General features: G+C 71.1%; 53 protein-coding genes and 7 pseudogenes (1 of these 60 running past the window's edge). 24 read left to right on the forward strand and 36 right to left on the reverse strand.

The window, feature by feature from the left end:
- Window positions 1-1,857: WD40 repeat domain-containing protein (locus tag ACIO9K_RS18140; RefSeq protein WP_400330950.1), on the reverse strand; the 1,857-nt coding region annotated here is incomplete at its 3' end.
- 141 nt (window positions 1,858-1,998) lie between these two features.
- A complete protein-coding gene (locus ACIO9K_RS18145; protein ID WP_400330953.1) occupies window positions 1,999-2,637 on the reverse strand; it encodes a TetR/AcrR family transcriptional regulator in 639 nt (212 codons plus the stop codon).
- A gap of 64 nt (window positions 2,638-2,701) precedes the next feature.
- On the opposite strand from ACIO9K_RS18145, the gene ACIO9K_RS18150 reads away from it, so the two are divergent.
- Window positions 2,702-3,220, forward strand: a complete 519-nt coding sequence (locus ACIO9K_RS18150; protein WP_363588941.1) for a GNAT family N-acetyltransferase — start codon at window positions 2,702-2,704, stop codon at window positions 3,218-3,220.
- 31 nt (window positions 3,221-3,251) lie between these two features.
- Here ACIO9K_RS18150 and ACIO9K_RS18155 read toward each other — a convergent pair.
- Window positions 3,252-3,440 (reverse strand): annotated as a pseudogene (locus ACIO9K_RS18155) (hypothetical protein); the annotation flags it as partial.
- Between the two features lie 480 nt (window positions 3,441-3,920).
- Between ACIO9K_RS18155 and ACIO9K_RS18160 the strand changes: the two are divergent.
- Window positions 3,921-5,405 carry an HNH endonuclease gene (locus ACIO9K_RS18160; protein WP_400330956.1) on the forward strand — a complete coding sequence of 495 codons (1,485 nt, stop codon included), beginning with the start codon at window positions 3,921-3,923 and terminating at the stop codon, window positions 5,403-5,405.
- A 375-nt stretch (window positions 5,406-5,780) separates the two neighbouring features.
- On the opposite strand, the gene ACIO9K_RS18165 is transcribed toward ACIO9K_RS18160, so the two are convergent.
- The 4 genes from ACIO9K_RS18165 to ACIO9K_RS18180 all read right to left on the reverse strand — a co-directional run bounded on the left by ACIO9K_RS18165 (window position 5,781) and on the right by ACIO9K_RS18180 (window position 8,236).
- Complete coding sequence (locus tag ACIO9K_RS18165; protein WP_400330961.1) at window positions 5,781-6,188, reverse strand: hypothetical protein; 408 nt, start codon at window positions 6,186-6,188, stop codon at window positions 5,781-5,783.
- A 233-nt stretch (window positions 6,189-6,421) separates the two neighbouring features.
- Window positions 6,422-6,730, reverse strand: a complete 309-nt coding sequence (locus ACIO9K_RS18170; protein ID WP_400330973.1) for a hypothetical protein — start codon at window positions 6,728-6,730, stop codon at window positions 6,422-6,424.
- Between the two features lie 10 nt (window positions 6,731-6,740).
- A complete protein-coding gene (locus ACIO9K_RS18175; RefSeq protein WP_400330975.1) occupies window positions 6,741-7,022 on the reverse strand; it encodes an RHS repeat-associated core domain-containing protein in 282 nt (93 codons plus the stop codon).
- Between the two features lie 710 nt (window positions 7,023-7,732).
- The gene (locus tag ACIO9K_RS18180) at window positions 7,733-8,236 is read right to left on the reverse strand and encodes a MarR family transcriptional regulator (RefSeq protein WP_363620552.1); all 504 of its coding nucleotides are present in this window, start codon (window positions 8,234-8,236) and stop codon (window positions 7,733-7,735) included.
- An 85-nt stretch (window positions 8,237-8,321) separates the two neighbouring features.
- On the opposite strand from ACIO9K_RS18180, the gene ACIO9K_RS18185 reads away from it, so the two are divergent.
- Both ACIO9K_RS18185 and ACIO9K_RS18190 read left to right on the forward strand, forming a co-directional pair.
- Window positions 8,322-8,828, forward strand: coding sequence for a cupin domain-containing protein (locus ACIO9K_RS18185; RefSeq protein ID WP_363620550.1), 507 nt, complete (start codon window positions 8,322-8,324; stop codon window positions 8,826-8,828).
- 44 nt (window positions 8,829-8,872) lie between these two features.
- Window positions 8,873-9,292, forward strand: coding sequence for a RidA family protein (locus ACIO9K_RS18190; protein WP_363620548.1), 420 nt, complete (start codon window positions 8,873-8,875; stop codon window positions 9,290-9,292).
- Window positions 9,293-9,369: 77 nt separating this feature from the next.
- Here ACIO9K_RS18190 and ACIO9K_RS18195 read toward each other — a convergent pair whose 3' ends face one another.
- On the reverse strand, window positions 9,370-9,543 hold the full coding sequence (locus tag ACIO9K_RS18195; protein ID WP_363620546.1) for a hypothetical protein: 174 nt from the start codon (window positions 9,541-9,543) through the stop codon (window positions 9,370-9,372).
- Window positions 9,544-9,804: 261 nt separating this feature from the next.
- Between ACIO9K_RS18195 and ACIO9K_RS18200 the strand changes: the two genes are divergently transcribed.
- Entirely contained in the window at window positions 9,805-10,470 is a 666-nt protein-coding gene (locus tag ACIO9K_RS18200; protein WP_400330980.1) for an SMI1/KNR4 family protein, read from the forward strand.
- Window positions 10,471-10,559: 89 nt separating this feature from the next.
- On the opposite strand, the pseudogene ACIO9K_RS18205 reads toward ACIO9K_RS18200, so the two are convergent.
- The 10 genes and pseudogenes from ACIO9K_RS18205 to ACIO9K_RS18250 form a co-directional block, all read right to left on the reverse strand.
- Window positions 10,560-10,980 (reverse strand): annotated as a pseudogene (locus ACIO9K_RS18205) (transposase); the annotation flags it as partial.
- A gap of 78 nt (window positions 10,981-11,058) precedes the next feature.
- Window positions 11,059-11,514: pseudogene (locus ACIO9K_RS18210) on the reverse strand (winged helix-turn-helix domain-containing protein); the annotation flags it as partial.
- A 379-nt stretch (window positions 11,515-11,893) separates the two neighbouring features.
- Window positions 11,894-12,667: a PIG-L family deacetylase gene (locus ACIO9K_RS18215; RefSeq protein ID WP_363620816.1), complete on the reverse strand. Its 774-nt coding sequence runs from the start codon at window positions 12,665-12,667 to the stop codon at window positions 11,894-11,896.
- Window positions 12,668-13,209: 542 nt separating this feature from the next.
- Complete coding sequence (locus tag ACIO9K_RS18220; RefSeq protein ID WP_363620542.1) at window positions 13,210-13,455, reverse strand: NUDIX hydrolase; 246 nt, start codon at window positions 13,453-13,455, stop codon at window positions 13,210-13,212.
- Between the two features lie 2 nt (window positions 13,456-13,457).
- Entirely contained in the window at window positions 13,458-13,970 is a 513-nt protein-coding gene (locus ACIO9K_RS18225; protein ID WP_363620541.1) for an HIT family protein, read from the reverse strand.
- Entirely contained in the window at window positions 13,967-14,443 is a 477-nt protein-coding gene (locus ACIO9K_RS18230; RefSeq protein ID WP_363620539.1) for a GNAT family N-acetyltransferase, read from the reverse strand. The genes ACIO9K_RS18225 and ACIO9K_RS18230 overlap by 4 nt, the downstream gene beginning before the upstream one ends.
- 150 nt (window positions 14,444-14,593) lie before the next feature.
- The gene (locus ACIO9K_RS18235) at window positions 14,594-15,076 is read right to left on the reverse strand and encodes an NUDIX domain-containing protein (RefSeq protein ID WP_363620537.1); all 483 of its coding nucleotides are present in this window, start codon (window positions 15,074-15,076) and stop codon (window positions 14,594-14,596) included.
- A 41-nt stretch (window positions 15,077-15,117) separates the two neighbouring features.
- Entirely contained in the window at window positions 15,118-15,786 is a 669-nt protein-coding gene (locus tag ACIO9K_RS18240; RefSeq protein WP_363620535.1) for a winged helix-turn-helix domain-containing protein, read from the reverse strand.
- Between the two features lie 278 nt (window positions 15,787-16,064).
- Window positions 16,065-17,381 (reverse strand): helix-turn-helix transcriptional regulator, encoded by a 1,317-nt coding sequence (locus ACIO9K_RS18245; RefSeq protein WP_363620533.1) that lies wholly within the window; start codon window positions 17,379-17,381, stop codon window positions 16,065-16,067.
- 132 nt (window positions 17,382-17,513) lie between these two features.
- Entirely contained in the window at window positions 17,514-17,744 is a 231-nt protein-coding gene (locus ACIO9K_RS18250) for a hypothetical protein (protein ID WP_400330986.1), read from the reverse strand.
- Here ACIO9K_RS18250 and ACIO9K_RS18255 point away from each other — a divergent pair.
- Entirely contained in the window at window positions 17,725-17,997 is a 273-nt protein-coding gene (locus ACIO9K_RS18255; RefSeq protein ID WP_400330989.1) for a Gfo/Idh/MocA family oxidoreductase, read from the forward strand. The genes ACIO9K_RS18250 and ACIO9K_RS18255 overlap by 20 nt on opposite strands.
- A gap of 57 nt (window positions 17,998-18,054) precedes the next feature.
- On the opposite strand, the gene ACIO9K_RS18260 is transcribed toward ACIO9K_RS18255, so the two are convergent.
- The 8 genes from ACIO9K_RS18260 to ACIO9K_RS18295 form a co-directional block, all read right to left on the reverse strand.
- On the reverse strand, window positions 18,055-18,627 hold the full coding sequence (locus ACIO9K_RS18260; RefSeq protein ID WP_363620531.1) for a 3'-5' exonuclease: 573 nt from the start codon (window positions 18,625-18,627) through the stop codon (window positions 18,055-18,057).
- 731 nt (window positions 18,628-19,358) lie between these two features.
- Window positions 19,359-20,237: a LysR family transcriptional regulator gene (locus ACIO9K_RS18265; RefSeq protein ID WP_400330993.1), complete on the reverse strand. Its 879-nt coding sequence runs from the start codon at window positions 20,235-20,237 to the stop codon at window positions 19,359-19,361.
- A 126-nt stretch (window positions 20,238-20,363) separates the two neighbouring features.
- Entirely contained in the window at window positions 20,364-21,221 is an 858-nt protein-coding gene (locus tag ACIO9K_RS18270) for an NAD-dependent epimerase/dehydratase family protein (RefSeq protein WP_400330996.1), read from the reverse strand.
- A gap of 429 nt (window positions 21,222-21,650) precedes the next feature.
- Complete coding sequence (locus tag ACIO9K_RS18275) at window positions 21,651-22,499, reverse strand: IS5 family transposase (RefSeq protein ID WP_331743597.1); 849 nt, start codon at window positions 22,497-22,499, stop codon at window positions 21,651-21,653.
- A gap of 250 nt (window positions 22,500-22,749) precedes the next feature.
- On the reverse strand, window positions 22,750-23,982 hold the full coding sequence (locus tag ACIO9K_RS18280; RefSeq protein ID WP_400330999.1) for an NAD(P)/FAD-dependent oxidoreductase: 1,233 nt from the start codon (window positions 23,980-23,982) through the stop codon (window positions 22,750-22,752).
- The gene (locus ACIO9K_RS18285; RefSeq protein ID WP_400331002.1) at window positions 23,979-24,212 is read right to left on the reverse strand and encodes a ferredoxin; all 234 of its coding nucleotides are present in this window, start codon (window positions 24,210-24,212) and stop codon (window positions 23,979-23,981) included. The genes ACIO9K_RS18280 and ACIO9K_RS18285 overlap by 4 nt, the downstream gene beginning before the upstream one ends.
- A 66-nt stretch (window positions 24,213-24,278) precedes the next feature.
- On the reverse strand, window positions 24,279-25,517 hold the full coding sequence (locus tag ACIO9K_RS18290) for a cytochrome P450 (protein WP_400331005.1): 1,239 nt from the start codon (window positions 25,515-25,517) through the stop codon (window positions 24,279-24,281).
- 137 nt (window positions 25,518-25,654) lie between these two features.
- Complete coding sequence (locus tag ACIO9K_RS18295) at window positions 25,655-26,137, reverse strand: MarR family winged helix-turn-helix transcriptional regulator (RefSeq protein ID WP_400331008.1); 483 nt, start codon at window positions 26,135-26,137, stop codon at window positions 25,655-25,657.
- A gap of 126 nt (window positions 26,138-26,263) precedes the next feature.
- On the opposite strand from ACIO9K_RS18295, the gene ACIO9K_RS18300 reads away from it, so the two are divergent.
- The gene (locus tag ACIO9K_RS18300; protein ID WP_400331011.1) at window positions 26,264-26,713 is read left to right on the forward strand and encodes an ATP-binding protein; all 450 of its coding nucleotides are present in this window, start codon (window positions 26,264-26,266) and stop codon (window positions 26,711-26,713) included.
- A gap of 193 nt (window positions 26,714-26,906) precedes the next feature.
- On the opposite strand, the gene ACIO9K_RS18305 is transcribed toward ACIO9K_RS18300, so the two are convergent.
- Window positions 26,907-27,500: a DinB family protein gene (locus ACIO9K_RS18305; protein WP_363620516.1), complete on the reverse strand. Its 594-nt coding sequence runs from the start codon at window positions 27,498-27,500 to the stop codon at window positions 26,907-26,909.
- 725 nt (window positions 27,501-28,225) lie between these two features.
- On the opposite strand from ACIO9K_RS18305, the gene ACIO9K_RS18310 reads away from it, so the two are divergent.
- The 4 genes from ACIO9K_RS18310 to ACIO9K_RS18325 all read left to right on the forward strand — a co-directional run bounded on the left by ACIO9K_RS18310 (window position 28,226) and on the right by ACIO9K_RS18325 (window position 32,855).
- Window positions 28,226-28,786, forward strand: a complete 561-nt coding sequence (locus ACIO9K_RS18310; protein WP_400331014.1) for a transcriptional regulator — start codon at window positions 28,226-28,228, stop codon at window positions 28,784-28,786.
- 306 nt (window positions 28,787-29,092) lie between these two features.
- Window positions 29,093-30,043, forward strand: a complete 951-nt coding sequence (locus tag ACIO9K_RS18315; protein WP_400331017.1) for an ornithine cyclodeaminase family protein — start codon at window positions 29,093-29,095, stop codon at window positions 30,041-30,043.
- A gap of 134 nt (window positions 30,044-30,177) precedes the next feature.
- The gene (locus tag ACIO9K_RS18320) at window positions 30,178-31,053 is read left to right on the forward strand and encodes a PhzF family phenazine biosynthesis protein (RefSeq protein ID WP_400331020.1); all 876 of its coding nucleotides are present in this window, start codon (window positions 30,178-30,180) and stop codon (window positions 31,051-31,053) included.
- A 59-nt stretch (window positions 31,054-31,112) separates the two neighbouring features.
- Window positions 31,113-32,855, forward strand: a complete 1,743-nt coding sequence (locus ACIO9K_RS18325) for an IS1182 family transposase (RefSeq protein WP_400331023.1) — start codon at window positions 31,113-31,115, stop codon at window positions 32,853-32,855.
- A gap of 85 nt (window positions 32,856-32,940) precedes the next feature.
- Here ACIO9K_RS18325 and ACIO9K_RS18330 read toward each other — a convergent pair.
- From ACIO9K_RS18330 to ACIO9K_RS18345, 4 genes and pseudogenes are all read right to left on the reverse strand, one after another.
- A pseudogene (locus ACIO9K_RS18330) lies at window positions 32,941-33,200 on the reverse strand (transposase); the annotation flags it as partial.
- A gap of 568 nt (window positions 33,201-33,768) precedes the next feature.
- On the reverse strand, window positions 33,769-34,587 hold the full coding sequence (locus ACIO9K_RS18335; RefSeq protein WP_400331025.1) for a glycoside hydrolase family protein: 819 nt from the start codon (window positions 34,585-34,587) through the stop codon (window positions 33,769-33,771).
- A gap of 83 nt (window positions 34,588-34,670) precedes the next feature.
- The gene (locus tag ACIO9K_RS18340; RefSeq protein ID WP_363620503.1) at window positions 34,671-35,492 is read right to left on the reverse strand and encodes a thaumatin family protein; all 822 of its coding nucleotides are present in this window, start codon (window positions 35,490-35,492) and stop codon (window positions 34,671-34,673) included.
- A gap of 385 nt (window positions 35,493-35,877) precedes the next feature.
- Entirely contained in the window at window positions 35,878-36,861 is a 984-nt protein-coding gene (locus tag ACIO9K_RS18345) for a hypothetical protein (RefSeq protein ID WP_400331028.1), read from the reverse strand.
- A 381-nt stretch (window positions 36,862-37,242) separates the two neighbouring features.
- Here ACIO9K_RS18345 and ACIO9K_RS18350 point away from each other — a divergent pair, with 381 nt between their 5' ends.
- A complete protein-coding gene (locus ACIO9K_RS18350; RefSeq protein WP_400331031.1) occupies window positions 37,243-37,710 on the forward strand; it encodes a TetR/AcrR family transcriptional regulator in 468 nt (155 codons plus the stop codon).
- Window positions 37,711-38,220: 510 nt separating this feature from the next.
- On the opposite strand, the gene ACIO9K_RS18355 is transcribed toward ACIO9K_RS18350, so the two are convergent.
- On the reverse strand, window positions 38,221-38,679 hold the full coding sequence (locus ACIO9K_RS18355) for a winged helix DNA-binding protein (protein WP_363620498.1): 459 nt from the start codon (window positions 38,677-38,679) through the stop codon (window positions 38,221-38,223).
- Window positions 38,672-39,427 (reverse strand): alpha/beta fold hydrolase, encoded by a 756-nt coding sequence (locus ACIO9K_RS18360; protein ID WP_400331034.1) that lies wholly within the window; start codon window positions 39,425-39,427, stop codon window positions 38,672-38,674. Before ACIO9K_RS18360 ends, ACIO9K_RS18355 begins: the two co-directional genes overlap by 8 nt.
- 35 nt (window positions 39,428-39,462) lie before the next feature.
- On the opposite strand from ACIO9K_RS18360, the gene ACIO9K_RS18365 reads away from it, so the two are divergent.
- Window positions 39,463-40,329, forward strand: a complete 867-nt coding sequence (locus ACIO9K_RS18365) for a DUF4389 domain-containing protein (RefSeq protein WP_400331090.1) — start codon at window positions 39,463-39,465, stop codon at window positions 40,327-40,329.
- 12 nt (window positions 40,330-40,341) lie between these two features.
- On the opposite strand, the gene ACIO9K_RS18370 is transcribed toward ACIO9K_RS18365, so the two are convergent.
- On the reverse strand, window positions 40,342-40,692 hold the full coding sequence (locus ACIO9K_RS18370) for a beta/gamma crystallin domain-containing protein (protein WP_363586064.1): 351 nt from the start codon (window positions 40,690-40,692) through the stop codon (window positions 40,342-40,344).
- A gap of 303 nt (window positions 40,693-40,995) precedes the next feature.
- Here ACIO9K_RS18370 and ACIO9K_RS18375 point away from each other — a divergent pair, with 303 nt between their 5' ends.
- The 6 genes and pseudogenes from ACIO9K_RS18375 to ACIO9K_RS18400 all read left to right on the forward strand — a co-directional run bounded on the left by ACIO9K_RS18375 (window position 40,996) and on the right by ACIO9K_RS18400 (window position 45,171).
- Window positions 40,996-41,244, forward strand: coding sequence for a hypothetical protein (locus ACIO9K_RS18375; RefSeq protein WP_363620492.1), 249 nt, complete (start codon window positions 40,996-40,998; stop codon window positions 41,242-41,244).
- Between the two features lie 375 nt (window positions 41,245-41,619).
- Window positions 41,620-42,108 (forward strand): Imm21 family immunity protein, encoded by a 489-nt coding sequence (locus ACIO9K_RS18380; protein ID WP_400331038.1) that lies wholly within the window; start codon window positions 41,620-41,622, stop codon window positions 42,106-42,108.
- A gap of 145 nt (window positions 42,109-42,253) precedes the next feature.
- Entirely contained in the window at window positions 42,254-42,997 is a 744-nt protein-coding gene (locus tag ACIO9K_RS18385) for a hypothetical protein (protein WP_400331040.1), read from the forward strand.
- Window positions 42,998-43,037: 40 nt separating this feature from the next.
- A pseudogene (locus ACIO9K_RS18390) lies at window positions 43,038-43,250 on the forward strand (transposase); the annotation flags it as partial.
- 212 nt (window positions 43,251-43,462) lie between these two features.
- Entirely contained in the window at window positions 43,463-44,038 is a 576-nt protein-coding gene (locus ACIO9K_RS18395; RefSeq protein ID WP_400331042.1) for a hypothetical protein, read from the forward strand.
- Between the two features lie 680 nt (window positions 44,039-44,718).
- The gene (locus ACIO9K_RS18400; RefSeq protein ID WP_363586069.1) at window positions 44,719-45,171 is read left to right on the forward strand and encodes a hypothetical protein; all 453 of its coding nucleotides are present in this window, start codon (window positions 44,719-44,721) and stop codon (window positions 45,169-45,171) included.
- Window positions 45,172-46,073: 902 nt separating this feature from the next.
- Here the strand turns inward: ACIO9K_RS18400 and ACIO9K_RS18405 are convergent.
- Window positions 46,074-46,502: a hypothetical protein gene (locus tag ACIO9K_RS18405; RefSeq protein WP_400331044.1), complete on the reverse strand. Its 429-nt coding sequence runs from the start codon at window positions 46,500-46,502 to the stop codon at window positions 46,074-46,076.
- A gap of 508 nt (window positions 46,503-47,010) precedes the next feature.
- Here ACIO9K_RS18405 and ACIO9K_RS18410 point away from each other — a divergent pair.
- The 3 genes and pseudogenes from ACIO9K_RS18410 to ACIO9K_RS18420 all read left to right on the forward strand — a co-directional run bounded on the left by ACIO9K_RS18410 (window position 47,011) and on the right by ACIO9K_RS18420 (window position 54,651).
- On the forward strand, window positions 47,011-47,922 hold the full coding sequence (locus ACIO9K_RS18410; RefSeq protein ID WP_400331046.1) for an aminoglycoside phosphotransferase family protein: 912 nt from the start codon (window positions 47,011-47,013) through the stop codon (window positions 47,920-47,922).
- A gap of 54 nt (window positions 47,923-47,976) precedes the next feature.
- Window positions 47,977-48,207: pseudogene (locus ACIO9K_RS18415) on the forward strand (DUF6980 family protein); the annotation flags it as partial.
- A gap of 552 nt (window positions 48,208-48,759) precedes the next feature.
- Window positions 48,760-54,651 carry an RICIN domain-containing protein gene (locus ACIO9K_RS18420; protein ID WP_400331048.1) on the forward strand — a complete coding sequence of 1,964 codons (5,892 nt, stop codon included), beginning with the start codon at window positions 48,760-48,762 and terminating at the stop codon, window positions 54,649-54,651.
- 105 nt (window positions 54,652-54,756) lie between these two features.
- Here the strand turns inward: ACIO9K_RS18420 and ACIO9K_RS18425 are convergent.
- Window positions 54,757-54,918: pseudogene (locus tag ACIO9K_RS18425) on the reverse strand (transposase); the annotation flags it as partial.
- Between the two features lie 305 nt (window positions 54,919-55,223).
- On the opposite strand from ACIO9K_RS18425, the gene ACIO9K_RS18430 reads away from it, so the two are divergent.
- Both ACIO9K_RS18430 and ACIO9K_RS18435 read left to right on the forward strand, forming a co-directional pair.
- On the forward strand, window positions 55,224-55,544 hold the full coding sequence (locus tag ACIO9K_RS18430; protein ID WP_400331050.1) for a hypothetical protein: 321 nt from the start codon (window positions 55,224-55,226) through the stop codon (window positions 55,542-55,544).
- A protein-coding gene (locus tag ACIO9K_RS18435) for a DUF5302 domain-containing protein (protein WP_363620473.1) crosses the window boundary here: on the forward strand, window positions 55,541-55,731 show its 5' portion. Its footprint extends 58 nt past the window's final position; only the first 191 of its 249 coding nucleotides appear in the window; the start codon lies at window positions 55,541-55,543; the stop codon falls past the right edge of the window. The genes ACIO9K_RS18430 and ACIO9K_RS18435 overlap by 4 nt, the downstream gene beginning before the upstream one ends.

The raw sequence follows: 55,731 nt of genomic DNA on the forward strand, positions 1-55,731 counted from the left end.
CGCCACCGTGTTCACGTCGCCGGTGTGGCCGGTCAGGGGCTCGCCGACCTGCTGACCCACAGTCAGATCCCAGACCCGTACGTCATCCCAGCTGCCGGTGATCGCTACAGGGCGGCCGTCGACCACTGCCGTCGCCACCGCGTTCACCCCCTCCTCGTGGCCGGAGAGCGGCTCGCTGATCTGCTCACACGTGGTCAGGTCCCATACCTGTACGTGGTTGCCGGCGACCGCGACGGGGCGGCCGTCGACCACCGCCGTCGCCACCGCCCCCACCCAGTCGTCCTGGCCGGTGAGATGCAGGCCGATCTGCCGGCCGGTGGTCAGGTCCCAGACCCGCACCGTGCCGTCGCCGCCGGTGATCGCCACGGGGCGGCCGTCGACCACTGTCGTCGCCACCGCGTTCACATCGCCGGTGTGGCCGGTGGGCGGTTCACCAACCTGGCCGCCCGAGGCCAGGTCCCACACCCGCACCATCCCGTCCTGACTGCCGGCGATCACGTGGGGACGGCCGTCCAGCACCGCGGTCGCCATCGCCCGGACCTTGTCGGTGTTGCCGTTCACCGCCTCGCCGATCTGCTTGCCGGTGGTCGGATCCCACACCTGGAGCGTCCAGTCCTCGCCTCCGCTGACGATGCAGGGGCGGCCGTCGATCGTTGTCGTGAGCACCGACAGCACCCAGCCGTCGTGACCGGTGAGAGGTCGGCCGATCTGCCGGCCGGTGGTCAGGTCCCATACCCGCACGGTCTCGTCGTGGCTGCCGGTGACCGCGACGGGGCGGCCGTCGACGACCCCCGTCGCCACCGCTCGCACCGCCTCCTCGTGGCCGGTGAGCGGCTCGCCGATCTGTTCGCGCGTGGTCAGGTCCCACACTCGCACGGTCTCGTCGTGGCTGCCGGTGACCGCGACGGGGCGGCCGTCGAGCACCGTCGTCGCCACCGCGCACACAGCATGGGTGTGGCCGGTGAGCGGCTCGCCGATCTGCTCGCGCGTGGTCAGGTCCCACACCCGCACGTCACCACTGCCGGTGACCGCGACAGGGCGGCCGTCGAGCACCGCCGTCGCCACCGCCGACACCGCAGCTGTGTGGCCGGTGAGGGGTTGGCCGATCTGCTCGCACGTGGTCAGGTCCCACACCCGCACGGTCCGGTCACCACTGCCGATGAGCGCCACGGCGCGGCCGTCGACCACCGCCGTCGCCACCGCGCACACCTGGCCGGTGTGGCCGGCGAGGGGTTGGCCGATCTGCTCGCACGTGGTCAGGTCCCACACCCGCACGCTCCGGTCAGTACCGCCGGTGACCGCGACGGGGCGGCCGTCGACCACCGCCGTCGCCACCGCCAGCAACGCGTCGGTGTGGGCGGTCGGAATACGACGCACGGACCGGTCGAGCTGGGAGCCGGTGGCCCACTCGACGCCCCACGGTGCGGCGGGTTCGTCCTCCACCGGTACCGCGGTGATCCGCGCCGACAGCTCCCGGTCCCCGTAACGGGCCGCGTCCAGCGCCAGCAGTTGTCGGCGCACCCCCGCGGTGACGTCACGATGCAGGTGTGTCGAGGCCCGGTACACCGACGCGGCCAATCGCGCCACCGGACCCGACGCCGCATCCAGCAACGCCAGTACCGATCCCGGGTCCGCGTTCACCAGGAACCCCGGATCGGCCAACCGCCCAACGGCCGCGGCGGATTCAGCACGCGGGTGGAAGTCCCGCAGATCGTCAGACATGAACGGCACAGTAGCCGTGCCCGGCAACCACGGCACCGCAGAAAGCGCGACCGCCAGACCCCCGCCCGCACATGGGCAGGGCACCGCCAGGACGCGGGCGCCGGCACACGAACACGAGGCGTCGCCCTTGTCCATGACGCAGGCCCCTGGCTGGACTCCGCCGGTGTCCTCTTCGGCCTGTCCGCGTGAGTGGCGACCAGGCGCCAGGTCCTCAGGCGCCGCTGGCAGGTGGCGAGCGCGCGGCCTCCGGGTGCGGCGTGGGCCGGCTGCCGGGCGTCAGCCGAGGGCGGCGTCGAGGAAGGCGTGCCAGGCGGCGTGGACGCGGGCGGCGTGGTTCCCGCCACCGTCGTTGCCGTCCTCGCTCCCGTCCTCGCCGCCGCCCCCGCCCCCGCCCCCGCTCCCGCCGTCGCCGTCGGCGAGGAGGTCCAGCAGCAGGCCGCGGAGGACGGCCAGCACCACGGTGGGATTCGCGCCGGTGCCGTCCAGGGCGCGTTCCAGGGGCGGCAGCCACTCGTCCAGCGAGACGGTGCCGAAGTCCAGCCAGGGCCCGGAGCCGCCGAAGGCGCGGACGTACCCCTCGAAGAACAGGCGTAGCGCGCCCCGGTGCTCGGGTTTCGTCAGCCACTCCCAGAGCAGTTCGAGGGTCTCGCGGGCGTCGCCGCCCTCGGTCTCGGAGCGCTCCAGCAGCGCGAGTTGCTCGGCCCGGCCGACCGCCAGGACCTCCCGGACCAACTGCTCCTTCGACCCGAACAGGTACAGGAGCACCCGCGGGCTGGAGCCGATCTCGGCCGCCAGCGGGCGCAGGGAGAGGTCGGACACGTTGTGCTCGGCGACGTAGCGGACGGTCGCGGCGAGGATCTCCTCGCGGCGCCGCGACGGGCGGGAGCGCGCATCTGCGGGGGTGGGGGTGGACACGTGGTCTATCGTTCCACTGAAACGACTGTTTCAGTGGAAGTGCCCTCCTGGAAGGGATGCCACCATGGCCGCCACCGCACCCGGATTCGCGACCGTCCGCGAGGCCGTCCGCCCCGGAGACCTCGGCACCGTCGCCGCCCTGCACGGTGTCCTCTACGCCCGCGAGTACGGCACGGACGAGACCATGGAGGCCTATGTCGCCGCCGGGATGGCCGAGTTGGTCCTCGCCCGGGCCCGCGAGGGCGGTGCGGCGCCCGGTCGTCTGTGGGTCGCCGAACTCGACGGCCGCGTGGTCGGCGCCACCGGCCTCGTCCGGGCGGACGAACGCCCGGGCTGGGGCCAGCTGCGGTGGGTGCTCCTCGACCCGGTCGCCCGGGGCCGGGGCCTGGGCGGCCGGCTGCTGGAGACCGCCCTGGACGAGGCCCGCGCCCGTGCGTACGAGGGTGTGCTGCTCTGGACCATCGCGGGCCTCGACGCCGCCCACCACCTGTACGCGAAGGCCGGTTTCGAGCTCACCGTCTCCCGTTCCGCCCGCAAGTTCGGCCTGGACACGGTCGAGCAGCGGATGGACCTGCGGCTCTGAACGGGACTCTGGCGTAAGCGACTTCCGCCCTTCAGGGCTTCGGGCTGAGGGAGCCGCTCGCCCGGCAGAGCTCCGCGTACCGTCCGGCGCGGGCGAGAAGGTCCGCGTGCGTGCCCGACTCGACGACCCGGCCGCCGTCCAGAACGATGATCCGGTCGGCATGCCGGACCGTGGACGACCGGTAAGCGATCGTGATCGTGGTACGGCCCGCGGAGAGCGCGCATGCGTCGTGTCGGCCCGGACTCGCGGTCATGGCGGTCGGTGAGGTGGAATGAGTCCGATCGGGCCACGGGTCCGACGAGTGGACCGGAGTGCTTGGGTGGGGACGATTCTCAAGGGCGTAAGCCGTGTGCACTGGGACGAGTTGAAGCATGCCTGTGGATCTGCGGCAGATGTTCCCGGCCGAGCGAGTCCTGCTGCCGGGCCTGACACAAGAGCCTTCCCTGGCACTCCGGCATCGGCCGTCGGCCTGGTGGTGCTCCTCGCTGCCGTCCGGGATCTCCGGGGGTCGCTCGACGCTGGCCTTGTCCCGGGCCCGCTGCGCCCCGGCTGCGGCCGCCGTCCGGGACCACGGAGGCCTCTGGACGAGAGGCAGCCACCGGACGGCTTGGGTCGGTGCCGGGTGATAGATGATCAGCAGGGCCGGGTGGCATGGCAGACAGGGGGAGGGCGCAGTGTCGGATGTGGTGATTGGGGTCCGTTGGGAGATATCGCGCGGCAGGCAGGGCTGCAGGATGGCATCCACACCGAGGACGTCTATGCGGCGGCCCTGTGCTGGTGGGCCACCGCTGTGGCCCCCTCGGCGGTCCTTCCGGTCGGCCTCATGGAATGGCCTTGCCTGGTGTGGGGAGCCTTCCTGGCCGACGACGCCCGGCCTCCACTGGTTGCGGCCCTGACCACAGCCGGTATGGACCCCAGCCGCTTTCGCCGGCTCACCCGCCACCACGACATCACGACAACGGAGAGGCTGCGGGCCGCTTGGCGCCGGTCCGCCCGGAGTACCCGGCCCGGCACCGGCTTCTCTCTGCTGCTCACCGGCAGCCCCGTCAAGCGCCGCCCATCGAGGACGTTCTCCGATGACTCCCTCGCCTACGCGTTGCGTACGGCCTGGGACGGCAACGAGTACCGCAGCCTCGAACATCAGCGTCGTTCGCGCGCGGGCGGTCCGGCGGGGGAGGCCCCCAAGATCGGGGTGCTGTGGGAGATGCCGGTGGGCGACTGGAGGTACAGAGCACAGACGGAAGCGGCTTCCTCCAGCAGGTTCCTGGTCTTCCGCCGGAAAGGGATGATCCCCGGCTCCACGCTCCCCGGCCGCCGGATAGTGCCGACGGCTTCCCGGGCCGTCGAGGGCCTCGCCCGGATCCACGAGAGCCTGTCGCGCCAGCAGGTGCAGTTCACGACGACGGGTGAGGCAGCCGCGAAGTTCTGGCCGGTCCGGCTCAGCGCTGCTCGCTTCGACGACCAGGAGTCCCTGCCGGAGGACCAGTTCGTCCGACTGGACGCCCACACCCACCGGATCGCGGCAGCGCTCGCCCTCGCCGAGGACACGGACGTGATCACCGGCGGCCACATCGAAGCGGCATGGTCCCTGGTTGCTCGTTCTGGCCGGGATCGGGCCAGGTTGCTCTGCCCTGATGCCCTGGACCTCGTCGGCGGCATTCTCGACGAGATCGGCGGGCAGGTCCGGACCGCGACCGGCTCGCCGCGGGCCCTGCCGCTGGGAGAGCTGTTCCCGCCGGGTGGTCTCCATGCCGACAGCGCGCCTGCCGCGGTGCCCGCCAGCGGGGTAAGGGACAGGAAGGGCCGGATCCGGCGTGACGGGGCGGTCGTTCAGGACGTCAAGGACTGGTACGGCAACCAGTGCCAGATGTGTTGCAGCGTCCTGGGAATCCCGGGACCACGCCAGGCGATCAGCGAAGGTGCTCATATCCGCCCGCTGAGCCAAGGCGGACCGGACTATACCGGCAACGTCCTGTGCCTGTGCCCGAACTGCCACACGCAGTTCGACCAGGGCGGCCTCTACCTGACCGACGACCTGCGCGTCGTGGAAACGGTGACGGGCACAGTGCGGCAGCGTCTGGAAACGGAGCCCGGCCATGACGTCGGCCTGGAGTACGTTCGCTGGCACCGTGCGCGATGGGCACGGTACATCCAGCCCGTCAGGCAGACGCGCGGAGGGCGCTGACGGACGCTGTGCCATTGCGGAGAGGCGGAGTTCGCGGGCTGTGTCCGCGCAGCTGTCCGTTGCCAGCGACCGGCTGGGTTCGTTTGATGCGGGACCGGCTGCACGGCCAGCACCGGGCCGCCCGCCCACGCGGCTGCGGGGCTGCCGCGTGGTGACGGCCGTCGACCTCCAGTACCACCCGGATCGCGGTGTGCTGGTGCTGGCGCTGCTGATGGAGCTGGAGGACCCACTCGCCTGCCCGAACTCCTACGGCTGCTGCGGCTACTCGTCCTGCCACCGCCAGCCTCGACGGCCGGATCACGCGGCAGCCGGGGCGTCGGCGTTGGTCGGCCCGAGAGTTGGACCCGCCGGAGGAGCCACGGCGTATCCTCACTGTCAGCCCGGGAAACCCAACAGGTCGCGCAGAGCCTGGTCTTCTCGGACAGCGCCGGGTGGAGCCGTCCGTTCGAGGGCGGCCACGAGTCTCTGCCGGTCCCGCCGCCGCACGGACAGTAGCGGGATCCGGCAGCGTGCCCCCGTGCGGCTCTCGAGCAGGAGGGTGTGCGGCCCCCGGCCGGCGTCCGCCTCGGCCGCCACCGAGCGCAGCTCCGCCAGCGGGACGGAGGTGCGGCGCAGGCCTCGGCGGACGGTGACCCGGCCGCGGCCCACGGTGACCGAAAGGAGGAGTACCAGCGCGGGCGCGATGGCGCTCACGACCACCGCGGCGGCGTACACCGGGGCCATGGGACCGCCGTTGAGCGCCTTGGGCAGGGAGATCAGCAGGCCGCCCGCCGTGAGAGGCATTCCGAGGAGTGGGTTCGGCCGCACGGAGATCGGTGCGGACGGGGGTAACGCCTTGTCGGTCATCTGCCGTTCCTGTCGTAGAGAGGTACGGAACGCGAGCCACCGTGAGCGGCGGGCCGCCCCCGCGAGGAGAGACGGCCCGCGGTGGTGCCGTCGAAGGGACAGTATCGAGCCGGCCGTAGCCGGCGTGCACCGGCCGGGAACCGGGCTGGTCAGTTGCCGCAGATCTTGCGTCAGACGTCCAGGCCCTTGTCCGTCCGGGCCGGGAGGACGCCCCTCAGAGCGCCCATCGCCTTCGATCCGCCGAAGACGTAGCCTGTCAGGTAGAGGGCCTCCTTCCCGCAGTCCCAGGCGGTCGATCCGCCGCTGCACTTGTCAACCGCCAGGCCGGCCTCGGTGACGGTGCTGACCACCCAGGCTGCCTGGGAGATTCCCCCGGCGACGGCCGCGCAGGGCAGCGCGCCCACGACGCCGCAGCCCACCGCCGCCGTACCGGCGACGGCGCTGACGGCCTTGGCGACCGAGTTGATCTGCGAGATCACGTCGGAGTGGTCATGGGCGAACTTCTTGATGTTGCTCCAGCCCCAGAGCCCCGAGAGGGTCGGTCTGGTTGAGCGGATCGGCGTTGGCGTAGCCGTATGCGCTGAGGGTCTGTTCGACCACCGGGTCGACGCCGAGGAACTGCGCCGTGGCCGGGTCGTAGGAGCGGGCCCGGAGGTACACCAGGCCGCTCTCGTCGTCGCTGTACTGGCCCGCGTACCGCAGCGCGGTCGACGCGGGGCCCGTGTGGGAACTGACGGCGCCGTAGGGTGTGTAGGCGTACGCTCCGGCCACGGAGCCCGAGGCGTCGGTCAGGGCCCGGGTGGAGCCCAGCTGGTCGTGGAAGAACCAGAGGGTGCCGGTGCCGGTGATCTGTTCGACCGGCAGGTCGTCCGGTCCGTGGATGTACGAGGACGAGCCGTCGGAGAGCAGGTCGGGGATCTGTTGCGCGTCCCAGGTGTGGGAGACGGTGGTCGTCCCGGTGGACTTCCGCGTCCGCAGGCCGGTGCCGTTGTACGTGTAGGCGCTGGTGGTCCCGCCGCTGCGGTGTAGCCGTACTGGAAGTGGTCGTCGTCCTTGGGTGCGGGGCTGCGGGTGGTGCCGGCGCCGTAGACGTCGGTGAGGTTGCCGTGGGTGTCGTAGCCGTAACTCACCTGGCGGCCTGCGTTGTCGGCGAGGCCGGTGACGTGGTTGCCGGTCCAGGTGAGGGTGTAGCTCCGCCCGCCGGGGTCGGTGATGGCGCTCAGGTTGTAGGAGTGGGTCCAGCCCCAGCCGAACGGTCCGTCCGCGGCCAGGGCGCCGCCCGGGCCGACCGTGGCGGAACCGGCGGAGGCGCCGCGCCGGGCCGCGGCGGAAGCGGAGTACGTCAGGGTGTGGTAGTCGTCACGGACGGCACACAGCAGCGGGTGTCGGCCGCCGTACGCGTTCCCCGCGTACGGCGGCCGACGGTGTTCCGGAGCGGTCACGGGTGGCTGGGCCTCGGGCGGGGGCGTCGGGCGGGGCCGTCAGGGCGCCGGGCTCTGCGCGCCCTCGACGTCGGCGAGCAGTTTGCGCAGGAGCCCGTCCAGGGTGGCCCGTTCCTCGCCCGAGAGGGCGGAGAGCAGCGCGGTCTCGTTGGCCGCGTGGTCGGTGAAGGCGGCGTCCACGAGGGCGCGTCCGGCCGCGGTGAGGGCGATGCGGACGCTGCGCCGGTCCGCCGGGTCGGTGCGGCGTTCCACCAGGCCCGCCGATTCCAGCCGGTCGATCCGGCTGGTCATGCCGGCCCGCGACATCAGCAGCAGCGCGGCGAGTTCGGAGGGCATCAGTTCGTACGGTGCTCCGGAGCGGCGCAGAGTGGCGAGAACGTCGAACTCGCCGCGCTGGAGGCCGTGTTGCTTGAACACCTCTTCGATGACCCGGCCCGCGAGCAGCGCGAGGCGGCCGAGGCGGCCGACGGTGCCGACCGCCGCCAGGTCGAGGTCCGGGCGCTCCCGGCTCCACTGGTCGAGCATGACGTCCACGTGATCCATAGAGCCATATTATTCGATGGGAGATAGTTAGACGTAGTACTATCAGTCATGGAACTATCGGAGCACTCACTGTGGGGAGAGGCCAATGACGTTGATCGGACCGGAAGCTGTGGTGGTGCGGGGCGACGAAGCCGAGACCGTCGCAATGCTCGGCGGCAAGGGGCGGCTGCTGGCGGACTCCAGCGCCACCGGCGGCGCCCTGAGCACCCTGCGCGTCACGCTGGGGCGCGGCAGGGACGGCGCCACTCCGCACTACCACGGGGGCTCCTCGGAGCTGTTCTTCGTCGTCGACGGCTCGGCCCAGGTGCTGGTCGGGAACGAGGTGGTCACCGCCCGCAGCGGCGACCTCGTGGTAGTGCCGCCCCATCTGCCGCATGCCTTCGCGGCGGCGCCGGACTCCGGGGCGGACCTGCTGATCGTGATCACCCCCGGGGTGGAGCGCTTCGACTACTTCCGCCTGCTGGAGCGGATCCGCGCGGGCGAGGCGACGGTCGAGGAACTGCTCGCCAAGCAGGACCTCTTCGACAACCACTTCCTGGAGTCGCCGAGTTGGCGCGACGCCCGGGAGGAAGCCGCCCGGTCCGAGCCGTAGACCGCCCGGCACCGAGCCCGGCCCGACACCAGGGGAGGAACCCCGTGACCGACACCCGCACCATCACCAACCCGCCCGGCCTGCACGACCCGACGCCGTTCGGCTACAGCCACGCCGCCTCCGCGCCCGGCGAACCGGTCTTCATCGGCGGCCAGTACGCCTCCGACGCCAGCGGTCAGGTCGTGCCCGGCGACTTCGCCGCCCAGGCGGAGCTCGCCCTCGCCAACCTGCGCACCGCGCTCGCCGGAGTCGGCCTCGGCTTCGAGCACGTGGTCCGCCTCGGCTCGTACATCGTCGACCACGACCCGGAGAAGTTGGCCGTCCTCGGCAAGGCCCTGGCCGGGGCCTGGGGCGACCGGCTGCCCGCGCAGACGCTCAGCGGGGTCGCCTCGCTCGCCCTGCCGGGGATGCTCTTCGAGATCGATGCGGTCGCCATCCGGCCGACGGCGGGGGCAGCGGGCTGACCCACCCACGCGCAGGGGTCCCACCGATCGGTGGGACCCCTCGCCGTACCACCGCCGTTCGAGCCGGCGCGGACCGCTCACATGGCCCGGGTCGCCGCGCACAGCCGTCGTTCCACGGTGCCGGGGCCGTCGCCGAGGAGCCGCACCCGCAGGAACGGACCCTCATCGGTGGCGGCCGTGCCGAGGATCTGGAGCAGGGCCGTCAGCTCGCGGACCGGCTCGTCGGCGAGGACGGCCTCGGCCCCGCTCACCAGGATCAGCCGCCCTGCCGGGTCCGGCCGCCGGAGCGGGTAGCGGGTGACGGAGCGGGTAGCGGGTCTCGGTGAGGCATTCCTCGAAGGCGTCCCAGTTATACCTTGTCCCACGTCTGCTTGTACCGACCCGGCGGTCGTTCTCGTGTAGATCGAGCGGGGCTCGCCAGCCGGCGGTCTTCCGGCCGGGTCAGTGGCTTGTCGGAGCCGTGGCCTAAAGTGCAGCCTCTGACAGACTGACGGCCGGAGAGGGGTCGGGCGATGACCGAGGCGTGGAACCGGCTCCGGGCGATTATGGGCGAGCCGGTGTACACCCCGGCGAGGGTGCCGTGGGAGCTCGCACCGGCCGAGCTCGGGGTCCAGCTGCCGTCGGACTACCGGGCGTTCGTCGACTTGTACGGTGCGGTGAACCTGAACGGCGAGTGGGGCGTGCGGTCACCGACGAAGCACTCCTACGTAGCCGGCTCTCCGGGAGGCCTGGCGGGGTGGCGCTTCGAGACCGACACCGAGTTCCGGGGGCAGGTCGAGGGTGAGGACGAGTTCTGGGACCAGGAGCACACCCCTGTGTTCCCGGACCCGGGCGGGCTGCTGCCCTGGGGCATGAACAGCAGCCACAACTACTGCTGCTGGCTGACCACTGACCCGGACCCGGAGCAGTGGCCGGTGGCCGTCTTCTGCGATTTCAACGACGGCGCGCTCGACCGTTTCGACGGCGGCTTCGCAGAGTTCGTGGCGACCGTACTGACCGGTGACTACGCCCATGAGGATGAGTTGCTGGTGCGCCCGGACCCGGAAGAGTGTGGACCTCAACCGGCCCGACCACTCTGGACACCCGCCTACGACTGGACCGGCAAGGACTGGGGCGCGGAGTGGGGCATTACCTGGTACCGACCCACCGGGTCGACGGAGATGCCCTGGACCAGGTAACGACGATCCGGGTACACCACCGTGACTGTGCCGAGGCTGCCTCAACTCGTGCGCGACAGGAGGAACGGCCCCATCCGTGAGCTGGAGTGTCAAGCGGCGAGTGCGTGGGCTGGGTGGGACCAGGCGGTCGCCTCGTCGTACGGTGTGCCGGTTTTGAGGCAGCCGTGCAGGATGCCGACGAGCCGGTTGGGCGAGTTGGCGCAGGGCGGCGTTGAATTCGATGCCGCGGGCGCGTTGCTTCTCGTAGTAGGCCCTGGTGCCTGGGGAGACCCGCAGTGCGGAGAAGGCTTGGGCGATCAGGGCGTCGATGAGCCGGTCGTTGCGGACGTGCCGGGCGGTCACGACCTTCTTCTTGCCGGAGGCTCGGGTGATCGGGCTGGTGCCGGCGTAGTTCTTGCGGGCCTTGGCGCTGGCGTAGCGGTGAGGGTCGTCGCCGAATTCTGCGAGTACCCGGGCGCTGAGCATTGCTCCCAGCCCGGGCTGGGACCGGATAATCTCAGCGTTGGGGTGCCGGCCACCCGGGGCAGCCTGCATCCGCGCGGGAGGCCGCCCGGGCGCTTTTATCTCCGCCCAGGTCGCCTCCCTCCACGCGGCCACGACCTGCTCGTCGCGTTCGGCGGCCCGGCGCGCGGGGACCTGTGGGGTGAAGCCGAGCCGACGCATCAGCCGGGTGGCCCCCGAGACGCTGTAGGACACGTGGAACCTGCGGCCGATCAGCGTCGCCACCCGCGCACCGGTCCACACCTGGTCCTGGTCCCAGCCGTGCACGGCCGGCCCCTGCTCGAGGTATTCGGCCAGCTTCTCCCGGCACCGCGCCGACAGCTTGCACCGCTGCCCGCCCGGTCCCCGTGAAGCCGGCGCCCCGACCCCGTCCTCCCGCCAGGCCCGGTGCCACTGGTAGGCCGATTTCGCGGTCACCCGCAGCCTGCGGGCAACCTCCCTCGGCGGGACATCTTCGTCGAACAACGCGGCGGCCTCCAGCCGCACCGCCTCTCGGCACTGACGTGCCTTCGCCGTCAGCCCGCCCCCATCCGCATAGCGCATACCAACGGCATAGCACGCAAATGACTGCCAGTCAGCTACACAAAACAAGCCGATCACCTTGAAGCGCCGACATCAGTAAATTCGCCCTCCCGCTGCGCACTTCGCAGGATGGCGCGTGTTCGGATCGGGCTGGCCGGGCCGACGCCTGCCCGTACCGGGGCCCTCGGGTGCGCGCGCGGCCGCCGCGGCGGGAACCGCCCGGGTGCGGCTCGCGGCGACGAGTCGGCCTTCTGGCAGTTGGGTTCACGGCGGGCCTCGCCTGCTCAGAGCGCGGGCACCGCCCGTACCGGTGCCATTCTGCCGGCGCCGGCCCGGTGTCGTCCGTCCGGTGGGGAGGGCGGTTACTCGAATCAGCTGCGTCCAGGCGTCTGTCGGTCCGTCAGGCCGATGATCCAGCCGGGGAGTGCCGGGGTGGCGCGGTGAGTGACGTGTAGTGCTCGGTTCCGAGGATCCGGTACCTGACGTCCTCGGGCAGGCGGGTCAGGATTCCGGGGAGCGGGCGCTCTCCCTCGACCTGGCTGCGGTGGGCCGTGATCGCGGCCCACTTCTGGTCCAGCCACTGGCGTACATCGCATGTCACGTCGGCCAGGGTGTCGGGGACGCTCAGCACGGATTTGCCGACCCGGCTCAGGAGCGGCCCGAGGTCGGCGATCGCCGAGTGGGGGTGGGTGGCCATGTGGACGGCGGCGGGCTGCCAGGGCTCCCCGGCGTCCGGGTAGAGGTGTTCGAGTCCGGAGGCGGCGATGGCCAGCAGGGTCGCCCGGTGGGTCTGCCGGTGGTCCGGGTGGCCGGTCAGTTGCCCGTAGGCGTCGTGGGTCAGCACGATGTCGGGCCGAACCGCGCGGATGTGCCGCACGATGTCCTCGACCAGGCGATCGATGGGCGCGTCGCACAGCCGCGGCCGACCGGGAGCGGATTGCGGGACGCGGGCGTCGGCGTAGCCGAGCATCCTCGGTGCGCCGGCGCCCAGGATGTCCAGGGCGTCGGCGAGTTCGGCGGCGCGGTGGCTGTCCTCGGCCCAGGTGGCGGTGACGACGGCCGTCCGGACGCCGGACGCGGCGTGCTGGGCGAGGGTGCCGCCGACGAGGAGCGATTCGTCGTCCGGGTGTGCGAGCACGGCGAGCAGGGACGGCAGGGACGGCAGGGGTGGCATGGCAGGTCCTCCTTGTTCGGCGGGCGCAGGGTGAGTGGCTGGTGACGGCTGCCCGGGTCGGAGGCGGGCGGCGAGGGTGGCCATGTCGGTGGTGAAGCGGCCTGCGAGGTCGACGCCGGTCTCCTGGGCGATGACCATGAGCGAGAACAGGCAGTCGGACAGCTCGTGGCCGATGGCCCCGGTGCTCGCGGCCACGTCGGCGCGGTGGCCCTGGTGGGCCATGACCAGTTTCGCGAGGTCGCCGACGTCGCCGGTGAAACCGAGGACGAAGTCCGACAGGCCCCAGGTGCGACCCAGCTTCCGCCGGTTGATCTCGTCGTAGAGGTCGCGTACTTCGCCTGCGGCGGCGGACATCTCGTCCCAGGTGGTCATCGGCTGCTCCGTTTCGGGTGCGTGGTCGGGTGGCATCGGCGGCGGGTGCGGTCGTGTTCGGCGGGGTCGGGGGGAGATGCGTTCGAGTTCCTTGTCGGTGAGGCGGCCGCCGTCGAAGGTGACGCCGATCTTCCAGGGCCGCGGTGGTTCCGGCGGGGTGAAGGAGAGCATCAGGGAGCGGGGGCGTCGTCGAGGGCGGCGGGGACGAAGCCGATCTCCTCGGCGGTCTCGCGCAGTGCGCATGTCCACGGGTCCTCGTCGTTGTCGAGGAGGCCGCCGGGGTAGTGGTATTCGCCCGGGTGGTGGGCGGAGGTGAGCAGGAGCGGCCGGTTGTGACGGCCGGTCAGGAAGGCGCCGGCGTAGGAGATGCCGTGCGGCAGGGTGGGGACGAACCGCTCGGGCGGGACGAAGACCATGGTCAGGCTCCTTCCTGGCCGTGACGGCCGGGGTGGCCTAGCCGGGTGCGCAGGTCGGCGGCGAGGCGTTCGGCCTGGCCGGGGTCGTCGGGCAGGAGGCCCGCGCCCTCGGTCATCAGCGCGTGGAACTGCTGCTGCTCGTAGGGGGTGCCGGGCGGTAGGGCAGCGATGTGCCAGTGGACGTGGGCGTTGCCCTGCATGCTGCCCAGGCTCAGCAGGTAGAGGCGTTCGGTGGGGACGGTCGCGGCGAGCGCGGTCGCCACGCGGTGCACGACCAGTTGCAGGGCGAGGTACTGGTCCTCGGTGAAGCCGCTGACGGTGTCCTCGACGTGGGCGCGCGGGGCGACGAGGAGTTTGCCCGGCAGGGTGGGGTAGCGGTCGAGGAAGGCGACGTGGACGCCGTCGTCCAGGACGATACAGTGTTCGTACCCGGGCTCACCGGCGAGCATCGAGCAGATGAAGCAGGGGCCGTTGCGGGCCCGCTCGTTGTAGGCGTCGAGGTCGAAGGCGGTCACCGCGTCCAGCCTTCCGAGCCGGGGCGCAGTGCCATGTAGCCGTCGACGGGGTCGAATCCGAGGGTGCGGTAGAGCGGGGCTCCGGTTTCGGTGGCACGCAGCTCGATCGATCCGCAGCCGCTGTGCCGGAGTGCCTGGACCAGGGCGGTGGTGACGGCGCGGGCGTGCCCGCGGCGTCGGTGGGCCGGGTCGGTGGCCACGGTGTGGATCCGGGCCCACCGGCCGGTGGGGTGGGTGGGGCCCCGGTAGCCGCGGTAGACGATGCCGATGGCGCAGGAGGCCAGCGTGCCGTCGTCGGCGGGGACGACGTAGGCGAGCAGGTTCGGGTCGGTGCCGAGCCGTTCGCGCATGTCGTCGCGGAAGGTGGTGCGCCAGTCGTCGGTGAGCCGGGCGCCGTCGAGCACCGCGACGCGCAGGCGCAGCAGTTCGTCGGCGTCCTCGGGGCCGGCGGGGCGTACGGGGGATCCGGTCATGCGGGACTGCCTCCGGGGTTCGGTGGTCACTCGGGTGGTTGTCGGGGGAGGCCGGGGCGGACGAGGTGTCGGTCGGTGCCGCCGTCGGGCCGGTGCACGGCGCGGTAGGCGTACGGGATCCGGCTGGTGGGGAAGGCGGCGGTGCCTTCCTCAGTCCTGGACCAGGTCGCGGGGGTCGGCCCCCTCGGCCCAGCCGTGGGTGGAGAACCCGCGGCCACCGGACAGGTACGCGGACAGGGCGGCGTGGGAGGACGGGAACATCGGCAGCGGCAGCTCGCCCTCGGGCGACCACACCACGGCGAGGTGCTTGCCGGGCTCGGTGTTCGCCAACTCGCCCTGCCAGGCGGTGGCGAGGAAGACCGACAGCAGGAAGGGGCCCTTGCCGTCCCAGCCCTGGCGGACCTGGATCGTGTGGACCAGCCGCAGGTCGCACGGGTCGACTTCCAGCCCCGTCTCCTCCGCCAGTTCGCGGGCGGCGGCCTCGTCCAGGCGCTCGCCGACCTCGACCTTGCCGCCGGGGATCGTCCACACCGGCGTCGTGCTCCAGCTGTTCGTCGCGTAGTTGATCGTCGCGACCCGGCCGCCACCCCGGTCGTGGACGATGACGGCCACCGCCTGTCGCAGGCTCTCCACAGCACTACCTCCAAGGACGCTTGATCACTGACTTCGGCTCGTCAGGGTGATGTTGGGGTGTCGAGGGTCAGGCCGGTGCCGGCTATGAATCCGTCGGGTGTGTCGGGTCGGTACTGGAGTCGCTTGAGTCGGTTGCGGACGAGGGTTTCGAGTCGGTCGAGGGCGACCACGGCGAGGTTGGCGAGGCTGTGCTTGACGTGTGCCCAGACCCACTCCACGGGGTTGAGGTCGGGCGAGTGGGCGGGAAGGAGGAAGACCGTCAGCCGGTCGCGTTCGGCGATCAACTCGCCGATGGCGTGGGAGATGTTGGTGTACAGGCGGTCCCGGACCAGCGCGATCGGTGCTTTGGCGAGGTGGTGGACGCCGCCGACCAGAGCGGTGAAGTCGCGCTCGGCCACCCCGCGCTCGGCCACCCTGCGTGCGGGGACCTGCGGGCTGAGGCCGAGCCTGTGCATCGGCCTCGTGGCGCCCGAGACGCTGTACGAGACGTGGAGCTTACGCCCGATCGGCGTGGCCACCCGCGCAGCCGTCCACACCTGGTCCTCCACCCAGCCGTGCGCGGCCGGGCGCTGGTCCAGGTACGCGGCGAGTTTCTTCAGGCAGCGCGGCGGCAGACGGCACCGCGACCCGCTCGGACCGCGAGAAGCCAGAGCCTGCGCGCCGCCATCGCGCCACAACTGGTGCCACTGGTAAGCCGACTTCGGACTCACCCGCAGACGCCGTGCCACCTTCGGCGGTCGCCGGGCTCTGGCTCGCCGGACACCACCACGACGGCACCCCCAGGAGGGCACCCCCAAGGCGTGCGCTCCTGCGAGTACATCCAGCACTTCTCGCTGATATCGGTGCGAAGCCCGGCCCCGCGACCCGCATGGGGCCGGGCTTCGCAGACTGGCGCTTGGCAGCCTCCTGGCGACGGCGGCTCGGATCATCCTCCCCGGGATCATCCTCTCCGGGCCGCTGATCACCGCGACTCTGATCTGGGCATCCGTCACGCAGCCCGGACGCGCTCGATGAGATCGGCGACGCCGTCAACCTGGCGGTACGGCTTGAACGCCGGCGCGAGCTCGCGGACCAGGCTGACGCACCGCTCGGCGCCGATGCGGGTGGCCAGATCGAGGGATTCGGTGGTGACGGCGAGAGCCTGCTCGACGTCGTTGGATTGCAGGAAGCCCTTGGCCTGGTAGGTCAGGAAGATGCCACGCGTCTTGTCCCGGGCCTTGGGCAGGAGGGCCAGGCCCTCGGCCATCCTGACCTGCGCCTCGTCGGCCCGGCCGAGATCGAGCAGGCACTGGCCGGAGTCGACCGCGAGGTCCGCGGGGCGCATCCACGCGCACCAGCCCGGCGCGGGGTCGCCAGCCCGCGCCGACAGTGCGGTCTCGGCGTCGGACAGGTCGCGGTAGCACGCGGAGCGTTCGCCGAGCGCGGCGTGGGCCCTGGCCCGCCGGAGGAACAGCAGTGACCGGGCGGTGGGGTGCTTGGTACCGGACAGTGCGTGGCCGAGCTGGTCCACCGAGATGCTCGGTTGGCCGATCCAGTTCGACTGGTAGGCGAAGTCGGAGAGCACACCGGCGCTGAAGTCGCGGTCACCTGCGGCGTCGGCGGCTTGCAAGGCTCCTGCCCAGAGCTTTCCCGCGGCGAAGTGCTTGCCCTGGTCGAAGCGGTACCAGCCGCAGGTGGTGGCCAGTGACGCGGCCAGGAGGTGCAGCCGCTTGGCGACGGGCTCGGCGTGGCCGCCGCCCTCGATCAGGTCGGTGACGGTGGCGAGATGAGCGTCCATCAGCTTGATCGTGTGCTGGCGCTGTTCGGTGGGCAGGGTCGTCAGCTTCGCGCTGGTTTCCTCCAGCCAGTCCACGAGCCCGGGGTCCACGGCTGTCCTGCCGTCGAGGGCGGAAGTCAGGCGATCGGGCTCGATCGTGGCCCACTGGGCGGCGAGGCCGGCCAGCGAGACGGCGCTGAAGGTCATGAAGCTGCGGCGGTCCATGGCGGCTCTCTGCGCATCTCGAAGTGCTTGGACGGTGTACGCCGATCCCAGCGGCAGCGGAACCTCGCGGCCGGGCAGCCAATCGGGCCACCCGAACAGCTCCATGTCGGCGATCGGAACGTCGAAGGCTTCCGCGATCAGGATCTGGGAGTCCAGGTTCGGCTGCTTGCGCCAGTTCTCCCACCGGCTGACGGCCGTCTTGTCCGCGCCGGAGCGGAGCCCGTGCCTGCGGGCGGCCCGGTCGAGGAACACGACGAGGCCGCTCTGTGACCACCCGCGCAGTTCACGGGCGTAGGCGAGGGGGTGCCGGATCGGGTCGTCCACGGGGCCAATTCCATCATCGACAGTGACAGACAGCCTACTGCGCGCGAGCGCGGGACAACCCCGGGACTACAGACAATGCCTGTCCAGGGAAGCGGAGTTGGCGCTGCACTCGACACGCATCGACAAGTTCCCTCACGAAGCGGAAGGAGTCAGCCCATGAAACGACGCGCGGCGGTCATCGGCCTCGGACACCAGGCACTCGAAGACCACCTTCCCGGCCTGCTCGCCTCCAACCGGGCCGAGTTGGTCGCGGTCTGCGACAACGACCCGGACGTCCTGCGGGCCCAGCAGGACACGCACCACGTCCCCGGGCTTCACCCGGGCCGCCGACCTGCTGGACACCGTGGCGCTGGACTTCGTCATCGTCGCGGTCCCGCACCACGCCGGCCGGGCCGCGATCGAGGAGTGCGCCGTCCGAGGCGTGCACGTCCTCAAGGAGAAGCCGTTCGCCACCTCCCTGCCGGAGGCGCGCGAGCTCGCCTCGATCTGCCAGCAGGCCCAGGTGGAGCTGATGGTCACAAGCGCGGGTGAGAGCACTCGGCTCAGGATTCTCAGTGCATCTGGCTTCAGGGGAACATGCGGTGGGTTGGGGGCCAGTTCTGGAGGTCTGTCTTGATGCTTTCGGTCCCACTCCGCTGTCCAGCCTCCGCGCGCGGAGAGACGTCCGGCGTGGTCAGCATGGAACCGGCCAGACGCCTCGCTCGGACAGGTGGAGAACGAGGGCGGCGATGTTCCAGGCGTCGTCCTCGCCGCGGTGGTGACGGCCTTCGAGTCGCCGCCCGGCGATCTCCAGGGCCCGCGCCATGCCGGGGCGTTTGCGCAGGCCGTATGCCTCGGTGAAGGCCGCTTTGGCGTTGGTGTGGTGCCGGCCGAAGGGGTACGGCGTCCCGGTGGCCCGGCACTGCCGGGCGAACTGGTGGCGGTCGTAGTCGCCCCAACTGGCCCACGGGCGCGTCCCGGCGTGGTGTCCGGCCGCCAGGAGCCGGCACGCTTCGGCGAAGCCGACCCCTGCGTCGACCTCGTGCTGGGTGAGGCCGGTCAGCTCCGTGCAGAACTCGCTGACCGTGGATCGGGCGGGCCGCACCAGGATCCGGTGGCGGGCGAGGCGCTCGCCGGCGTCCAGATCGACGACGGTCAGTCCGATCTCGATGATCTCGCTGACCGTTCCCGGCGGTTGGCCGCCGGCCCAGCAGGTTGCTTCGACGTCCACGACGTTCAGGAGGTGCTCGGCCCCGGTGCTGTCCATGGCGGGAAGCGTAGGGAGGAGCGGCGGTCGCGGCACCTGGTTTTGCCTGCCGGGGTACGGATGCGCTGACGCCCCGCACCCCCTGGGGAGGCAGCTGGTTCGGGCCGGCGCCGCGGCCGGTCGGGCCCGGTCCCGAACGAGACCACGTGTCCCGTCTCGTTGATCAGGTCACGAAGACGTGCTGTGACCTGGGCGCTGACAGGTCTGACCGGGATTCGCCTCGGACGTGACGGGCTGGGACACGGACTGCTGCCTGAGCGGCGTCGACGGTCTCATCGATCACGGCGAAGCCGCCCGCACCGTACTTTGCCGCGCTGGACGACGAGGCCCTGCCCGAGCCGCTGGCCAACCCGCTCGCCCGATCCGGGCAGTGGGACGAGCTGCAGGGCTGGACAGCGCACCCGAGCCGTTGTCGGCCGAAGGCGTTGCGGAGAGGTGGCCGGCGATCTCGCCCGGCCGCGGATGGACGGGGCCTGGCGGCCGATGCGGCGGGCGCGGGCGCGGGCGCGGGCGCGGGCGAGGACCGAGGCGGTGAAGGCTGGCTCCTCCTTTCCGTGGTGTGAGCCTCCCGGCTCCGGAGCGCTGCTGAGGAGAGGACGCCGAGGCCCGCGAGTGCGCGCTGCCGACGGCACCGCGCGGCGACAGCGGTCGAGTGGCCCCGTGTGGTGCGTCCCTCACGTGGCCCGCTCCTCGGTGGGCGGCGATGGCGGCACGTTCGTGTGGGGTGGCGGTCATAGCGAGGTGGGCGGTGGTGCCAGGGCAGGTGCCACGTCGGTGAAGTCGTGGATGAGCCGGGAATGGCGGGTGGCGGGCCAGGCCAGGCAGACCTGCCCCGGGCCGAGGCCCTCGACTGGCCGGGCGACGACGTCGGGGCGTGTGTAGAAGGTCGCAGTGGACAGCGGGATCACGCAGATGCCCGCGCCGACGGCGACCAGTTCGAGCTTTTCCTCGACGCTGTGGATGGGTGGAACGTCGGAGCGTTCGCCGGTGCGCAGTTCCTGCGCGATGTCGCGCCACTCCGGTACGGCGTCCGGGTCCTGGAGGAGGTGCTCGCCCGCAAGGTCGGCGACGGTGAGGGCCGGCCTGCCGGCCAGCGGATGGTCGGTCGGCAGCACCACGACGCGCGGTTCGCTGAACAGCGGCAGTACGCGCAGCCCCTTCTGATCGATCGGCAGACGCACGATGCTGACGTCGGCCCGTCCGTCGCGCAGGACCTCGACCTGGTCCTCCCAGCCGGTGCGCAGTAGCCGGACGTCGAGTCCGGGATGGCGGGCGGCGAGCGCCCGCACGGCGGGGGTGACGGTGATACCGGGCATAAAGCCGACGGTGAAGACCCGTGTGGCGGTGGCTGCGGCGGTGACCCGGCGGACCACGGCCTCGGCCGCCGCGAGGAGCGGGCCCACCTCGTCGAGGAGCTGGGCTCCGGCGGGCGTGAGGACGGTGCCCCTGCGGTCGCGACGCAAGAGCGTGACGCCCAGGTCGTTCTCCAACGCGCGCACTTGGCGGGAGAGGGCCGGCTGCGCGATGTGCAGTCGCTCGGCGGCACGGCCGAAGTGCAGTTCCTCGGCGACCGCCGCGAAGTACCGCAGTTTCCGCAGGTCGATGTCCATACCGTTGCCGTGTCCCGTCCTGATCGGTGTCCGTACGCCTCGTGATACCCCATTGGATCCAGCGGGGTGCCGCTCCCGGCGGCAGCTCCCCCGGTCGGCGAGGGGACCGGCCACCGGGGGCGTGGATCAGCCCTGGGCGAGGACGGTCAGCGGGTCGGTGTGCTTCGGGGTCCAGCCGAGCTGGTCGCGGGCGCGCGCCGGGCTGAGTCGCTGGTCCAGGGCGAAGGCGTCGGCGAAGGCGCCCATGGCCGCGCGTGCCTCCTCCAGAGTGATGGAGACGGTCTTGCCGCCGAGACCCGCTCCTCGGCTGATGGCTTCGGCGCACTCCCGGGCCGTGGGATCGACTCCTCCGACGCCGACGTAGACGGCGCCGGGCCGGGCGCGCAGCGTGGCCGCGTACAGTTCCGCGAGGTCGTCGACGTGGACCAGAGCCCAGTGTTGCGAGCCGTCTCCGATGTAGGCGATGGCGCCCGCCACCATGCCCGGACGGGTGAAGAAGGCATCGATGAGCCGGTTGTCGCCGCCGTACAGCAGGCCGGGCCGGACCACGACGGGACGACCTCCGCGCGCGGCGCGGGCGAGGACGGCGTCCTCGACGGGGCGGCGCCAGGCGACGAGGGCCGGTGGATCCCACGGGGCGTCCTCGTCGACGACGCCGTTGGTGTCGCCATAGACCCAGGTACCGCTGGTGTGCACGTAGGGGCCGGCGCCGATGCCGTCCTGCATCGCGGTGGCGGCGGCGAGGTCCTCCGCGCCGGTGGCCGCCTGGGCGAGGTGAACGACGGCTTCGGCCTGCGCCGCCGCCTCATTGAGCACGCCCAGGTCGGCCAGGCTGCCCGTGACCGGATCCGCCCCGTGCGTCCGTACGGTCCGGGCAGCGTGCTCGTTGCGGGCCAGGGCGCGCACGGTGTGGCCGTGCCGTGTCAGCGCGTCGATGGTCGCCTTGCCGATGTAGCCGGAACCGCCGGTGACGAAGACCCTCATGACGTTGTTCCTCTCGTTTCGGGATCGCTTTCAGCCTGCGGCGGCGCCGGCACCGGTGTCCAAGACCTGTTCCGGCGCCTGTGGTGCCGTCCGAGCATCACGGTCGAGGAGGCGGCCCACGCGGACGGTGTGAGTTCTCGGTTCTGTCCTGTGGGGCACCTGTGGTTCCTACCTGCAATCCCGGGGGCCATGTGGAGAGTTCGGGATCTTTGCGGCAGGTCGTCCGGGACGCGGTTCGCTCTGGTTCCGGCTGGGCGCGCAGTGTCGTGGGCCTGCGATCCGGTGGTTGACCCGGAACCGGAAGTATCGCGGGAATCGCTATGAAGGTCTCCATGGTTGCGAAGGTCGCGCAGCGTGGTAAAGGCCGGGAGGCCGTCACCCGCAGGTGACGGCCTCCCCGTGTTCTCTCAGAGGGTGTTCGATACCGATTTAGGCTGCCGCGAGAGGTTTCGGGCGGAGGTATTGCCCGATTTTGTCGGGGCTGGCGGTCAGGCGGTTGGTCATGGAGTTGACCATGGCCCAGTGGATCATCGAGCGTGACCGGTCCGGCAGTTCCTCGTAGTCGCGGTGGAGCCGCCGGTACCGGGACATGATCCCGAATGTCTGCTCGACCCGCCAGCGGATCGGCTGGACGACGAAGCCCTTCTGCTCCTTGTCGCGGGCGACCACCTCGACGTCGATGGACAGGTCGGCACCGTGCCTGACGACGGCGTTGTTGTAGCCGGCGTCCACCCACACTTTGGTCACGGTGGGCCACTGGGCGGCGAGGGCGTCCAGGACCTGCTTACCGCCCGCGGAGTCCTGTACGCCCGCGGCGGTGACGATCAGGACCAGGATCAGGCCAAGGGTGTCGGTGGCGATGTGGCGCTTGCGGCCCTTGACCCGTTTCCCGCCGTCGTAGCCCTGGCTGTCGGCCGGGGCGTTCGGTGAGGCCTTCACGGACTGGGAGTCGATGACCGCGGCGCTCGGCAGGATCCGGCGGCCCTTCTTCGCCCGCAGCTGGTCACGCAGCGTGTCGTGGATCCGCTCGGTGGTGCCGTCGCGTTCCCACTCCTTGAAGTAGCCGTAGACGGTGGTGTGGGGCGGGAAGTCGTGCGGCAGGTAGCGCCAGGCGATACCGGTGCGTGCGACGTAGAGGATCGCGTTCACCACCTCACGCAGCGCTGTCGTGGGCTCACGCCCTTCGGCGCGGGTGCGTCGCCACTCCACCAGCACTGGCTCGATGAGCTCCCACTGATCGTCCTTCAGGTCCGATGGATACCTGCGTCGTTCCGTCACGTTTGATGAATATCGCGGACACGGACCCGGCCGCCACGAGATCCTGAAAACGAGTCCGTGCCGCAAGAACCAAAGCCGGACAGTTGGGGGGAATCCCCTATCGAACACCCTCTCAGGGCCCGGCAGCGTAACGCCGGGCAACGACACCAGTCCGCCTCCAGGTCCGGCCAGGCGGCCCGCTGCGCCTTCACCCAGCGCCCGAGCTGTCCGCCCTCGTACACCGTGTCCTCGGGCAGGGTGGTCCAGTTGACTAGGCCGTCGGAGTCCAGCCACCACGACGGTCGACCGTCAGTGGGGGACACAGCCCGGCGTCCGTGACGGCGGTCCAGAGCGCGCGCTCGACGACCAGCCGGCGCAGCATGCGCAGTTCGCGGGGGGCGTTCCAGCCGAGCACGCCGACCACCACTCCTCGGTGGCCGTAGGCGGCGGTGAAGCGGCCGTTGGACGGGTCGCCGGAGAGGACGCGTAGGTCCGCGTCGGGCGGGAAGATGCCGTACGCCTGGATCCTGGTGTCGTACTGGTCGGTCCAGAAGTAGGGCACGGGGGCGAACGGGGTGGCGTCGCCGAGCAGGTTGCCGGCCGCGGCGACGGCCTGTTCGGTGGCGTTCATCCGGTGCTCCAGCCGGATGCGGGTGCCGAAGTGGGGGTTGTGCCAGGAGGCGACGTCGCCGGCGGCGTAGATGCCGGGTGCGGCCCGGCACCACGCGTCGCACACCACCCCGTTCCCCAGGCGCAGGCCCGAGCCGGTCAGCCAGCCGGTCGCGGGGGTCGCGCCGACGGCCAGGACGACGAGGTCGGTCGGCAGCGTGGTGCCGTCGCCGAGCTCGACCCCGGTCACCCGGCCGCCTGCGCTGCGCAGCCGGCGCACCGGGACCCCGCAGCGCAGACGGGTCCCGTGGGCGCGGTGCAGGTCGGCGACGAGGGCGCCGATGCGCTCGCCGAACGGGCGGCGCACCGGGACGGGCTCCGGCTCGACCACGGTCACCTCCAGGCCCATGGCCCGGGCTGCCGCCGCGACTTCGGTGCCGAGGAAGCCGGCGCCCACCACGACCACCTGGCGCTCGGCGAGCAGCGCGGCTCGCAGGGCGAGCGCATCGTCGAGCGTGCGCAGGACGTGCACCCCGGCCAGATCGGTGCCGGGCAGGCGCCGGGGGGTCACCCCGGTGGCGATGACCAGACCGTCGAAGCGGATGTTCTCGCCGCCGCCCAGCCGTACCCGGTGCCCCGCGGCGTCGAGGGCGGTGGCGGGCTGTCCGAGGTGCAGGTCGGCCTCCAAGCGTGCGAGCTCGTGCGGGGAGCGCAGCACGGCTCGCTCGGCGGGCCAATCACCCGTCAGGATCCGCTTGGACAGCGGTGGCCGGTCGTAGGGCGGGCGGGGCTCGTCGCCGATCAGGGTGAGGTGGCCGTCCCAGCCCCGGCGGCGGAGGGTCTCGGCCGCGGTCAGGCCCGCAGCCGAGGCCCCGACGATGACGATCCGCTTCACTGTTCGCCCTCCTGTTCCTCCTGTTCCGCTTTCTCCTGTTCCGCCACCCAGATCGCCTGGGCCGGGCAGAGGACGGCGGCCTGCCGGATGTCGCCCATCAGGTGGTCGGGCGGGGTCTCGGTGAGCAGGACGACGACGCCGTCCTCCTCACGCTGGTCGAACACCTCGGGCGCGGTCAGTACGCACTGGCCGGAGGCGACGCACTTGTGCTGGTCGACGATGACTTTCATCGGAATCCTCCTTGTCCGCACGGCACTCGTCCGCACGGCACTCGTCCGGACGGTACTTGTCCGCGCTCACCAGGTGACGGGCAGCGCGTAGACGCCATAGACGTTCCCGTCGTGCTTGAACGGGATCCGGTCCGGATCGACCGCGAGCCGCAGGGCGGGGACGCGGCGGTAGAGGGTGCCGTAGACGACCTGAAGCTCGACCCGGGCCATCGGCTGGCCCAGGCACTGGTGGACGCCGAAGCCGAAGGCCACGTGGTGGCGGGGGTTGCGGGCGACGTCGAGCCGGTCGGGGTCGGGGAAGGCGGCGGGGTCGCGGTTGCCGATGTCGTTGGCGAGGACGACGCCTTCGCCGGCGTGGATGGTGACCCCGCCGATCTCGAGGTCGGCCAGGGCCACGCGGCGCCGTCCGCTGTGCACGATGGTCAGGTAGCGCAGGAGTTCCTCGACCGTCGAGGCGATCAGCTTCGGATCGTCGCTCTCGCGCAGCCGGGCCAGCTGGTCGGGGTGTTGCAGTAGGGCCAGGGTGCCCAGCGCGATCATGTTCGCGGTGGTCTCGTGCCCGGCGATCAGCAGCAGTATCCCCATGTTGGCCGCCTCGTGCCGGGAGAGTTCGCCGCCCCTGACCCGCTCGGCGAGGGCGGAGAGCAGGTCGTCGGTCGGGTGAGCGAGCTTGTCGCCGATCAGCCGGTCCAGGTAGTCGGTCAGCTGCCGGGTGGCAGCCCGTGCCTGCTCCGGGGTCGTGGTGCGCTTGACGAGGAGCCTGCTGTTGGCCTGGAAGAAGTCGTGGTCGGCGTACGGGACGCCGAGCAGCGCGCAGATCACCAGTGAGGGCACCGGCAGCGCGAACGCCTGGACCAGGTCCACCGGCTTGGGCCCGGCGAGCATGGCGTCGATCAGGTCGTCGACGATCTTCTGAACGGTCGGCCGCAGCGCCTCCACCTGCTTGATGGCGAAGGTCGCGGTGACCATCCTGCGCAGCCGGGCGTGTTCCGGATCGTCCATGGTGATGAAGGTCCGTGACTGCCTGCGGCGCTCCTTCGTGGCCGGGCTCTGGTGGGGGTAGTGCGGGTGGGTGCTCTCCGAGCTGATCCGCGGATCGGCCAGCAGGGTCCGCACGTCCTCGTAGCGGGTGACCAGCCACGGGGTGCTGCCGTCCCACAGCCGCACCCGGCTGATCGGGGCCTGCTCCTGCAGGGTGTGCAGGGCCGGCGGTGGGTCGAACGGGCAGCCGGCTGCCCGGATCATGGGGTAGTCCGGTACCTCCGCCGGCGGGACGTCGGTGCCGGATGCCGAGATGGTGCTCATGGTTCTCCGCCCTTTCGGAAGTCCGATAGGAGGGCAGGTGGCGGGATCGGGGCCCGGCGCGCGGGGGGCGCGAGACGGGGCAGCGGAGCAGGTCCTGCCGCCTGCGGGAGGAGATGTCGAAGGGGTGCCCCGGGGGTTCAGGAAGCCGTTCCGCCACGGGTGGTGCGGGGCGACGGGACTTCCCGGAGCAGCTGGCGGACGATGGGCAGGGCCGCGTGCATGGCCTCGCTCAGCGCTTGCACGTCCTGATCGGGCAGCGCGGTCAGCAGGCCGGCCACCCGGGCTCGCTGCGCGCGGTGGCGCTCGGCCAGCAGTTCGTGCCCGGCATCCGTGATGGCGACGAGGCAGACACGCCCGTCCTCGGGATCCGCCATCCGCGACGCCAGGCCCTGGCGTTCCAGTCGTTGTACCAGCGCGGTCATCGACGGTTGGGCGATGCCCTCCGCCGCTGCCAGCGCGGTCAGCCGGATCGGACCCTCCCGCTCGAGCCGGCCGAGCGCCGCGACGGTGGTCAGGCTCATGCCCTGCCGGTCCGACAGGAGATGCCTGACCAGCCCGGTGGCCAGCTCGTTCAGTGCCGCCGCCACCTCCTGGAGACCCTCTTCGGGTGTCCCATCCATACCTCATCTATATCACTCATCTATATTTACTGTCTATATACCTGAGTGATATGGATGGGAAGTGGATCGTTAGGGGTTCTGGTCACAGCCAAGGCGCCACCGCGGCGTCGAAAGAAGGTGATGACCGTGATCCGCACCTACGCCCCGGACATCTCCCCATGGCCGGCCATGGCCCGGCGCTCGCCGTCATCGGGCCACGCCTGGGCCCTGGTGCACCGCCCGGAAGCCGCCGGAGACGCCCGCAAGATCACCCAAGAGGTCCTCGCGGGGTGGCGGGTCGCCGACGAGGCCGCCGACTCGGTGCTGCTGACCGTCTCGGAACTCGTCACCAACGCCGTCGAGCACGCCGAACCTCCACTGCACCTCCGACTGAGCCGCGCCCAGGGCGCCCGGCGGGTGCACATCGAAGTCTGCGACGGAGGCCCTGCGGCCGCGCAGGGCGGTTGGGCGGCCAGCTGTACCCGCGGTGAGCACGGCCGCGGGCTGCAGATCATCGACCGGCTCACCGTCGCGCACGGCGACCGCGCGGGGCTCGGACACGCCGTCCACTGGGCCGACGTCGCCACCGCGGCCTGACCGACCGATGTTGGGAGCGGTCCAGGGAGCGGTGGTGGACCTCGGGCGGGAAGTCCGGTGGCGCGCACTCTGCGGTGGGCGCTCTGCGACAGCTGCGGCACCGGGTGGGGAGGTAGGCGACAACACGAGCTACCACGGCAAGCCCCTACCTCCCCGAACGAACTCGGCTCAGCTCAGCTCAGCTCAGCTCAGCTCAGCTCGGCTTGGCCTGGGCCTCCTTGGCGGACGCCTCCAGCCTGTTCCAGTACTCCTGGTACCAGGCCTCGTCGCCGCCGTCCATGTTGCTGTTGGTCTCCCGCATGCCGGCCTTGCCGTCGATCAGCTCGCGGACGATGTCGGCGTGGCCGGCGTGACGGTTCGTCTCGGCCGTCATGTGCAGCATGATCCGCTGAAGCGTCACGTCGCCGCCGTCGCCCCACCACGCGACGTGGCCCATCGCATCGAGCGGCAGCGCCTCGATCGTCGCGTCCGCGTGCGCCCAGGCGCGGTGGTAGAGGCCGAGGACGTCCTCGCGTGACTCGTCGGCGGGTGCCCACATGTCCGAGTTGGGCTCGGAGCCCTCCTCGTGCCAGGGGAGGGATTCGTTGTGCGGGCGGCCGAACGTCGGGCCGAAGTACCCGAGTTCGACGCTGGCGAGGTGCTTGACGAGGCCGAGGAGGTTGGTGCCGGTCGGCGTCAGGGGGCGTCGGACGTCGTACTCGGACAATCCGTCCAGCTTCCAGATGATGGCTTCGCGGGCCGCCTTGAGATAGCGGTGCAGGTCGTCTTTGGGGTCGTTGGGCTTCATGGGGCCGAGTCTCGCATCACCTGCCGACAACCCCGATTCGCAGGAGGAGCTCGTTGCGTTCCCGATCCCACAGATCCGTCGGCAGATCATCGTTCACACCGATGCTCTCTCCCCGCCGCTGTCACTACATGCGGCGCGGCCACCCGTGGGTGGGACATCCATGTCAAAGCCGCCCCACCCACGCCACAGCCCCGCTACGATCACCGCCCCCAGGGCGCTGACCAGGCCACATGGAGAACTCTCACTGGAGTCTAGATCCCCGACAGAGTCAGCCTCTGAGCTTGATCCTTGTCACCGCTGGACGGTCACTCTTTGGGGTGAGCGCCGGGCATGGAGACGTCCTCCTCGTGATCCTGAACTCTGCTGGGGACTCAGGAGTTCACGAGGGGGCGTGGGATGAGTGTGCCGGGGCCGGTCTGCGGAGCGAGGGGACTCGCCGAACTGTCCCGCTTGCGCGTCCAGCTTCGACTGCAGTTCCTGCGTCAGTGTCGAGCAGCGCGCGTACCCGATCCGGATGTCCGTGCTGGGTGTGTCCGGGGTGGCCGGAGCCGGTACCGGGGTTCCCGGCCGCCAGGGCCGGCCCGTCTCGATCCAGGAGGTTCCGGCGGCCGGTTCTCGATCTTGCTCTGGCAATGGAACGTTCGCGAGGGGGCAGGCGGGTCGGAATGGACACTTAGTCCAGATTGGATATACAGTCCAGTTCCATGGGATCCGTTGATGAGAGCGTGGATCCACGGGTGCGGACGTGGGCGCCGGTGGGTCAGGCTGTCGCGCTGTTGCTCGGTCCGTACACCGAGGTGGTGCTGCACGACCCGGACACTGACCGGATCTTGGCGATCTGGAATCCGATGACTTCGCGCGGCCCGGGGGACCAGTCGTTCCTGGGCGAGTTGGACAAGCCCGATCCGGCGGCGCGGGATGTGTTCGGTCCCTACGAGAAGCTGCTCGCGGCCGGCCGGCGCCTGTCATCGGTCAGCGCGGTCCTTCGTGGCCCGGACGGCGGTCCGTCCGCCGTCTTGTGCGTCAACCTCGACCGCTCACCGCTGGAGCAGGCCTCAGCCCTCCTGTCCGCTTTCGGCGCCCCGACCACGCCCCTTCCGGAGCCACTGTTCGAGCAGGACTGGAACGAGCGCGTCCAACACGTCATCGGCGCGTACGTGCGCGAATGCGGCCGCCCGGTTGAACGGCTGACCCGCGCAGACCGCCTGGCCGTCCTCGCCCGACTCGACGAGGCCGGCGTCTTCGCCGTACGGCGGGCCACGCCTGTCGTCACCGGCGCCCTTTAAGTCTCCCGATCCACCCTCTACAGCCTGCTGGCCGAACTGCGAGCACCAGCGAAGGATTGAAAAGCATGACCGGGCTACCTCCCGCAGAGAACCTTGCCCTTCCAGAGCGCGCTGTGCGCCACCGCCTGACCGCTCCCACCGTCCCCCTGGACCTCCTTGCGGGCGGATCGCTTCCGGCGACCACCAGGGCCGAGGCGTATCCGTGAGCCTCCGCTGCAGCCCCACCGACCGTTTCCGCGTTTGCGTCGGCCGCGTCAACTTCGAAGCGGGCCTGGCCGCCTTCGCCCTGTGGCAGCGGGAGAGCCGATGACCCCGCCCGTCCTCGGTGCCGTCGAGATCAAGCGTGCCGTCACTCCGGAAGTGGTCTTCGCCGCCGTCCGCGACGCGCTGATCGCCCATGCCCACGGTCGCACCGCCGTACCGACACCGCTGCACCTGCAGTTCCCTGACGCCGACGGTGACTGCCACGTCAAGGCCGGCTGGGTCACCGGTATGCCCGAATTCACGGTCAAGATCGCCGCCGGCTTCTACCGCAATAGCGCTGCCGGGTTGCCCACCAACCACGGCCTGGTCTGTGTCATCAGCACAAGCACCGGCCAGATCCGTGCGGTCCTCGACGACCAGGGCCTGCTCACTGCCTGGCGCACTGCGGCGGCGGGCGCCCTGGTCACCCATGCCCTGGCCCGACCCGACGCGGCCACTCTGGCCGTCTTCGGCACCGGAGAACAGGCCCGCCTCCAGGTCGAGTGGCTGGCCAGGCTCCGCCGGATCGGCACGGTGCTCGTCCACGGCCGCAGCAAGGACAAGGCCCGGTCGTTGTGCGAGACGTTCACCGCGCTCGGCCATCACGCCCGGCCCGTCTCGGCGCATGAAGCAGCCGCAGCCGACATGGTCATCACGACCACGCCCGCCACGGTCCCGGTCCTGCAGGCCCGTCACGTCCGCGCCGGCGCACACGTAACCGGCATCGGCACGGACATGCCGCACAAGAACGAACTGCCGGCGGCGCTGTTCGGCCGCGCGGCACTGATCGCGACAGACGACCACCAGCAGTGTCTGGAGCACGGCGACTTCGGCCACGCGGTGCGCGCCGGCTCCACCGCCGAGACCAGCGACACACCCGTTGGCCTCCTACTCGAAGGGCCCGTCGATCGGCCGGACGGGGCGATCACGGTCGCAGACCTCACGGGCGTCGGTGCCCTGGACGCAGCACTCGCCTCGGCCGTCCTGCGCGAACTGACCCCGCCGGCCCCGTGATCGGCGTGTCCGCTGGCGCCGGCCATGACAGGCACAGGCAGCGGCCCGGCCGATGACAACCGAGATGTTTGGAAGGAGAACCGCAATGACGAGCCACGCTGCCGAAATTTGGAGCGGATCTGGTGGGGTTGGGCATGGAGTTTGAGCTGGTTGAGGTGTTCGGGAGTGGGCCCCTGACCGGGGGGCCGCTCGGCGTGGTCATGTGTGATACCACGTGTGACGATGCGCTGATGCAGCGTCTGGCTGCCCGCCTGGCCATGCCGGAGACCGTCTTCCTGCGCAGCGGTGACGGCGGGGAGGTGGATGTGCGGATCTTCACTCCCTATGTGGAGTTGGGCTTCGCGGGCCATCCGCTTGTGGGAGCGGCTGCCGTGGCGGTGCGGCGGAGTCTGGCCGCGCCAGGCTGGGTGGCAATGCGCACTCGGAACGGGATCGTTCGCGCGCGCGTGGAACCAAGAGCGGACAGCGCGGTTCTGGAGGAACGGCTCTGTCGGGTGGGTCCGCCTGTCGTGCCGGATCTCGTATGCGAAGCAGTGGGGCTTGCGTCGGATGCGGCCGCGGGGCCGGTGCGATTGGCATCGGCTGGACTCGGGTTTGTCTGCCTCCCGGTGAGTGCCGCTGATCTTCAATCTGCTCAAGCCCTGCCGCTTGAGGTCGCGGCGCTCGCCGAGCGGGTCCCTGGACTGGCCGACGTTTTCGGGGTGGCGGCATTCGTTCCGGGGTCGCCTGAAGTTCGTTCTCGGGTCTTTGTTCCCGAGCCGGTGTGCGCGGAAGACCCAGCCACCGGCTCGGCCGCGCTGGCAGTGGCGGGATGGCTTGCGTACCAGGGGCGGCCTGAGGAGTCCCTGGCGTTCGACATCGTCCAGGGCACAGCCGAACTCGGCTTTGCCAGAATGCAAGTGAAAGTCCGCAGGCAAGCTGATCGAGGTCTGCTCGCGAGCGTCGGCGGCGGGGTACGCACCTTGTTCCGGGGGCAGCTCATCCTGGACGAGACGGCGGACCAGGCCTGAGCTTGACTCTGTCGGGGATCTTGGAGTCTCCCGGTGGTGTGCCCGCCTGACCAGCGGGCATGCTCGTGGCTGATCGAAGACCCCTGCAGTTGTCGAGGTGTCAGTTGTCGCTCCGCCCCCGTTCCGGTGAGCAAGTCCCCTCTCAGACCGCGAAGATCGCGCGGGCGAGCAACCCGGGCGGTACGACCGCGATGTGGGTCAGAGACCGCCTGGACGGGCTGTGGTGCGACGAGGACTTCGCGGGCTGGTACCCGCGCGATGGACGCCCCGGCATCTCGCCCGCCCAGCTGGCCACCGTCTGCGTGCTGCAGTTCCTCCTCGGCCTCTCGGACCGGCAAGCGGCGGAAGCGGTTCGCTGCCGCATCGACTTCAAGTACGCCATGGCCATGGAACTGGATGATCCCGGCTTCCACCACAGTGTGCTGGCCGACTTCCGCGAGCGCCTAGCCCTGGATGACCGCGCCGACCGGCTCCTCGATCTGGCACTCGCGCGCCTGAAGGAGGCCGGACTCGTGCGCGAGCGCACCACGCAGCGCACCGACTCCACTCATGTCCTGGCCGCGGTACGTGACCTGACCCGGCTGGAACTGGTCACCGAGGCCGTCCGCGCGGTGCTGGAAGAAGTGGCCCGCACCGCTTCGCACCTGCTGACCGGCCTGGTCGACGAGGACTGGGGGCGCCGCTACGGCCGCCCGGTCCGCCTGGGCAAGAACCCCACCCGGCCCAAGACCAGGATCCTCGCCGCCGGTGACGACGCCTGTCGCCTGCTGGAACACCTCCACCGGCACGCACCGGCCTACCGGCCCGGCCCGCAGGCCGAGGCCCTGCGGCGGATCCTCGTGCAGAACTACTACCGCGACGCGGCAGGCCGCCTGCGCTGGCGCACCGCCGACGACGGCGGCCTGCCGCCCTCGTCGGCGGCGATCGTCTCCCCCTACGACACCACGGCACGCTACGTCCGCCACGGACACATCATCAGCTGGAAGGGGTTCGCCGCGCATGTCACCGAAACGTGTGCCTCCGACAGCGTCAACGTGATCACGGACGTGGCCACCACCTCAGCAGCCACGAACGACGGCCAGGCCCTGCCCGGCATCCACACCCGCCTGGCACGCCGCGAACTGCTGCCCGCCGAGCACCTGGTCGACGGCGGCTACACCTCCCTCGTCCACCTGGAACGAGCCGCCCGCGAACACCAGGTCACCGTCAGCGGGCCGTTGCCGGGCAACCCCACCCGCCAGCACCGCAGGAGCGAAGGCTTCGACCGGGACGACTTCCACATCGACTTCGACCGCCGCCAGGTTACCTGCTCACGAGGCCAGGTCAGCCAGGGCTGGCACGGCCCCTACCCGACATCCTCGCCCACCGCGGCACCCCTGATCGTGGCACGGTTCACCAAAAGCCAGTGCCAGCCGTGTCCGGACCGCCCCCGCTGCACCACCTCCCGCGAGGGCGCCCGGAACGTGGGCTTCCCTCCGCGAGAACTCCGCGACCTGCAAGTCCACGTCCGCACCGAGCAGCAGACACCCGAGTGGAAGGCCCGCTACGCGGTCCGCTCCGGTATCGAGGGCACCATCAACGAATTCGCCCACGGACACGGCATGCGCCGCTGCCGCTACCGAGGCCAGCCGAAAGCCCACCTGCAACACGTACTCACAGCCATCGCCGTGAACATCGAACGGCTCAGCGGCCGGCCAGTCACCGAGGAAGCCCCCTCGCCGAGACCGCCGACCGCCTTCCAGACCTACCTGGACGAGAACGACATCCCCCGGCCGAAGTCCTGGCGAACCCTTGGCACTTGAGCCCGATCATCCAAGATCCCCGACAGAGTCACGGGTCGGGCAGATGAGGTGGGGGCGGATGTTCCTGAATCCCCGGCGGACCCGGGCCGGGGTGAGCCGTTCGGAGGCGGCCGACGTCGATCCGGCCTTGGTGCAGGCCGCCGTACGTCGCTCCGTGCCCACGCCGGTGCTCGGGCAGCAGTGTCAGGTCCACCGGGACTTCACCGCACCGTCCGCACACAGCACCGCGTCGGCGGGTTCGAACAACTCGTCACGCCGGGCGGTCGGACACTCGTAGAACTCTCCCCGGAAGCGTGACGCTTCCGCGAACGCTTCCCGCCGCACAGCATCAGGCAGCAGACTCACCCTCACGGCCTTCGTCGTGGTCACGTGCACCTTGGCCGGAGCACAGGATCAGACGAAGGCCGCCTTCATGTCCGGCGAATCCCCAGGTGAGCGACCCCGTTCGAGGGCGGAAGAAAAAGAACAAGCTCATTGTCCGCCGATATCTCCGAGCAGGCCCCGGGCGGTGCCTGGGGCCCCTGGCGCGACTGCCGCAACGGCGGCTGCGCCGGGGGCTGACCGTCGGCGGGCCCCGAGTGACGGAGCCGGGGAACGAGGCCCGGGGGCCGGACGCCGCCACCGCTGCCGCCGCTGCCGCCCGGCGCCGACGGGGCGGTCCTGGCGGTGACCCCGTACCGGCCGTGACGAGCAGCGCGCTCGCGGGCGGTGACCACCTGAGGAATCCCTTGGACCGGCGCGGGGGCGGCCGACGAGCCGAGCCGATCGGCCGCGAGCCGAGCCGACGGCCGCGAGCCGTCGCCCGGCGGGTGGACACGTCGGTCCACCCGCCGGGCTCGCCGACCCCGGTTCTGCGCCGGTCCGGGCGTCGTGGTCGATCGGGCCCGTGCGTGGACGCGGGCGGGGTGTGTGCTCAGCCGGCCGCGCGGTAGGCCGTACCCACCCGGTTGGGGGTCGCCCGGTTGTAGAGGCCGGTGCCGCCACGGTCCGCGGAGAGGGTGAACCACGCGTAGCGCTCGACGAAGGGGAGTCCCTGGAGCATGGCGGTCGACTTCGTCACGAACGCGGCCTGCTGTTCCGGTGTCGGATACTTCGGGGTGCCGCTGGAGAAGTCGATCAGGGCGTACTCGGTGAGCCAGATCGGCTTCTTGTAGCGGTTGTACACGGCCTGGAGGTAGTTGCGCAGTTGACCGGTCGCGGCGTCGGCGCGGAAGTCCGAGCCGTACCAGTGCAGGGGGATGAAGTCGACCTTGTCGCGACGGGCGGCGGCGCCCTTCATGAACTGGTCGAGCCAGCCGCCCGCGACGTCGCCGCCGCCCGCCACCGCGGGTGCCCCCAGACGCATCCCGGTCGACTGGAGCCGGGGCCACAGGTCGAGGGCCCTGGTCACGCTCATGTTGGCCTGCGCCGGCAGGTCGGGTTCGTTGAAGCCGAGCAGGGTCGTGCCCTCCTGCCTGGCCGTTCGCAGTTGTGCGTCGGTCACCGAGCCCGCGCCCCAGATCATGGGGACGAACTCGACGCCGGCCGGCGGCTTGATCTGCTGGCGGTCCGAGGCCCAGGTGTAGAACCAGCCGGCCCTGGAGTCGGCCAGCGCCTTGGTGACGTCGGTGAAGTTCCAGGCGCTCACGCCCTTCTTCTTCGCCGGGGCGGCGGTCGCGTCGGCCGCACTGCCGACGGTGAGGCAGGTGAGCACCGCGAGCAGGGCGGTGAACAGGCGCATTCGACGTGGCAAGGCGTTCCTCTCTTCGGTCACGCGGTCGTGACGGGGGCCGCGGCGGCCCTGGAGTCCGGGGGCCGGGGTCCGGGGCGGGTGGCTCACGCGGTGGGGCCGAAGGTGACGGTGAAGCCGCTGCAGCGGCTGCACTGCTGCATCACCTTGTTGCCCGGCACCTGGTCCTGCTTGGACCACGTGTAGGCCTTGGGACACTTCGCGCTGAGCGCGCGGCTGTAGCTGCTGGGGGTGTCCCGGCTGGGGTTGGTGCACAGCATCGGCTTGCCGTCCGGCCCGCGCGTCAGGTCGGCGGGCGGGCAGTAGGGCAGCAGGTTCGCCGCGCAGCCCCGCGTGTCGCAGCCCCCGCCGGCCGGGATCGTGGCGTTCACCGGAGTGATCGTGATCGGCAGCGAGAACGCGTTCACGTAGCTCACGTCGTACCAGGGGGCGGCGCCGTCCTTGGCGTCGAAGTTGAACTCCGCGAGGCTGGCGGGTTGTTCGCCCGTCGTGCAGTGGTCGGCGGCCGGGCCGCAGTCGGCCACCCGGCAGTGGAAGGTGCTGCCAAGGGCCCCGCCGCATCCCTGGCGTGCGAAGAACTTCCCACGCCAGTGGAACGGGGCGGCCGTCTCGGGGATCGTCACCGTCGCCGACTGGCCGGGAGCCAGGACCGGCAGCCGGGTGAACTGCTTCGACCCGTCGGCGTTGACGCCGCTTCCGATCCACAGCTTCTGCGACGAGTGGTTCACGAACGTCACCGTGTGGTTGACCGCGGCGGCCGCAACCGGCGCGGTGCGGGTCGGCGCCGCCGCACCCGTCACGGTCGTGCCCGTGACGGTCGCGCCCGTCGCCGCGCCCGCGTTCGGCAGTACCACGGTCAGTGCGGCGGCGGCCGCCGCGACGAACAGCCTGGTCAGGAATCCGCGCATGACTTCTCCGTTCCGCTCAGCAGGTCAGGTTGGTGCCGGGGTAGGCGCTCATCGCGCCGACCAGTGCGTCGTAGGTGTAGAACCGGTCCCTGTTCGGGAACATCCGGTCGAACTGGGCCTTGCCCATGACGAAGCCGGCCCGGTCCGCCGCCGTCGCGTGTGCCGGTCCGGCCGTCGACAGGCCGGTGGCTGGGCGGAGGCGGGCAGGGCGGTCGCCGATACGGCCGCCGCCGCGGCGGCGATCCTCAAGGCCGTGCGTCGAAGGGACACGCGGGGCCTTCCTCCCGTTGCGGAATGCGGGACATCGGGTCCGCCGGTCTCCTGGTGCCACCGGCGGGTGTGGTCGGGCCGTTCGGGCCGGCCTGGCCGGCGCCGCGGTGGTGTGTCAGGAGCAGGTCTTGTCCGGGTGGTCATGGGTGATGGCGCAGATCATCGCCTTTGCCCGGCCGTTGTTCGGATACCTGCGCTGAAGCTCGTCCTCGAAGTCCTTCCACTGGCGTGCGATGTCCTTGACGGCGAGGTCGTAGGCGTGGTCGAAGTTGTGGGCGACGACCGAGCGCGGACTGTCCTTCGTGTCCTTGTTCAGGACCCCGTCATGAGTGACGCGACCCGTGCAGTTGGAAACCGTCCCGCTGTGGTCGCGGTCCGGATAGCAGCCCGTCGCCAGGTCGTGAGGGATGTGGCCAGTGGCGTCTTTGACCCAGTCCGCCCTGCTCATGGAGCTGTAACGACCGATGGAGAAGAACACGGGCAGGTCGGTGCGCCCCAGACCGGGGGGGTTCTTGACGCCGATGGCTCCCGGGACGGCCTGGTCGACCCAGTTGCTGTGGGCGTAGAAGTCCTCGATCTGATGCCAGCCGCGGCCCAGGTCCTCCATCACCTCGCACTTCGCCCGTCCCGGTCGGTCGTTCCACGAGCAAGCCGGGGAGATGGAGGTCTGGGTGGCGATGACGCGCCCGTTCGCGTCGACCAGCCGGTCCGCGGCGGCGACGGCCCTCCTGACGTGGTCGATGGAGCCCTCGACGCAGTCGATGATCTCGGCGTTGGCCTGCTCGCGGGTGCGGGGGTAGCGGCTGCCGTACCTGGGGTCGAGGTAGTCGGCGTTGTCGCAGTGGAGCTTGCCGATGCCGAAGTACTCGCCGTGGTCGTTGGCGACGATCGCGCCCGAGTTCCCGTCCGCCATCGCCGTCAGCGAGTTCGGGTGCCAGCCCCCCGGGCCCAGGGCGGCCCGGGTGATCTTCTCGTGGTTCCCCCCGCTGAAGGCGTGCGCCGGTGTCGAGGCACCGAGGGCGACGGCACACGCCATCGCGGCGCACGCGGCGCCGGAAGCGCGCAGGCGCTGCCGGCGGGAATCGGAGATGGGATTCATGAGGTCTCCAGTCGCACGATGGACGTCTTCGGCAGGCGTGCGTCCGGGCATGGAGTCCCGTCCGTACTGCGCAGGCCATGGCGGACCCATGGCGACACTTGGTGACGAAGCGTCACCGAGCCTGCACCCGTACGTTAGCCGCCGTGCCCGCAGCCCGACAGACCGCCAGTGCCCCACGGGCCTGCGGCCGCGCATCGCGGTGTCCCCGTGCCACGAGGCCCAGGCGCCCGGCCCCGTTCACGGGAACGGGCAGCACAGCCTCCCGGCCCCCTTCCGGCCTGGGCTTGTCCACCCGGGGCCCGCCCCCGCACCAAACAGAGCAGGGATTCTCTGCAGTTCCCTCTGCAAGCAGAACGTCAATTCTTCTTGACGGAGGGCGCGGTGCCACGGCTCACCGACGCACGCAAGGAACTCCGGCGCACCCAGATCACCGAGGCCGCCGTACGCTGCTTCAGCCGCAACGGCCTGGAGCGGACCTCGATCGCCGGCATCACGGCCGAGTCCGGCCTCTCGACCGGCTCGATCTACGCCCACTACCGCGGCAAGGCCGACCTGGTCCGGGCCTCCGCCCACGCGCTGCTCGCCAAACGCGCTGAAGCCCTCGGCGAATACGCCGCGAGCGACAGCCCGCCCGACCCCGACGAACTGCTCGCCCGCCTGATCGCCGCGATCGACCCCGCCGAGGCCCTGGTCGGCGTGCGGACCTGGGGCGAGGCGACCACCAACCCGGCCATCCGCGGCATCGTCGCCGACACGGTCGACCGGATGCGCGCCATGGCGCTCGACTGCGTCACAGCCCACCTGGCCAAGGTCGAAGACCTCGCCCCGGCCCGCGCGACGACCGGCTGACCACCGCGGAGAAGGAGGAACTGCGGTCCGCCGCGGCGGTGACCGTGGTGACGGCCTTGAGGACTTCGGGGGCGGTGAGGTGGACGGGTGTTGACCGGTCGGGTGGTGTGCTGGTCGAGCGGGGTGAGCCGGTTGGTGGTGGTGCCGGTGAACGGGTCGAAGCCGCCGTCCACGGTCAGAAGGTTCGGGGGCGTACGCGGTGATGCGGAAGTGCTCCTCGGCCGGGCGCGGGAGCGTGCGGGTCCGGCGGTAGGTCGTGCCGGCCCCGATCGGTCCCGGGGAGGCCTGCTCGGTGGTGTCGAGTGCGTAGTTCCAGCGCGGGAGGTTTTCGGGCCGTGCGAGGGGGGCGTGCGGGGTGGGCGTGCGGGGTGGGCGAGGACCTCGCCGGCGGGCGCGTCGACGGTCGGGGTGTTCGAACCGCGTGGTCGTTCCTTCCCCGGCGCGCGGTCGGCCGGTCCTGTGCGGCCGTGCGGTCCCGTGCGGGCCGTGGCGACGGTCGGGGGCGGGGTGTCAGTCGAGGGCGAGGCGTTTGTTGAGGGCCTCGCCCGAGGGCAGGGGGTCGATGAAGTTGTGCAGGAACGTGAGCATCGCGTCGGTGTCCAGGCCCTGGCAGGCGGTGTCCATCGCGGCGTAGAGGGACTCCTCGATCCCGGCGACGGCGGTGGCCAGGCGTTCGCCCTCGGGGGTGAGGCTGAGCTGGAGGTAGCGGCGGTCTGCGGCGTCGGTGCGGCGCTCGACCAGCCCGGCCGCGACGACGCGTTCGACCAGCCGGCTGGGGTTGGTGCCGCTCTCGCACACCAGGAGCTGCCCGAGCCCGTTGAGGCTCAAGGTGCCGTGCTGCTGGAGCAGGCGCAGCACCTCGGCCTGTGACGGGGTGATGCCGTGCGGTTTGAGGGCCTGGATCAGCAGCCGGTTGCCTTCGCGCTGGGCCGCCAGGATCGCGAACCGCAGGTGTTCGGCCTTACGCATCGGCGTCTCGCCGGGTGGTCGGCAGGGTGGCGAGGAAGTCGTTGACCACGGCGGCGTAGGTGGCCGGGTGGGAGAAGCGGAACATGTGGCCGGTGCGCGGCAGCACGACCTCCCGGGCGTCGGGGATGCCCGCGAGCATGACCTTGGAGGCGTTCTCGCCGATCAGTACGTCGTGGGAGGGGGTCAGGATCAGGGCCGGGACCTGGACCCGGCCCAGCGCGTCGACGTAGTCGGCGGTGAGGACGGCCCGCAGGCGGGCGCCGAAGGAGACGGTGGGGGTGTTGGCGAGGAACAGTTCGCGGCTGCGTGCCTGGCTCCAGGGCACCTGGCCCTCGCCGTCGAACGGGGAGGTGAGGCGGTGGGCGTGGGCGCGCAGTGTCAGCTGCCGGTAGAGCGGCCCGCGGGCCCTGCCGATCGCCCGCATCAGGGCCTTCCACGGCTTCGAGTCGACCGGGTTGGCCGCGAAGCCGCCGGACACGACCAGGGCGCGCAGGCCCCGCGGGCGGCGGGTCGCCAGTGCGAGGGCGATGTTCGCGCCGAAGGAGTCGCCGACCAGCACGTAGTCGTCCAGGTCCGCGATCGCGCTCTCGACGTGGTCGGCGTAGCGCTCTATGTCGTCGACGCCCTCGGGCAGGCGCAGCGTCCGTTTGGGTGCCTCGCCGTAGGGGGCCAGTTGCTCGGCGCTCCACGGGGCGCCGGAGAAGCAGGGGATGAAGACGAGGGTCGGATTCTTCTCTGAAGTGCTCATATCGGACACATTACACGACACATGTGTCGTGGCATATGTGGCCCAGGTCATCTTCCCGGTCTGTTTTCCTTGGACTCGCCCGGCCTCGGGAGCGGCGCGAGCCTCCCTGGCGCGCGGAAGGCGGTCACCAGGCCGCGGGGCGCCTCGAAGGTATCGATCCAGCGTCCTTCGGTGCCGTCGCCGCGATCATCGCCACGGCCCCGGTCGGCTGCTCGCGCAGCACCACCCGCCCGGTGGGGTCTCGGGGGAGGGGGCCGACACCGGGACCGCCGCGCCCGACCCGCTGGCCGCATCGTCCGGTCGGCCACCGAGGGTGCCGGGACACGGTCGCGGCGCGGACGGCGGCGGGACGGCGGTCCTCTTTCGATGGAGCCACTGGAGTTGCATGTCGGTCAGTTCCGCGGGGAGCACCACCGAGCGACAGGGGGTCTCCGGGAACGCTGTCGGAGGCCTCGATCGCGCAGGGCCTGGCGTACGGGGGCTGGCGGACGGCGTCGATCGTGATCTGGCTCGTGGTCCTGGCCCTCGGCCGGATGCCACCGCCGCTGTACGAGGCGACGGTCGCGGTCCTGCGCTACCGGATGCGCCACACCGCCTACCTGACGATGCTTTCGTCGGCCTACCCCAAGCGCCTGTTCGGCGAGGAGCCGGGCAGCGAACCGGAGGGCCCGGCGTCGGGCACCCGTCCGCTGGCCCTGGTCGGTGTCGGGCGCGGCCTGCTCGTCCTCTTCCTCCTGCTCGGCCCGGCCTCCTGGGCGACGGGGTCGGTCGCCGTTTCGGTGAACTCGGACGACGACGGCAACGACGAGTTCATCAACCCCACCCAGCGCGTCCTCGCGCCCCTCGTCCCGGGCCCCGCCGACCCCGTGGGGGGCCGGTCACAGGGGCACGGCCTCCTGTGACCGGCCGGTGGTTCAGTTGATGTGGAGCGTCGTGATGGTGCCGTAGTTCTTGGTGATGGCCTGATTCTTGCCGAAGGTGTGGCGGTAGAGGGAGCCGTCGCCGGGCTCGTACTCGAAGTACCCGGCGTTGTTGCCGCTGCTGAAACTCGTGACCGACCTCTGGTCGATCCAGATGTCGCCGGCGTTCGCGAAGCACCTCCTGAAACCGGTGCCGTTGTCGTTGGTGATGCCGATGGTGAAGTAGTCGCTGGCGAACAGGCATTCGGCGAAGTTGACTTCGTTGGTCGCGTGGGCGGGCACGGTGCCGACGGCCAGAGCCATCATGGCGACCCCGGCGGCCACGGCGATTCGTCGCTTCAGCATGACGCAAACTCCCTGGTGTGTGAGGTGGGGCATGCGAGTCGAACTGAAGGGACACTAACAAGAGGTGTTCAGGCCGCAACCTGGTGTAACGATTTTCGGACATCATTCCATTTCCCGGGACTTTTGCCGGACTTTGCTGAGCTGAATTCCGCAACCGTCACACCTGTCACCTGTCACCTGTCACCTGTCACACGGACCCGCATGGCCGTCCGGGCCGCGCCGATCCCTCGGCGCGGGGTGCGGGTCGCGCGTCGGGGGCCTGGTCCTTTGTCTGGCCACCGGAGCTGATCCTGCCGGCACCGGATGAAGGGAGGACCCGCCCGCACGACCACCCGGTCGGACTCTCGCACCCTGCGGTGTCCCACCGTCGCCGGACGCCGCGCCGCCGCCACGCTTCCGGCCCGGACCGAACCCGCCGCGCTGCGCCCGGACCACCCGAGCACACCGGTGGCGTACTGCGAGCACGTGCTCGACGTCGCCGTCAGCGCTGGCCTCGTCCTGCCGGAGAACACGGGCGAGAAGGTCCCGGCCGAGGAGCAGACGGCCCGATGACCGTCGCGCTCGACAAGGCCGCCGCCCAGACCGGGCGCCTTCGTTCGTGCCGGCCGGGTAGGTGCCCGGCGTCGATGTGATCAGCTAGGTGGATGGGGGTGGCCTGCGGGGCCGTGCCGCTTTCGGCCGCTGGTTTTGCTCTGCTGTCGGAAGTTTCGGGCGCTGACCGGGGCGGCGCTGTTGCGGCTGTGCGGGCGGGAGCGCCCGTACGACCTGCTCCTCTAGGAAGGCGGCGGTGGGCCGTTGCGTCTACGGACCTGCTCGCCGTGCTGCGCCCGGGCGCGTGGATCGTGAGCGATCGCCTGGTACGCGCGGGTCGTGTGGCTCACCTGCCCGCGCACCGTCAGTCCCCTCTGACGTGCGAGGATCCCCCGCATGTTGACCGTGGAGCAGGGCTGGTTGGACGGGACTGACTCGGGACTGTTCGTGCTGTGTCCCGAGACGGCCGCCGAGGGGTGGACGGGCTGCGACGAGGCCTTGTTGGAGGCAGCCGCGGACTACGCGGCCGCCTACCCGGTCCCCGGGCACGGGGACGTGCTGGTGTTGGGCGGGGAGCCGCTGCTGGTCGGGTGGCTGGCCGAGGAACGGGTGTTCGTCAGGCCGCTCCACTTCGACTGCGCGGACGACGTCCGGCCGCTGGTGCGCGAGGCGCTGCGGTCGGGGGTGTGGGAGGACGGGCCGTTCCTCGACCTGACCGCCGGGCGGTACCTGCTCACGGACGTCTTCTACGACGGTGAGGCCGTCCTCGAGCGCGGCGAGTACCTGACCGTCGAGCTCCCGCCCGGGCGCTATCTGGTCCAGTCGCTGAAGGCCGAGCCCGACAGGCGGGCGCAGTTCCATCTGGAGCGCCTGCTGCCACGGTGAGCGGACGCCCGGGGCTCTGTGCGGAGACGGGCGGCCCTGAAGTCCGGGGCCGGTGCGGGCACTGGGGCGGTGCCGCCCCCGGCCCACCGGGCGGTCGTCACCGGCCTGGAGGCGAAACTCGGTCCACCGCACGCCGGACGAGCTGATGGCCCGCGCCCTGGCCCTTGCCGGCCCCGAACACGACGACTGGTTCGCGTCGTTGTTCCGGGTCGCCGAGTCGCAGAGCCAGGACAGGTTCGACTGGGCCCGCGCGGTCGCGGAGGAGGCCGAGGACGGCGGCGAGCTCGATCGCCGGCGCTTCGCGTTCGACGTGATCAACTTCCTCGGCTTCGGCCTCGATGCCGACAACGACGACAAGTCGCTGTTCACCCGGGAGGCCGCAGAGTTCCTCCGGCCCCGGTTGGACACCGAGCAGGACCCGTACGCCCTGCGCACCGTCATCGCGGCCTTCACCGGCTACTGCTCCCGCGAGGAGCTCCCGGCCGTCCTGGCCCACACCGACCACCCGGACCCGGGCGTCCGCCATCGCGTCGCTCTGGCGTTCCCCGCCCTCCTGGGCGACCGGCCCGACACGCTAGCCGTCCTTTTCTGCGCCTGGTCGACGACCCTGCTTCCGTCACCCGGTCCGCTTCACAGCTTCACTCACTTCCCCCTCGGCACCCGCGTCCTGCTGGACATCCCTGCTCTGCGCGCCGTGCTGGCGGCCCACCTCACCGACCCCCACTTCGACGCCCGCCTCGAAGCCGCCGCCCTGGCCCTGCGCGGCGACGAACGCGGCACGCCGGTCCTCGACGAGATCCGCCGCGGCATCAAGAACCGCAGCAGCCGCGGCGCGGGCCGCCTGGAAGACCTCCACTCCACGCTCCACGCCCGCACCCCGGCCACGTGATCTCACGGCCCGGGCCGGCGGTGTAGGCGGGCCCCGGAGAACACGGCAGCCGCCCCGCGCCCGCATCGCTCGCCGCGGGATCGAGACCTCCAACCGCCTCGGTCGGCACCGCTGGGTGATCGAGCGCACTGTTGCCTGGCTCGGCGGCTTCCGCCGGCTCCACCGCCGCTACGAACGCAAGGCCGATCACTTCGCCGCCTTCGCCAGCATCGCCGCCGCAGCCATCATCTGCCACCGCCGACTCTCCAAATGAGATGTCTTCTTAGAAAGCGCCTTCTGCCGACGATGTTGTCCAGGGTGCCGGTTGGCCCCGTCGAGTTGTGCCGATGGGTGCTGGTGGACGGCCTGATGCTCCCTCCCGGCGTCTTCTCGGTCCTCCAGCAGCCCACGGCCAGACAGGACACTGGTCCCGTCTGCGGGAAAACGTCTCGCACACGATCGTGGAGCGCTGCGAGAATCCGGCGAATGGGAACAGACATCAACGGCTTCATCGAGTACCGCGATACGCACGGAATGCAGCTGGACGAGGACACCGCGTGGGACGTGGCGATCGACCTCCAGGCGCTCTACAGCGGTCGGAACTACGACGAGTTCGGCTGCCTCTTCGGCGTCCGCAACTTCGCCGGCTTCAGACCACTCGCCCCGGACCGGGGCTTGCCCGAGGAACTGTCCGAGCGAACGCGTGCAGCCTACGACCGGGTGAAAGGCGGCATCCACAGCCCGACCTGGATCAGCTGGGCAGAGCTGAAGGCGGTGGACTGGGATGAACCGGCCGAACGTGCGGATGAACGAGTTCACATGTACGGCCCCGGCCCGAACGGGACCCATGTCCTGCGCGCGAAGTCCTGTGTCGATCACGCCGGACGTGTCGAGGGCGACGAGTGGACAGTCGGCGACTGGCTCTACCGCATCGAACGTCTGACGCGGCGCGATGCCATCCCACAAGACGGCCCGTGGGCACCGGTGTTCACGGTGATGCGCACCCTGGCAGAACTGCACGGCGCCGAGAACGTGAGGCTCACCGTGTGGTTCGACTCCTAACACTATGACCACTGTTCCCGGCCAAGTCAGCCGCGTCGCAGCTCAGCCCGCACAGCATCTGCGACCAGACCACCACACCAGCCTGGCCGGGAGAGGGCCCGCTACGCCCACTCGACGCTGTGTTCGGCGACCAGCTATCCCTGGCCCGCTGTTCCCCCGACCCGTCCTCCTCGCCTTCTGGTTGTTGAGCCAGGTGCCCAGGGCGAAGTGCGACACCACCACCTGCTCCTCGCCCGCCGTCCTGGCCCCGGGCACTGGCCCGCTGCCCGGCCCCCGGGTCCGCCTGCTGGTCCGCAGTCCGAGTTAGGGGGTGTGGGTGCGGCGCCGTCCCGGGGCGGGACGGCGCATGGTGGCCTGGGGTTCAGAGGTTCTGCTGCTTGATGATGTCTTCGAGGGAGCCCGTGGGCAGCTCGCCGCCGGGGGTAAGTTTGTCGATGGCGGTGGGGCAGTGCCTGGGCGATCTGTTCGGCGGCGTGCTCGGGGGAGACGCCGGCCTGTTGGGCGGTGTTCAGGTGGGCCTGCTGGTGTGCGCGTGCCGGCGGGAAAGGCCGGACACCGTCCGGTCGGCCTCGGCTGGCCGGTAATCCATCACCGCGCAGCCGCGGAAGGAAGTCTGTCCGGTGGACGGGGGCTGGGTACTCCTCGACTCACCGTTGTGACGGCGCGTAGCGTGACAGACCATGAGATCGTTGATCCGCCGCGCGTGGTTCCTCCCGTTGACCGGTGCCCTGGCCGCACTGCTGGCGCTGGTTCTCAGCACGGTCGCGGCACTGTCGCAGTGGCGGACGGCGAGCCGCATCGACGCCGCACCGTTACGGGTGGACGCGACCATCACCGCTGCTGTGGCCATGAAGGGCGGAACGAGGTACACGCTCACCTACCGGGTTGCCGACCGCGACTACAGCACCGACTCCCTCACGCCGCACGGCGTCAGGTCACCGGGCATCGGTGCGACGGTCCCGCTGGAGGTCGCAGCCGACGACCCCGAGGCCTCACGCGTCACCGGCAGCCATTACCCCGACGACGCCCTCCAGCCCACGATGATCCTCGTGGCCACCGCCGCCGTTGCCGGCCTCGCCATCTCCCTGCGCTTCCTCCACACGGCCACCAGACGCAACCGCCCGAGCCCCTGAACCAACCCCGTCCTGGCTGTTCCGCGGCGGCTGCGTGGCCTGTCCCGGCTCGCTTTGTCCCCTGGGGCGGGGGCGCTTGTTCGCTGGTCTGGTCTGCCATCGGTGACCGCCCTGGCTGCCGTGGGCCGGCCCGGTAGGGACGCAGGACAGTCGTGCGCGGGTGGATCGCCTCATGACTGCCCATCCCCGGGTCGCCGATACCAGCGGCCACCAGCCCCGTCAGCGCCGCCGGACCGGAAATTCTTCGGCGTGCTCCCGCCCGGATGACCCCTTGAAGCCATCCACGACAGGAGGATTTCCCGTTTCGCGCGTCGCGCCATTGGGGCCGCCCGATGCCGCGTGGCCTGCCCGGCTGCGCCCCGACCGACCGGGCCTTGTTCCCGCAGTCCTCCCGCCGTCCCCGGCCGTGCCCCCGTCGTTGTGGCAGGCGTCGGCCGTCCCATCCTGCTGCGCCCCGGGGATGACGTCGTCCCGATCGCTGCTCTCTTCGGCGCCGCCGCCCGCAGCCTGTTGTCGGGGTTCTCTTGTCGGTCGTCGTCACCGCTCCGCCTCGGGGGTGGTGAGAGCCTGTTCGCCGCCCCGGTCTGTCGTCGGTGACCGCCTGCCCCGGTCTGCCCCGCTCGGGCCCGCTCCCGGCCTGGCTGCCGCACTGTCGTCCCCGGCCGGATGAGGCAAAAAGGGGGGGCTGCCCGGGGCCGAGCTGTTCGGGCCTGCTGTGCCCGCGTGGTCGTCGTGCCCGTCATGGCCAGGATGGTGGCGAGCCCGGTGTCCCCGCCTGCCCGCCTGCCCGCCCTGCCGCCCCGCCGACTGTCGTCGCGGTCGCCTCCTCGCCTCCTCCCCGCCTCGTGCCCTCGCGGGCCGGGTTGACGGCCCGTCGGCGGGTGGTCGGATTGTTGGTGCGGTCAGGGGCTCGGGGGAGTGTGTTCCGGGCCCCGCCGGGGTGGAAGGCTGGGACGGCCTCGGGGCGCGGTGTCGGTGAGGTGGCGGTGGGCGGCGTGGAGGTGTTCGGCGGCCTGGCGCAGGTGGTGGCAGGCCATGGAGGGAGAGACCGCGCTGTAGGGGCGGAGCCATCGTTCGGCGGCCTGTACGCAGGCGAGGGCGGCGGTGAGGGCCTGGTGGGCCGGCCGCATCGAGGGGATCTCGGCGACTTCGTCCACGGTTCGGGCGAGCAGGACGGCGAGGTCCTCGGTGTCGGGCCACGCGCCGTCGGTGAAGTCGTGGCCCCACAAGGCCAGTCGGGCCGCGCATATCCCGACCCAGGCCTCCAGCCGGTCTTCCCAGGACGGCGGCCTGGCGGGCGGGGTCGGAGGCGGGTTCGCAATGATCGGCACCCGAACATGATCCGCCCACGGGCCACGGTTGCGTGGCCGTTTCACCGGAACCTGTTGACGACCTGTTGCACAACCCCATCCGGTACCGCCCAGGGCCGGGAGACGGTCGGGGACTGTCTCCCGGGTGCAGGGGGTGCGGGGGACGGCCAGGAGTGCTTCCGGCGGCTGCTCGCCCGGGCCGCACAACGGTCAGGGCGAGGTGCTCCCCCCCCCGTGGGGCGGGGATGGGGCCGACGGGCGGCACAAGCACCTCCGCACAGGTACACCCGTCCTGGATCCGTACGGGAGTTCTCCGGCCCTCGGCGTGAACTGACCTGACAGGCAAGGGCATCCGGTGCGTAGGATCTCCTGTCGACCCGACCGCCCCTGCGGACGCACCGCACCGCACCTCGCCGATAGGCGCGCCGCACCCGCAGTGCACCGCAACCGCACCACACCGATCAGCGAGGAACGGGCCTGACGACAAGGCCTGGACCAGACCGTAACGGAGACGCCGGATGGAGACGCCGTGACTTCCGGAAGCCCGCAACAACACCGCCTGGCGCAGGTACCCGAATCCCTTCGGGCCTTCGGCCGCTGGCAGCACGAGGGCGAAGCGGGCCGCCGTTGGCTGGCGGCCCTGCCGGACACCGTCGCCCAATGGTGTGACCGCTGGAACCTGAAGGTCGACGGGCCACCCATGCACGGCTACAACAGCCTCGTCGTGCCGGTCCGCCGGGGCGGCGAGCCACTGGCACTGAAAGTCACGTGGCCCGACCAGCAGATGCAGGAACAGGTACTCGCCCTGCGCCTGTGGAACGGCCACGGCGCGGTCCGCCTGCTCGACACCGACACCACGGCGGGCGTCATGCTGCTGCAACGCCTCGACCGCACCCGTCCACTGCGCGACGCGCCACTGACACAGGCCGTCCCCGTGATCGGGACACTGCTACGGCGGCTGGCCATCGAGCCACCCGACGGCCTGCGCACGACGGCAGACATCGCCGCGGACCACCGACGAGAACTCCCCGCCCAGTGGGAAGAACTCGGCCGCCCGATACCCCGACACACGCTCGACCACGCACTGGACCTGGCCGAGGAACTGTCCCACGACGACTACACCGTCCTGGTCAACAACGACCTCCACTACGACCAGGTCCTGCGCACCCCCGACGGACACTGGTCCGTCGTCGACCCGCTGATCGTGCGCGGCGTCCTCGAGTACCAGGTCGCACCTCTGCTGTGGAGCCGGTTCGACGAACTCGGCCCCTCGCGCGTCCAGTGGTGCATCGACGCCCTGGCCGACGCCGCGGACCTCGACCCCGACCGCGCCCGCAAATGGGCACTACTGCGAGCCGTCGAGTACTGGATGTGGGGCCTACGCGCCGGCTTCACCGAGGACCCGGTGCGCTGCGCCCACATCGTGGAAGCACTCATCTGACCCCCGCCCCGTCCAGCCCGCGCCCCGGTTCGCCACCGCCCCAACTGCTGTGAGGCGGTGGCGAGTCGGGTGAACTGGCCTGGTGATCGGCACGGCGGCCCCTTCGGCTGCCCGGACGCACTGATTCGGTTCAGTGCCGGACTCCAGGAACGCTGGTTGATCATCCATGACGGGGGCGCATCGGGCATCGCGGTCGGCTTCTGCCCTTGGTGCGGACAGGGCCTTCCCGAGTCGCAGCGGGATCGCCGGTCCGGCGAACTGGAGCGTCGCGGGGTCGATCCGTGAGAGGAGGAGGTTCCTGCCGAGTTCCAGTACGGGGCTGGCTCGAGCCGTTGATCCACTTCTGAAACAGGCCCGGCTGTTGTCGGCGAGCAGGTTCTTGACGCCTTGCCCCAGCCGCAACAGGGTTCGTCGGCGACGGCGAACGTGCGGGCCGCGACAGGGCCGCCTTCGCCCGGGAACCGCGTTCGTCGTCGCCGCAGGCCCGTTCAACCGGGCTGCGGGCCTGACCGCAGTGGCCCGTGCCCTCGCGGGGCACGGGCCACCACCTGGACATCAGTCCTGGAACTGCGGGCGGGCCTTCGTGGGTTGCGGCGCCGCAGGCCCCGGAGCCCCTCGATTCTCCGGCGCACCCTCACACGCCCCGGCGCGCCGTCGTTCGGCCGTTTATGCCGCGTATATCTCCGCCTGGTTCGATGCCGGTCGGCGAACCGCGTCCTGCGGGAGCCGGTCCAGTTTCCGCGATATGAGGACGGCATGCTCGAGCACCACAGCCCACCACGGCCGGTACGAAACCCGGTGAAACCACCGTTCCTCACTCGGCCTCGGGCATCGGGTGTGACGGGCGTACTGATCCTGGCCCTGCTTGCCACGCTGGTGCAGTTCCTCCCGGTGCTCACCTCGTCGGCGTCCGCCGCAGTGGCCGACCACTCGGTGGCGACCTGGAACATGCAGCGGAAGAAGAAGAACTGGCAGACCGCGCTGACCTACCTCCTCCCGGGGCGCGAGGCGGTGGCCCTCCAGGAGGTGCCGGACACCGTCACCGCACCGAGGGGCTACGACCTCTACTCGCCGGTGCCCAACGACCCGGACGACATCGGGACCTTCAGGCGATCCGGAGGGGCGAAGAACAACACGTACTCCGTGTACAAGCACGAGTGGAGGGTCACGGGCCGTCCCGCCCCGGACGCGGACACCGTCTACATCTACTACCTCAACACCAACAGCACCGGCACGAACATCGCGTTCATGACCCACGCGAACCTGGACGTCGGCGACGGGCAGGGGCAGGTCGACGTCATCGGCTGGCGGGACGACTTCGACGTTCCCGGCAAGTATCCGAAGCCCATGCTGGGGCTCAAGCTCGGTGACACCTGGTTCTACAGCGCGCACATGCTCACGGACGGTGGCGACGATGCCGTCGACCAGCTCACGGCGGTCGACGCGGCGAGGCCGGGGCAGAAGTGGGCGGTCATGGGCGATTTCAACCGCAAGCCGGCGACTCTGGCCGGGGCGCTCGCGGCGCACCCCGGGTGGCGCGCGATAAGGAGCCGTCAGGACACCCGGCCGACAAGCCCGGTACGGGAACGCGAACTGGACTACATGGTCGCGAGTGACCCGACGGGCATAGCCCAGGAGTACACCGGCTTCGTCCAGGGATACTTCAACGACACCCAGTCCGACCACCGGCCCGTCGGGTTCCGGCTGGAACCGAATCCCCAGGACCGTCAGAACGGGCGGGACCACTGTCCGCAGGGCCTTCCGCCGCTCCCCCGCGTCGCGGCCGTACCGGCCGCCGCCACCACCGCGGCCGACACCACCACCGCGCAGACACCCGCGAGCGCCGACCCGTCGGCACCACAGCACGGCAGGACCTCGGTCCTCACCTCGGCCTCCGGCAACCTGGTCGCCGACGTGACGGGCGGTTCACCGGCCGCCGGCACGGGGGTGCGCGCCGCCGCACCCGCCTGTGCCCCGCAGCAGAACTGGGCGACCTGGCAGAAGTCCGACGGCACCTGGGTGATCGAGACCGGACTGACCAACGGCACCACCCCCGCAGGGCAGGGCAGCGTGCTCGGCCTCCCCACGTACGGCGACCAGGTGGCGATCCGCCCGATCGAGAACGACGCCACCGGAAAGCCCGACGGCAGTCCGGGCCAGCGCTGGCGGTTCACCCCGTCCGTCGACGAGGACGGCTCGTACCAGATCACCGCCGCGTCCACCGGGGCCTGCCTCACCGCCTCGACGGACGGGGCCGGACTGACCACGAAGGCCTGCGACGGGTCCGACCGGCAGCGGTGGCGGCTGTCCATGCCCTGCAACGGGCCCGGTCACGCCGTTCCGGGATTCCCGGACACTCCGTGGCCGACCGTGGCGGACCACCCCGAGTTGACCTGGCCGTCCCTGCCCGCGCATCCGGCCATCGCCTGGCCGTCCGTCCCCGGCTACCCGAACATCCCCATGCCCGGCCACCCCGATCTGCCGGAGATCCGCTGGCCCGGGTTCCCGACCGTGCCGAGCCTGCCGTGGCCGACGATCGGCGGCCACCCCGAGGCCACCTGGCCTTCCGTGCCGGGCTTCCCGACCGTCCCGTGGCCCGCGATGCCCGGACACGCCGACGTCCCGTGGCCGGTGCTGCCACTGCCCGGCAACGGGAACGACGACGGCACCGCCCTGGTCCCCGGCCTCCCGGCGGTCACCGACCCGGCGATCCCGGACCACCCGGGCCTCGCCTGGCCGACCGTCCCCGGGTTCCCGCAGGTCAAGTGGCCCTCCGTCCCCGGCAATCCGACCGTTCCGTTCCCCGGCCACCCCGCCATGCCCACCGTCACGTGGCCGGGCGCGCCGTCGTTCCCGTCCGTCCCGTGGCCCCAGATGCCGGACCAGCCCTCCTGGAGCTGGCCGTCGATCCCGGGCTCCCCGACGATCCCGTGGCCGTCGCTGCCCGGTCTGCCGAACGTGCCGTGGCCGACCACCTCGGGCTTCCCGAACGACCCCGCCGCGTCCGCCAATCCGCCCAAGGCTCCGGAGGAGCCGAACAAGTGCGAGCCGGCGGACACCAACCATCCGGCCGACGACGGCGGCACGCCGAATCCCGGCGATCCCAACCCCGGTGGCGGTGGCACACCCGGCGGCGGCCCGTCCGTGCCCGCGCTCCCCGCCATCGGCCTGCCCGGCTTCCCGCCGCTGCCCAGCCTGCCCTCCTGGGGAGGCACCCCCGGCGGGCCGAGCTGGCCCAGCGGACCCGGCGGCGGTACGCGGCCGGAGCCGACCCAGGGGATCAGCGTCGTCTCCGCCGCCGACGCCCAACTGGTGCCGGACGTACGCGGCGGCGTGCCCGCCGTGGGCACGCCCGTCCAGGCGTGGCAACCCAACTCGACCGACTCCCAGCGCTGGGCGTTCTGGGACCGGGGCAACGGCAACTGGCTGATCGAGTCCCGGCTCACCTACGGCGGCAACCGCCCGGAGGAGCGGCTGGTCCTCGGGCAGGACACCGCCTCCCACCGCACCGAGCTCCAGGCGGTGGCGGCGGACCGGACGAACCAGCTCTGGAAGTTCGCCGACGCCGGGAACGGCTGGTCGACGATCACCAACGGTGACGGCGGCGGCTGCCTGACCCTGTCCGCGTCCGGCCAGCCGCTGACGGTCGGCACCTGCGACGGCTCCGACCGCCAGAAGTTCCGCCTGACCGGCCCCACCGGCAGTGACGGCGGCGGTGGCGCCGGCTCGGTGCCCGTCTACTCGGCGTTCCCGGGCAAGTGCCTGGACGTCACCGGAGGCAACACGGCCGACAAGACCCCGATCGACCTGTACGACTGCAACAACACCCGCTCCCAGCGCTGGACGCCGTCCGCGAGCAGCGGCGTCTTCACCCTGAAGGCGTTCGACAAGTGCCTGGACGTGGCCGGGGGCCTCACCAACCGCGGCACCCGGGTCGGCCTGTACACCTGCAACGGCAGCCCTGCCCAGAACTGGCAGCAGGGCGACAACAGTTCACTCGTCAACCCCGCCTCGGGCAGGTGCCTGGACGTCACCGACGGCAACTCCGCGAACGGCACCGCCCTGCAGATCTGGGACTGCAACGCGACCGACTCGCAGCGCTGGGGCCTGGGCAGCGTCCCGCCCCGCGCGCCCCAGCAGCCGGCGCCGAAGCCGGGCACCGGCCCGGTGGTCAACCCCGGCGTCGGAGCCGGGCAGGTCTCCACCCTCGTCTCCGGGAACAACGGGATGGTGGCGGACCTGGACGGTGCGAGCACCAACTCCGGTACGTCGATCAAGGCGCTCGGCGCGAACGGCAACGACGCGCAACGCTGGGCGTTCTGGGCCACCGCGAACGGGCGGTGGATCATCGAGACCCTCCTGACGGACGGGAAGACGGCGGCGGGCCAGGGCATGGTCATGGACCACGACCCGGGCAACCACCGCACTCACCTGATCCGCACCATGGACGGCAACGCCAACCAGCACTGGGCGTTCCGGGACGCGGGAGGCGGCTGGTTCTGGATCACCAGCGACACCGACAACAACTGTCTCACCGCCAACAACCCCGGCGAAGCCCTCGCCATCAGCCCCTGCGACGGCAGCGACCGCCAGAAGTGGCGCCTCGGTGATGTCGCCAACGGGCCGAACCCGCCGGGTCAACCGAGCCAGCCGAACCCGGCCACCGGCCCGGTCGTCAATCCCAGCGTCCGCAACAACCAGGTGGCGACGCTGCGTTCGGCGAACAACGGGATGGTCGCGGACCTGGACGGCGGCACCACTAACTCCGGTACGTCGATCAAGGCGCTCGGCGCGAACGGCAACGACGCGCAACGCTGGGCGTTCTGGGCCACCGCGAACGGGCGGTGGATCATCGAGACCCTCCTGACGGACGGGAAGACGGCGGCCGGTCAAGGCATGGTCATGGACCACGACCCGGGCAACCACCGCACCCACCTGATCCGCACCATGGACGGCAACGCCAACCAGCACTGGGCCTTCCACGACGCGAGCAACGGCTGGTACTGGATCACCAGCGACACCGACAACAACTGCCTCACCGCCAACAACCCCGGCGAAGCCCTCGCCATCAGCCCCTGCGACGGCAGCGACCGCCAGAAGTGGCGCCTCGACAACCTCGCGCAGGGCCCCAACCCGCCGAACCCGGCCACCGGCCAGGTCGTCAACCCCGGTGTCGCGGACAACCGGGTCGCGACGCTGCGTTCGGCGAACAACGGGATGGTCGCGGACCTGGACGGCGGCACCACTAACTCCGGTACGTCGATCAAGGCGCTCGGCGCGAACGGCAACGACGCGCAACGCTGGGCGTTCTGGGCCACCGCGAACGGGCGGTGGATCATCGAGACCCTCCTGACGGACGGGAAGACGGCGGCCGGTCAAGGCATGGTCATGGACCACGACCCGGGCAACCACCGCACCCACCTGATCCGCACCATGGACGGCAACGCCAACCAGCACTGGGCCTTCCACGACGCGAGCAACGGCTGGTACTGGATCACCAGCGACACCGACAACAACTGCCTCACCGCCAACAACCCCGGCGAAGCCCTCGCCATCAGCCCCTGCGACGGCAGCGACCGCCAGAAGTGGCGCCTGGACAACGTGGCCCAGGGGCCGTCCGCTCCCCACCCACAGCCCCAGCCCGGCGGCGGATCCTCCGGCGGGTCGCCCGGCGGTCCGGTGGTCGGTCCGAACATCGGCAGCAGCCAGGTCGCCACGCTCCGGTCGAACAACAACGGCCTGGTCGCCGACCTCGACGGCGCCAACACCGCCTCCGGCACCTCCATCAAGGCGCTGGGCGGCAACGGCAACGCCGCCCAGCGGTGGGCGTTCTGGGACGCGGGCAACGGCCAGTGGATCGTCGAGACCCTCCTCACGGACGGCAAGGCCGCGCCGGGCCAGGGCATGGTGATGGACCACAACCCCGGCGTCCACCGCACCCACCTGACGCAGAACCAGCAGGGGAACGCCAACCAGCGCTGGTCCTTCCGCGACGCGGGCAACGGCTGGTACTGGATCGTCAGCGCCACCGACGGTGGCTGCCTCACCGCCAACAACGCCGGTGAGCAGCTCGGGGTGTGGCGGTGCGACGGCTCCGACAAGCAGCGCTGGCGCCTGGACAACGTCCAGAACGGCCCGACCCCCGGTGGTGGCGGCGGCTCCGGAGGCGGCAACACCGGAGGCGGTGGCGGAGGCGGCAACACCGGTGGTGGTGGCCAGCCGTCCTCCGACTGCGCCCTCCAGCCCCCCGGCGCGGAGCGCCAGGGCTCCTGGATGTGGAGGAACTTCACCATCTGCCGCGGCCAGACCTTCGAGGCCACCGGGAACCCGGACCAGTGGACCGTCCTGAAGATGGAGGACAACGGTGAACTGGCGCTCTGGTACACGGAGGTCAACGAACTCGGGCAGGAGCGTCGGGTGAAGGAGTGGAGCGCTCCGGGCAGCGCCGGCTGCGGCACCCGGGCGACCATGCAGACGGACGGCAACTTCGTCGTCTACGGCGTCGGCAACCAGGCCTGCTGGTCCTCCGGCACCGCCGGCTACACCAACGCCTGGCTGGAGATCAACCAGTCGGGAACGCTCTCGATCTGGTGGACCGACCAGAACCTGGCCCAGATCGGACTGGGCGGGCTGCTCACCTGGATCGGCTTGATCCCGCACCTGGAGTGGAGGGCCGGCACCCAGCACAAGATCTCCGTTCCCAACTGCGGCAGGATCAAGTGCTTCTGACGCCGGTTCCTGACCGATCGCGCCGCTGACGGCGTCCGGCGACGTCGAAGGCCCGCCCCCATGCCTGGCGGTTCCTAACGGTCGTTGCAACACGTGGTCGGTTGTCTAGGCCGCGATGAGTTTAGCCAGACGCTCGGCTGGGGTTTCCCAGCCGAGCGTTTTGCGTGGGCGGCGGTTGAGCTGGTCGGCGACGGCGGCCAGCTGTTCGGGGGTGTGGACCGACAGGTCGGTGCCCTTCGGGAAGTACTGCCGCAGCAGGCCGTTCCTGTGGCGCGAGGTCCACCGCCAGCTCGCCCCGCACACCGAGCCCATGCCCGGCACCCGCGACGCGTTCGCCCCGGTCGCCCATCGACCCCGCCACGGGTCAGCTGATCGTCCCCGACATCCGGCGCGGCCGAAGCCACAACCCTGCGGCCGCCACCCAGACCGAGCGCCGCTTCGACCTCGTCGACCTCGATCCGTTCGCGTACACGACCCCCGCCAAGATCCGCGCGCTCGTCGATCACCTGGCCGGGATCGAGGACCGGCTGCGCCTCCTTCGCGCCCAGCCGGGAATGCTCACCTGCGGCGCCATGCCCGAGTACCTGTTCCGCCGCACCGGCGGCGTCATCGGCCTGCTACGGCGACTGATCGAGGACGGCTGCACCGAGGCGATGGCCCGCGGCCGGGAGCGGCTGACCACCGAGCTGCTGGACGGCGCCGTCATCCGACCCGAGCAACTCGGCGATCTCGACGCCCTGGCCGGCGAGGTCCCCGCCATCCCGGCCCTCACTCGACCGCAGGTTCTGTCCGTACAGGATCGGTACCCACCCGCAGATGGGGCGCTTGGGCATGACATGGTGTGCGTGAAGTCAACAACCGCCACCATCCCTCAAGGAAGAGGTCCTGCATGAGCAGCGACGTGAAGTCACCTGAGAACCCGGAGAACGCCGAGAGCCCGGAGGCCACGGAGGCTGCCGAGGCCCCCGCGCCAGCCACCCAGGACGACGTCAAGGCCCGGTTCCTCGCCGCTCTGGAGCGCAAGCACGGCGCCAAGTCCGATAGCGCGGCCGGCGGCCCGAGTGGCGACTCGAAGATCCA

Origin of the sequence: Kitasatospora sp. NPDC087271, from assembly GCF_044744605.1 — a bacterium.
Taxonomy (GTDB): Bacteria; Actinomycetota; Actinomycetes; order Streptomycetales; family Streptomycetaceae; genus Kitasatospora.

Coding starts and splice junctions, on each gene's coding strand:
- ACIO9K_RS18150 (WP_363588941.1), top strand. CDS start 2,702: ATGGCCGCCACCGCACCCGGATTCGCGACCGTCCGCGAGGCCGTCCGC.
- ACIO9K_RS18165 (WP_400330961.1), bottom strand. CDS start 6,188: ATGCCTCTCACGGCGGGCGGCCTGCTGATCTCCCTGCCCAAGGCGCTC.
- ACIO9K_RS18180 (WP_363620552.1), bottom strand. CDS start 8,236: ATGGATCACGTGGACGTCATGCTCGACCAGTGGAGCCGGGAGCGCCCG.
- ACIO9K_RS18185 (WP_363620550.1), top strand. CDS start 8,322: ATGACGTTGATCGGACCGGAAGCTGTGGTGGTGCGGGGCGACGAAGCC.
- ACIO9K_RS18200 (WP_400330980.1), top strand. CDS start 9,805: ATGACCGAGGCGTGGAACCGGCTCCGGGCGATTATGGGCGAGCCGGTG.
- ACIO9K_RS18215 (WP_363620816.1), bottom strand. CDS start 12,667: ATGCCACCCCTGCCGTCCCTGCCGTCCCTGCTCGCCGTGCTCGCACAC.
- ACIO9K_RS18220 (WP_363620542.1), bottom strand. CDS start 13,455: ATGGTCTTCGTCCCGCCCGAGCGGTTCGTCCCCACCCTGCCGCACGGC.
- ACIO9K_RS18230 (WP_363620539.1), bottom strand. CDS start 14,443: ATGACCGGATCCCCCGTACGCCCCGCCGGCCCCGAGGACGCCGACGAA.
- ACIO9K_RS18250 (WP_400330986.1), bottom strand. CDS start 17,744: ATGACGAAGTCCAGCGCCACGGTGTCCAGCAGGTCGGCGGCCCGGGTG.
- ACIO9K_RS18260 (WP_363620531.1), bottom strand. CDS start 18,627: ATGGACAGCACCGGGGCCGAGCACCTCCTGAACGTCGTGGACGTCGAA.
- ACIO9K_RS18265 (WP_400330993.1), bottom strand. CDS start 20,237: ATGGACATCGACCTGCGGAAACTGCGGTACTTCGCGGCGGTCGCCGAG.
- ACIO9K_RS18270 (WP_400330996.1), bottom strand. CDS start 21,221: ATGAGGGTCTTCGTCACCGGCGGTTCCGGCTACATCGGCAAGGCGACC.
- ACIO9K_RS18285 (WP_400331002.1), bottom strand. CDS start 24,212: ATGAAAGTCATCGTCGACCAGCACAAGTGCGTCGCCTCCGGCCAGTGC.
- ACIO9K_RS18290 (WP_400331005.1), bottom strand. CDS start 25,517: ATGAGCACCATCTCGGCATCCGGCACCGACGTCCCGCCGGCGGAGGTA.
- ACIO9K_RS18295 (WP_400331008.1), bottom strand. CDS start 26,137: ATGGATGGGACACCCGAAGAGGGTCTCCAGGAGGTGGCGGCGGCACTG.
- ACIO9K_RS18305 (WP_363620516.1), bottom strand. CDS start 27,500: ATGAAGCCCAACGACCCCAAAGACGACCTGCACCGCTATCTCAAGGCG.
- ACIO9K_RS18315 (WP_400331017.1), top strand. CDS start 29,093: ATGACCCCGCCCGTCCTCGGTGCCGTCGAGATCAAGCGTGCCGTCACT.
- ACIO9K_RS18320 (WP_400331020.1), top strand. CDS start 30,178: ATGGAGTTTGAGCTGGTTGAGGTGTTCGGGAGTGGGCCCCTGACCGGG.
- ACIO9K_RS18325 (WP_400331023.1), top strand. CDS start 31,113: ATGCTCGTGGCTGATCGAAGACCCCTGCAGTTGTCGAGGTGTCAGTTG.
- ACIO9K_RS18340 (WP_363620503.1), bottom strand. CDS start 35,492: ATGCGCGGATTCCTGACCAGGCTGTTCGTCGCGGCGGCCGCCGCCGCA.
- ACIO9K_RS18345 (WP_400331028.1), bottom strand. CDS start 36,861: ATGAATCCCATCTCCGATTCCCGCCGGCAGCGCCTGCGCGCTTCCGGC.
- ACIO9K_RS18355 (WP_363620498.1), bottom strand. CDS start 38,679: ATGCGTAAGGCCGAACACCTGCGGTTCGCGATCCTGGCGGCCCAGCGC.
- ACIO9K_RS18360 (WP_400331034.1), bottom strand. CDS start 39,427: ATGAGCACTTCAGAGAAGAATCCGACCCTCGTCTTCATCCCCTGCTTC.
- ACIO9K_RS18365 (WP_400331090.1), top strand. CDS start 39,463: ATGTGGCCCAGGTCATCTTCCCGGTCTGTTTTCCTTGGACTCGCCCGG.
- ACIO9K_RS18370 (WP_363586064.1), bottom strand. CDS start 40,692: ATGCTGAAGCGACGAATCGCCGTGGCCGCCGGGGTCGCCATGATGGCT.
- ACIO9K_RS18375 (WP_363620492.1), top strand. CDS start 40,996: ATGAAGGGAGGACCCGCCCGCACGACCACCCGGTCGGACTCTCGCACC.
- ACIO9K_RS18380 (WP_400331038.1), top strand. CDS start 41,620: ATGTTGACCGTGGAGCAGGGCTGGTTGGACGGGACTGACTCGGGACTG.
- ACIO9K_RS18385 (WP_400331040.1), top strand. CDS start 42,254: ATGGCCCGCGCCCTGGCCCTTGCCGGCCCCGAACACGACGACTGGTTC.
- ACIO9K_RS18395 (WP_400331042.1), top strand. CDS start 43,463: ATGGGAACAGACATCAACGGCTTCATCGAGTACCGCGATACGCACGGA.
- ACIO9K_RS18400 (WP_363586069.1), top strand. CDS start 44,719: ATGAGATCGTTGATCCGCCGCGCGTGGTTCCTCCCGTTGACCGGTGCC.
- ACIO9K_RS18430 (WP_400331050.1), top strand. CDS start 55,224: ATGCCCGAGTACCTGTTCCGCCGCACCGGCGGCGTCATCGGCCTGCTA.